We start from the raw sequence: 57,162 nt of genomic DNA on the forward strand, positions 1-57,162 counted from the left end.
GCGAGATCAAGGGTGACGAAGTCGAGCTCTCCAAGAGCAACATCATGCTGATCGGCCCCACCGGGTCGGGCAAGACGCTCCTGGCCCAGACGCTGGCGCGCATGTTGAATGTGCCCTTCGTCATGGCTGACGCCACCACGTTGACCGAAGCCGGCTACGTGGGCGAAGACGTCGAAAACATCATTCAAAAGCTGCTGCAGAACTGCAACTACGAAGTCGAGAAGGCGCAGCGCGCCATTATCTACATCGACGAAATCGACAAGATTTCCCGCAAGTCCGATAACCCGTCCATCACCCGCGACGTGTCGGGCGAGGGCGTGCAACAGGCCTTGCTGAAGCTGATCGAAGGCACGGTTGCCTCGGTGCCCCCGCAAGGCGGGCGCAAGCACCCCAACCAGGACTTTGTCCAGGTCGACACGACGAACATCCTGTTCATCGTCGGCGGCGCTTTCGACGGCCTGGAGAAGGTCATCCGCGACCGCACCGAGAAATCGGGCATCGGTTTCTCGGCGTCCGTGCGCGCCAAGTCCGAACGCGGCGTGGGCGAACTGTTCTCGGAAGTCGAACCTGAAGATTTGATCAAGTTCGGCCTGATCCCGGAACTGGTCGGCCGTCTGCCCGTCGTCGCCACGCTGGACGAACTGGACGAAGCGGCCCTGGTGCAAATCCTGACCGAGCCCAAGAACGCCTTGCTCAAGCAATTCCAGAAGCTGTTCGCCATGGAAGGCGCTGAGCTGGATCTGCGGCCCGCCGCCTTGAAGGCTATCGCCCGCAAGGCGCTCAAGCGCAAGACTGGCGCCCGCGGCCTGCGTTCGATCATCGAACAGACGCTCTTGGACACCATGTACGAGTTGCCCTCCCAAGGCAACGTCAAGCGTGTCGTGGTTGACGAAGGCGCCATCGAAGGTGAGGGCAAGCCCCTGCTGATCTACGCCGACGAAGCCGGCGAAACGGAAAAGCCGGACCGCGGAGAAGTCCGCGACGCCGCAGCCTGATATTTCAAAAAAACCCGTTCCTGTAACGGGTTTTTTTCCTTCCTGGGGCCCCTCGGGGGCATTTTTTTTTGCCTTTCGTTTATCAGGCCGCCGGGATCTTGAATTTTCGGCTATTGTTCCCATAACAGACGTAACTGACGTGGATAGCTCGGGGTATACCCGGGCCTCCTGTCCCCGATACGCCGAGTCATACCGAGGAACCTCCTATGTCTGCCAGCCAGACCCTGCCTTCCGACCCGATCGACCTGCCCCTGCTCCCACTTCGCGATGTCGTGGTGTTTCCGCACATGGTCATCCCGCTGTTCGTCGGCCGTCCGCGCTCTATTCGCGCGCTCGAGGTTGCGATGGAAGCGGGCAAAAGCATCATGCTCGTGGCCCAAAAGTCCGCCGGCAAGGATGACCCTACCCCTGAAGACGTCTACGAGATCGGCTGCGTAGCCGGCATCCTGCAGATGCTCAAGCTGCCTGACGGCACTGTCAAAGTGCTGGTCGAAGGCACCCAGCGTGCCCGCATCAACAGCATTGAAGACGCCGATTCGCACTTCACCTGCCAGGTGACGCCGATCGAGCCGGACGCCATGCAAGGTTCCGAAACCGAGGCCCTGCGCCGCGCGATCGTTGCCCAGTTCGAACAGTACGTAAAGCTCAACAAGAAGATCCCCCCGGAGATCCTGACCTCGCTGGCTGGCATCGATGATGCCGGACGCCTGGCCGACACGATCGCCGCGCATCTTCCGCTGAAGCTCGAGCAAAAGCAGAAGATGCTCGAGATCGTTGGCACCTCCGAGCGCCTTGAAGGTCTGCTTACCCAGCTTGAAACCGAAATCGACATCCTCCAGGTCGAAAAACGGATTCGCGGCCGCGTGAAGAAGCAGATGGAAAAAAGCCAACGCGACTACTACCTGAATGAGCAGGTCAAGGCCATTCAGAAAGAGTTGGGCGAAGGCGAAGAGGGCGCGGACATCGAAGAGCTTGAAAAGAAGATCATCGCTGCCCACATGCCCAAAGAGGCGCGTAAAAAGGCCGATGCCGAGCTCAAGAAGCTCAAGCTCATGTCGCCCATGTCGGCCGAAGCCACCGTGGTGCGCAACTACATCGACACGCTCATCAATCTCCCCTGGAGAAAGAAGAGCAAGATCAACAACTCGATCGCCAACGCCGAGACGGTGCTGGACAACGACCACTACGGTCTTGAAAAGGTCAAGGAACGCATCCTGGAATATCTTGCCGTGCAACAGCGCGTGGACAAGGTAAAGGCGCCGATCCTGTGCCTGGTTGGACCTCCTGGCGTGGGTAAGACTTCGTTGGGCCAGTCGATCGCCAAGGCAACGAACCGCAAGTTCGTGCGCATGGCGCTCGGCGGCGTCCGCGACGAGGCCGAGATCCGTGGCCATCGCCGGACCTACATCGGCTCGATGCCGGGCAAGATCGTCCAGAACATGTCGAAGGTCGGCGTGCGCAATCCGCTGTTCCTGCTTGACGAGATCGACAAGCTGGGCATGGATTTCCGCGGCGATCCCTCGTCGGCGTTGCTCGAAGTGCTGGATCCGGAACAGAACCATACGTTCCAGGACCACTACATCGAAGTCGACTTCGACTTGTCCGATGTCATGTTCGTGGCTACCAGCAATACGCTGAACATTCCGCCGGCGTTGCTCGACCGCATGGAAGTCATCCGCCTGTCCGGTTACACGGAAGAGGAAAAGATCCATATCGGCCGCGACCATCTGCTGCCCAAGCTGATGAAGAACAACGGCGTGAAGGACAGCGAACTGACGGTGGACGATTCCGCGCTGCGTGACATCGTGCGCTACTACACCCGCGAAGCTGGTGTGCGTGCGCTCGAACGCGAAGTGGGCAAGATCTGCCGCAAGGTCATCAAGCAATTGCTGACGCAGACCGACCGCGCCAAGGCCGAAGGCAAGACCTTTGAGGTCAAACCGGTCAATGTCACGGGTGAAAACCTGAGCGACTACCTGGGCGTGCGCCGCTACACCTTCGGCATGGCCGAAAAGGAAAACCAGATCGGTCAGGTGACGGGTCTGGCCTGGACCGAAGTCGGCGGCGATCTGCTGACGATCGAAGTCGCGGACATGCCTGGCAAGGGCGTCATCCAGCGCACGGGTTCGCTTGGCGACGTGATGAAGGAGTCGGTCGAGGCGGCGCGCACGGTGGTACGTTCGCGTGCCCGCCGTCTGGGTTTTGCCGACAGCGTCTTCGAGAAGCACGACATGCACGTGCACGTGCCGGAAGGCGCGACGCCCAAGGACGGTCCGTCCGCGGGTATCGCGATCACCACGGCCATGGTGTCAGCCCTGTCTCGCATCCCGGTGCGCGCTGATGTTGCCATGACCGGCGAGATCACGCTGCGCGGGGAAGTGCTGCCGATCGGCGGTCTGAAGGAAAAGCTGCTGGCTGCACACCGTGGCGGCATCAAGACGGTCTTGATCCCGGAAGAAAACGTCAAGGATTTGGCGGAAATCCCGGATAACGTCAAGAACCACCTTGAGATCGTGCCGGTCCGCTGGATCGACAAGGTGCTGGAATTGGCCTTGGAGCGTCTGCCTGAGCCGCTGGCTGAGGAAGAGGCCGTCAAGGAACCCTTGGTGGCCAAGCCGGCTGAGCCGGGTTCGACTGATCCGGTGCTGAAGCACTGATCGCGACACCCCTGGCGCCTTCGAAAGAGGGCGCTCATGAAAAACCCCGCTGCGGCGGGGTTTTTCTTTGCTTTTTTTGTTTGCCGTTTAACGGGACGTTTAAAGCGGCGTCAAGCACGACTTAAAGCGTGACATTAAGCGCGACATCAAGCGCGACGTTAAACGCGAGGCCGCGGAGGCCTTGCTGCGTGGTCAGTGCAAGGCGTGCGTGCGAATCAGGCCAACCGCAATACCTTCCAGGGCGAATTCCTGGTCTGCTTCAACCACGATGGTCTGGAAGTCCGGGTTTTCGGGCAGAAGCTCGATATGCCCGTTGGTGCGCTGAAGGCGCTTCACGGTAACGTCATCGCCCAGGCGAGCCACGACGATCTGGCCGTTGCGGGCTTCAGAGGCTTTCTTCACGGCCAGCAGATCCCCTTCGAGGATACCGGCGTCGCGCATGCTCATGCCGCGAACCTTCAGCAGGTAGTCGGGAGCCTGTGCGAACAGGTGAGGGTCCACGCCCACTTCGCGTTCCACGTGTTCTGCGGCCAGGATAGGGCTGCCGGCCGCGACGCGCCCCACCAGCGGCAGCAGCAGTTGGGTCAGCGAGGGCAGGGATAGGGAGGCTGGGGTGGAGGCGGGTGCGCCGTCTTTCAGGCGGATGCCCCGCGAGGCGCCGGCGGTAAGCTCGATGGCGCCTTTGCGCGCCAATGCCTTGAGGTGGTCTTCTGCCGCGTTGGGCGAACGGAAACCCAGGGCCTGGGCGATTTCGGCACGCGTCGGCGGGAAGCCGGTGCGCATGACGGTTTGCCGGATGAGGTCCAGGATTTGTTGCTGGCGATCGGTGAGTTTGCTGGCCATGGCGATGATCCGGTGCGAGCGGACTGTACATATATACAGCGTCATTCTGGGGGACATACCGCAAAAAAGCAAGCCAGTCGCCACCCGCAAAGCAAAACGGAGCCCGAAGGCTCCGTCTTTCAGTGGCCAGGCCTGAAGGCCCGTGTCCGACCGGCGGGTTACAGCACGGCGGCGATGCCGGCTGCGACCTTGTCGATGTTGCCGCTGTTCAGGGCGGCAACGCAGATGCGGCCGCTGGACACGGCGTAAACGCCGTGCTCTTCACGCAGACGGTCCACTTGTGCCGCGGTCAGGCCCGAGTACGAGAACATGCCGCGTTGCTGCAGGACGAAGCTGAAGTCCTGCTTGCCGCCGTGTTCCTTGATTTTCTCGACCAGCTGCTTGCGCATCAGGCGGATGCGATCGCGCATGCCGGCAAGTTCTTCTTCCCACATGGTGAAGAGTTCGGGCGTGTTCAGCACCGTCGACACGACCGTGCCGCCATGGGTAGGCGGGTTGGAGTAATTGGTGCGGATCACGCGCTTCAACTGGCTAAGCACGCGGATGGCTTCTTCCTTGCTGCCGGCCACGACCGTCAGGGCGCCCACGCGCTCGCCATACAGCGAGAACGACTTCGAGAAGGACGAGCTGATGAACATGGTCATGTCCAGGTCGGCGAACATGCGCACGACCGAGGCGTCTTCCGTCAGGCCGTCGCCAAAGCCTTGGTAGGCGATGTCGAGGAACGGCACCAACTGGTTTTCTTTCACGACGGCGGCGATCTGCTTCCACTGGTCGGCCGTGGGGTCCACGCCGGTGGGGTTGTGGCAGCATGCGTGCAGCACGACGACGGTCTTGGCCGGTGCGGCCTTCAGATCCGCCAGCATGGCGTCGAAATTCAGGCCGCGGGTGGCGGCGTCGTAGTACGAGTATGTGCCGACTTCGAAGCCGGCGCGCTCGAACAGGGCGCGGTGGTTTTCCCAGCTGGGGTTGCTGATCAGGACCTTGGAGGTCGGCAGCAACTGGCGCAGGAAGTCGGCGCCGATCTTCAGCGCGCCCGTGCCGCCCAGAGCCTGGGTGGTCAGTACGCGGCCGGCGGCGGCCAGCGGGGATTCCTTGCCCAGCAGCAGCGCCTGGGCGCCCTGGTTGTAGCCGGCAATGCCTTCGATCGGCAGGTAGCCGCGTGCGGCGGCGGCCTCGATGCGGGCGGTTTCGGCCTTGCGTACGGCGCCCAGCAGGGGGATCCGTCCCTGATCGTCGTAGTACACGCCCACGCCCAGGTTCACTTTACCGGGGCGCGTATCCGCGTTGAATTGTTCGTTCAGACCAAGAATGGGGTCGCGCGGCGCGAGTTCGACGGAATCGAAAAGGTTGCTCATGGGACTCTGATGAGGATGGGTGGACGCAGTACGGTGTGCTGTGGATAATGGGGGGTTTACCCTGGAACAGTCTAGCATGCCCAAGAGCCCAATAGACCCGAGCAGCGCGGGAGATCTGAACGATGATCTCGCTGCGGATCTGACGGCGGCGCCGGCATTGGCTGCCTCCGTGGCAGGGCTGGAAGCCAAGCCGAGATTCGTCGAGTATCCGGATAGCCCGTTTCAACTTTATCAGCCTTATCCGCCAGCGGGCGACCAGCCCGCCGCCATCGACGGCCTGACGCAGGGGGTCGAAGACGGGCTCATGTTCCAGACCCTGCTGGGCGTGACGGGATCGGGCAAGACCTTCACCATGGCCAACGTGATCGCCCGGATGGGGCGTCCCGCGCTGGTATTGGCCCCCAATAAGACGTTGGCCGCGCAGCTCTACGCCGAAATGCGGGAGTTCTTTCCGAAGAACGCGGTCGAGTACTTCGTCTCGTACTACGATTACTACCAGCCCGAGGCCTACGTGCCGACGCGGGACCTGTTCATTGAAAAGGACTCGTCCATCAATGAGCACATCGAGCAAATGCGCCTGTCGGCCACCAAGAGTCTGCTGGAGCGGCGTGACACGATCATTGTGGGCACGGTCTCGTGCATCTACGGTATTGGTAACCCGGGCGACTATCACGCGATGGTGCTGATCCTGCGCAGTGGGGACCAGATATCCCGCCGCGAGATCCTGGCTCGCCTGGTCGCCATGCAGTACACGCGCAACGACGCCGAATTCACTCGCGGGGTATTCCGGGTGCGCGGCGAGAGCATCGACATCTTTCCGGCGGAAAGCGCCGAACTGGCGTTGCGGCTGACGCTGTTCGACGACGAGATCGAAAGCCTGGAGCTATTCGACCCGCTGACGGGCCGCATTCGCCAGAAGTTGCCAAGGTTCACCGTCTATCCCGGCTCGCACTACGTGACGCCGCGCGACACCGTGCTGCGCGCCATCGAGACCATCAAGGAAGAGCTGCGCGAGCGCGTCAAGCGTTTCGTCGATGACGGCCACCTTGTCGAAGCGCAACGGCTGGAACAACGCACCCGGTTCGACCTCGAAATGCTGCAGGAGCTGGGTTTCTGCAAGGGCATCGAGAACTACTCCAGGCATCTGTCCGGCGCGGCCCCTGGGGATCCCCCGCCTACGCTGATCGATTACTTGCCATCCGATGCGCTGATGTTCATTGACGAAAGCCACGTCACCATCGGGCAACTGAGCGGCATGTATCGCGGCGACCGTTCGCGTAAGGAAACGCTGGTGCAATACGGTTTTCGCTTGCCGTCGGCGCTGGACAACCGGCCGCTGAAGCTTGAGGAATTCGAAACGCGGATGCGTCAATGCGTGTTCGTGTCGGCCACGCCGGCGGCGTATGAGAAAGAGCACGCCGATAACGTGGTAGAGCAGGTCGTGCGGCCGACGGGCCTGGTCGACCCGCTGGTCGAGGTATTGCCGGCCCGTACTCAGGTGGATGACCTGCTTGGCCAGATCAAGGCGCGCGTGTCGGTGGGCGAACGGGTGCTTGTCACGACACTGACCAAGCGCATGGCCGAAGACCTGACCGACTTCCTGAGCGAACATGGGGTGAAGGTGCGCTATCTGCACTCCGACATCGACACCGTCGAGCGCGTGGAAATCCTGCGCGACCTGCGCCTGGGCACGTTCGACGTGCTGGTGGGCATCAACCTGCTGCGTGAAGGGTTGGACATTCCGGAAGTGTCGCTGGTGGCAATCCTGGACGCCGATAAAGAGGGCTTTCTGCGGTCTGAGCGAAGTCTGATCCAGACGATCGGCCGTGCGGCGCGCAACCTGAACGGGCACGCGATCCTGTACGCAGACCGCATTACGGATTCGATGCAGCGCGCCATGGAGGAAACCAGCCGCCGCCGTGCGAAGCAGCTGCAATTCAATATCGACAACGGCATCACGGCCAGAGGCGTTCAGAAGGCGGTGCGCGAACTCATCGACGGTATTGTGGCGCCGGTCCAGCACGATGCGCTTGAAGCCGCGGTGCCTGCGGAATTCCTGAAGGACGAAAAGGCGTTGGCGCGCGAGTTGAAGCGGCTGGAAAAGCTGATGATGGACCATGCGCGAAATCTGGAATTCGAGCAGGCGGCCGCTGCGCGGGATGCCCTCACGGCGTTGAAGCAGCGGGTGCTGCTGGATGGCGCGGTGTAGTCGTAAAAGTATCTAAACGTGTCTTTTTGCTGACGGAATGCTGAAAATATGTAAAACAAGCGCTGTTGCAATGGCCGCTTAACAATCTTCTCGAATCTTGCGAAATCAAGCTCACTTCCTGCGTTGCAATATTTACCTAAGCCATTGAATAACTTAGGAAAAGTGTGCGGTTTGCATCGGCCTGGTCCAATCGTGCAATCGCAAAAAAAGCTTGCCTTATCTCGGGTTTTCCCGCACACTTACTTCCATGATGACCAAGGTACTTTTCGTTTGCATGGGCAATATCTGTCGCTCGCCGAGCGCAGAGGGCGTGTTTCGCCATTTGGTGAACGACGCGGGTTTGGGCGACGTCGTTCGCATCGACTCCGCGGGCACGCACGCGTTTCATATCGGCGAGGCGCCTGATGCCCGGGCGCAGGCTGCGGCGCGTAAGCGCGGCTACGAGATCACGCACTGTGAGGCGCGTCAGGTCACCGCGGAGGATTTCCGCGACTTTGATCTTATCCTCGCCATGGACTGGGACAATCTGTCCGCCATGCAGCAGCAGTGCCCCAAAACTTATCAGCACAAGTTGATGCTGCTGATGCGCTTCGCCAATGAGTTCGAGGAGGCCACCGTGCCCGATCCGTACTATGGCGGCGCTGACGGTTTTGGCAAGGTGCTCGACTATCTGGAAGACGCCTGTCAGGGTGTTCTTGAGCTGGTTCGTAAGCGCGCTACCCAATACCAGGCGGCTTGATCACCTTTTCCGTAGAGCCGCCCACTGTGCGGCTCTTGGGGTATCTGGCAGTGAAAAAAACCGCGCAAATGCGCGGTTTTTTCTAGCCGGGAGTCATACCAAATTAGTCGGGAATAGGCTATACTTGAGCCAATTACTCGGGTATTGACCGCTGGATTCGCTGGCGGCCATTGCCGAATCACAGGGAACCCACCATGCGGCTAACTACCAAAGGGCGTTTCGCCGTGACTGCCATGATCGATCTGGCTATGCGGCAGCATAGCGGTCCGGTCACTCTTGCGGCCATCAGCCAGCGTCAGAATATTTCGCTTTCCTATCTGGAACAGCTCTTCGGGAAACTGCGCCGCCACGAACTCGTGGACAGCGTGCGGGGCCCGGGCGGCGGTTATTCGCTTGCGCGCCTTGCGCGCAATGTGACCGTTGCCGACATCATCTTCGCGGTCGACGAGCCGCTGGACGCCACCAGCTGTGGCGGCAAACGGGACTGTACGAGCGGCAACGACGGCAAGCCGGGCAAGTGCATGACGCACGAGCTCTGGGCCACGTTGAATCGCAAGATGGTCGATTACCTGGATTCGGTGTCCCTGCAAGATCTGGTTGATCAGCAGCGCGTGCGCCAATTGCAGGAAGCCAACAATCAAGCGCAGGCCTGCGCGGTGCGTGTGAATCGGGTAGGGGGCACCAATGCCGCCGCGAATGCCCCGACCACGGCCGTGGCCGCCAATGCCACCGTATAAGCAGTATCAGGAGTTGTAGAAATGACCACCCGCCCGATTTATTTTGACTATTCGGCCACGACGCCTGTCGACCCCCGCGTCGTAGACAAAATGGTGCCCTGGCTGTACGAGAACTTCGGCAACCCGGCATCGCGCAGCCACTCGTTCGGCTGGGATTCGGAAGAAGCCGTCGAACGCGCTCGCGAGGAAGTCGCCAAGTTGATCAACGCCGACCCGCGCGAGATCGTCTGGACGTCCGGCGCGACCGAATCCGACAACCTGGCCATCAAGGGTGCCGCGAACTTCTACGCGGAACGCGGCAAGCACATCATCACCGTCAAGACCGAACACAAGGCGGTGCTGGATACCTGTCGCGAGCTTGAGCGCCAAGGCTTCGACGTCACGTATCTGAATGTGAAAGATGATGGCCTGATTGATCTGGACACCTTCAAGGCTGCGCTGCGCCCGGATACCGTGCTGGTGTCCGTGATGATGGTGAACAACGAAATCGGCGTGGTCCAGGACATTGAAACGCTGGGCGAGATCTGCCGTGAAAAGGGCATCATCTTCCATGTGGACGCCGCTCAGGCGACCGGCAAGGTGGAAATCGATCTGCAAAAGCTGAAAGTCGACCTGATGTCGTTTTCGGCGCACAAGACATACGGCCCGAAGGGCATTGGCGCGTTGTATGTGCGCCGCAAGCCGCGCATCCGCATCGAAGCACAGATGCACGGCGGTGGCCACGAACGCGGTTTCCGCTCGGGCACGCTGGCCACGCACCAGATCGTGGGCATGGGTGAAGCGTTCCGTCTGGCCCGCGAAGAAATGGGCACCGAGAACGAACGCATCCGCATGTTGCGCGACCGTCTGTGGAATGGCCTGTCGCAGATCGAAGAGGTCTACCTCAACGGCGACATGGACCAGCGCGTTCCGCACAACCTGAATGTCAGCTTCAACTATGTCGAAGGCGAGTCCCTGATCATGGCGATCAAGGAACTGGCCGTATCCAGCGGTTCGGCCTGCACCTCGGCCAGCCTGGAGCCGTCCTACGTGCTGCGCGCGCTGGGCCGCAACGACGAGTTGGCGCACAGTTCCATCCGTTTCACCCTGGGCCGCTTCACGACCGAAAAGGAAGTGGACTTCGCCATTGAATTGCTCAAGAGCCGAGTCGGCAAGCTGCGCGATATGTCGCCGCTTTGGGAAATGGCCAAGGAAGGCATTGACTTGAACACCGTGCAGTGGGCCGCGCACTAAGCGCCTGCACCAAGAAATACGTGGAGAAATAACATGTCTTACAGCACTAAAGTCCTGGATCACTACGAAAACCCGCGTAACGTCGGTTCGTTCGACAAGTCGGACGAGTCGGTGGGTACCGGCATGGTCGGCGCGCCCGCCTGTGGCGACGTCATGAAGCTGCAGATCAAAGTGAATGAAGCCGGCGTGATCGAAGATGCGCGCTTCAAGACCTACGGTTGCGGTTCGGCCATCGCTTCCAGCTCGCTCGTGACCGAATGGGTCAAGGGCAAGACGCTGGACCAGGCGATGAACATCCGCAACACGCAGATCGCCGAAGAACTGGCATTGCCGCCCGTGAAGGTCCATTGTTCCATCCTGGCCGAAGACGCGATTAAGGCCGCGGTGCAGAACTACAAAGAAAAGCACTCGGTTCCGGCCGAAGCGGTGGCAGGCTGATCATGTCCGTTACCCTGACCCAACAGGCTGCCACCCATATCGGGCGCTACTTGCAGAAGCGCGGAAAGGGTATTGGCTTGCGGCTCGGCGTTAGGACGACGGGCTGCTCCGGCATGGCCTACAAGTTGGAATACGTGGACGACTCGGCGCCGGAAGACGCCGTGTTCGAGAGCTTTGGCGTCAAGGTCTTCATTGACCCAAAGAGCCTGGCTTACCTGGACGGCACCGAGCTGGATTACGCCCGCGAAGGCCTGAACGAAGGTTTCAAGTTCCGCAACCCCAACGAAAAGGCGACCTGCGGCTGCGGCGAGTCGTTCACGGTGTAAGTCTTGGCCGGAGACGACCACTTCAGCCTTTTCGGCTTGCCGGCACGCTTCGACCTGGACGCGCAAGCGTTGGAAAGCGCGTGGCGCGCAGTCGCCGCGCAGGTGCATCCTGATCGTTATGCCACGGCCAGCCCCGCAGAGCGCCGCGTAGCCATGCAATGGGCCGCGCGCGCCAACGAGGCGTACCGCGTGTTGCGCGATCCTTTGCTTCGTGCGCGCTACCTGTGCGAACAGGCGGGCATCGACTTGCAGACCGAGAGCAACACGTCCATGGACACGGCTTTCCTGATGCAGCAGATGACCTGGCGCGAGATGCTGGACGATGCGCGTGATGACGCCGATGCCCTGACCGCCTTGCAGACGGAGTTGGAAGCCGCGCGCCTTGAAATGCGCGCCACGCTGACGCGCCTGCTGGACAACGAGCGCGACTACGCGACTGCCGGGCTGAAGATTCGGGAATGGATGTTCGTGGAAAAGCTGGCAGAAGAGCTGGCGCACGCGCAACCCGCCGGATAGCCCTAGCCGCGTCGGGGCGTCCGCAAGGCGGAGCCCCGGATTTCGCCGCCTACTGAGCAGAAAAATACAATCATGGCCTTATTGCAGATATCCGAGCCCGGCGAGTCGCCCGCGCCGCACCAGCGCAAGCTGGCGGTCGGGATTGATCTGGGCACTACCAATTCCCTGGTTGCGGCGGTGCGCAGCAGCGTCGCGGAAGTGCTGCCTGATGCAGAAGGCCTTGCCTTGCTGCCGTCGGCGGTGCGCTATTTTCCCGGCGGTAAAGTCACGACGGGCCGCGAGCCCCTGGCCCAACAGGCCGAAGACCCCTTGAATACCGTCGTGTCCGTGAAGCGGTTCATGGGCCGTTCGCTGGAAGAGGCCCGCGCCACGCGCGCGCCGTATGAATTCGTTGACGCGCCCGGCATGGTGCGCATCCGCACGGTGCAGGGCGATCTGAGCCCGGTCGAAGTGTCCGCGCAGATCCTGGCCGTGTTGCGCCAGCGCGCGGAAGACGTCCTGGGCGACGACCTGGTGGGCGCGGTCATCACCGTGCCGGCGTACTTTGACGATGCGCAACGCCAAGCGACGCGCGACGCCGCTCGCCTGGCCGGCCTGAACGTGTTGCGCTTGCTGAATGAACCCACCGCTGCGGCGATCGCCTATGGTCTGGATCACGCGTCGGAAGGCGTGTATGCCGTGTACGACCTGGGCGGCGGCACTTTCGATATTTCCATCCTGCGACTGACCCAAGGCGTGTTCGAAGTGATTTCCACGGGCGGCGACACCGCGCTGGGCGGAGACGACTTCGACGCGCTGATCGCGGACCACGCGGTGGCCAAGCTTGCCGCCGGCGAGTTCTCGCCGGCCGACCACCGCGGGCTGTTGATGGCGGCGCGGGCGGCGCGTGAAGCGTTGTCGGATGCCGAATCTGCCCGCCTGAAGCTGGCGCTGTCGGACGGACGCGACGTGGACCTGGTTTTGACGCGCGCCGAATTTGAAACGCTGGCGCAGCCGCTGGTGGAACGCACGCTGGATTGCGCGCGCCGAGCGCTGCGCGATGCGTCGCTGAAGCCCGCCGATGTGCGTGGCGTGGTGATGGTGGGCGGCGCGACGCGCATGCCCGTCGTGCGCGCCGCCGTCGGCCGCGTGTTCGGCACGGAGCCGCTGATTGATCTGGACCCGGACCAGGTGGTGGCGCTGGGCGCCGCGTTGCAAGCCAATTTGCTGGCGGGCAATCGAGCGCCGGGTGAAGACTGGCTGCTGCTGGACGTGATTCCTTTGTCGTTGGGACTGGAAACGATGGGCGGGCTGGTCGAGCGCGTGATTCCGCGCAACAGCACCATTCCCGTGGCTCGCGCCCAGGAGTTCACGACATTCAAGGATGGCCAGACGGCCATGAGCATTCATGTGGTGCAGGGCGAGCGCGACCTGGTGGCGGATTCGCGTTCGCTGGCCCGGTTTGAGCTGCGTGGCATTCCCCCGATGGTGGCGGGCGCGGCACGCATCCGCGTGACCTTCCAGGTGGACGCGGACGGCCTGTTGAGCGTCACGGCCCGTGAACAGAGCACGGGTATCGAGGCCGCGGTATCGGTCAAGCCGTCATATGGACTGACCGACGACGAGATTGCGCAGATGCTGGCCGATAGCGTGGCGCAGGCCGACACGGACGCGCGTGCCCGCATGCTGCGTGAGCAGCAAGTGGATGCGCGCCAGTTGGTGGAGTCCGTGCAAGCGGCCCTGGCCGCCGACGGCGACCTGCTGGACGCGGAAGAACGCAAGCATGTCGATGAATGTCTGCAAGCCGCCATCGCCGCACAATCGGCGCAAGACACGGATACCGTGAAAGACGCGGTGCGAGCGCTGTCGGCCGCGACGGACGACTTTGCCGCGCGTCGAATGGACCGCAGCATCCGTGCCGCGCTGGCGGGCCGAAAACTTGATGAGATCGCCTGATTAAGACGTTATGCCGAAACTGACTGTATTGCCTCATCCCGATTACTGCCCCGAAGGCGCCGTGATCGAAGACGCGCCGAAGGGCGTGTCGATCTGTCGTGTCCTGCTGGACAATCACATCGACATCGAACATGCGTGCGAGCTCTCGTGCGCCTGCACGACCTGTCACGTGGTGATCAAGCAGGGCTATTCCGCGCTGGAAGACGCGACGGATGACGAAGAGGACCTGCTGGACAAGGCCTGGGGCCTGACCCCGACGTCGCGCTTGTCGTGTCAGGCGCTGGTGACGGATACCGACCTGACGGTCGAGATCCCGAAGTACACCATCAACCATGCGAAAGAGGGCCATTGATGAAGTGGACCGATACCTACGAGGTTGCCGCGGCCCTGGTCGACGCGCATCCTGATGTGGACCCCAAGACGCTGCGCTTCACGCAGCTACGTGAATGGGTCATGGCTTTGCCCGGATTCAATGACGACCCCGCCCACTGTGGCGAAAAGATCTTGGAGGCCATCCAAATGGCCTGGATAGACGAAGCGGACTGACCACCGCCATGAAGACGCTCCCGGATGGGGGCGTTTTTGTTTGCGCGGCCGTCGTGCCGCCGTCAAGCGGCCAAGTTATCATCAGGGATCCGTAAGTTGTGATTCACCTTGCCCGAGTCTACTGATGCCCGCTGCTCCCCTGCGCTTTGGCCTGGCCGCCAATCGACTGCACCACGAAAGCCCCGATGCCGCCTTGTTTACCTGGCTGCGCGCGTGTTCGTCCACGATCCGCGAACTTGGTGTGCAACTGCACACCGTCGGCCGCACGCATGACGCGATCGTCAGGGAAGGCATGCTGCAGGGGTACAGCGGCTTGATCCGCTACCCCTATGGCCGAGAGGGCGGTTTGATGAAGCTGGTGGCCCGCGTGACCGAGGGGCGCGACGGGCAGGCGCCGTTCGACGGCGCGATCTATCTGATCGATCCGGTGGACCCGTCTTCTATTTTTCCCGAGGCGCTGGCGTTGAAACGGCAGTGCATCACGCATGGCCGGCCATTCATTTCGACGCTGGCCGGGGCCATCGAATGGATGGAAGTCGAACGCGTGCATGCGGGACTGGCGCCGGACGCGTCCGCCTCCCGTCTGTTCAACTTCACGGGCCAGACCTTGGCGCTGATCGCCCACGATGCGTTGAAAGACGAGATGGTCGCGTTTGCCAGCGAGCATTTCGACGTGCTGTCGCGGTTTGCGCGGCGCGTGGCGACGGGCACGACCGGCGCACGCTTGAACGAATTGGCGTGGTCGCGCGGCTGGCCTAAGGACACGCCTTGGGTGCACCGCTACCTGAGCGGACCGCTGGGCGGCGATGCGCAGATTGCGGAATTGGTGTTGGAGCATCAATGCCAACGCGTGATCTTTTTTGAAGATCCGCATGTGGCGCGCCAGCACGAGGCCGACATCCAGCTGCTGGAACGCGCCGTGCGCGTGGTGACGGAATCGGCCACCTGCGCCACGTCGCCGACGGTGGCGCGGCGCTGGGCGCAGGCGGTGGAAAAGCGCGTGCTCTAGCGCCAGGGTTGGCCTTTATTGGCCCTTGAATTGAGGCGCCCGCTTTTCGCGGAATGCTTGCACGCCTTCCGTGAAATCGGCGCGGGACGCCGAATCCAGGAAGCGTGCCGTCTCTTGCGCCAGTTGCGTTTCCAACGAGGCGTGCGGGGCCGAGCGCAGCAGGTCTTTTGCGCCCGCGATGCCGTGGGGCGCGTGGCGGGCGAGGTCTTCGGCGTAGCGTTGGGCGGCGCCGGCAAGTTCGCCGGCTGGCGCGACGCGATTGAGGATGCCCCAGGCCAGCGCATCGCTGGCGGTGAACGGATCGTGACGCAGCAGCAGGTCTAGCGCGCGCCTGGCGCCCAATGCGCGGGTCAGCCCATGCGTCATGCCCGCATCGGGCGTGGCGCCCAGCTTCAGGTAGGCGGTCATGAAACGCGTGCCCGCGTCGGCGATGGCCAAGTCGCACGCCAGCACCAACGACAGCCCGGCCCCGGCCGCCACGCCGTGGGCTTCGGCCAGCCAGACCTTGTCCATGCGCCCGATGCGGGCGATGAAATCGTTGAGCGGGGTGAAGAGGTCGAGGAGCGTGTTGCGCACTTGGGCGGGTTCGCCCGTGAACATGCTGATATCGCCGCCGGCGCAAAACGCCTTGCCTGCGGCGCGCAGGCGCACCACGCGGATTTCCTTGCGCGCTTCCAGCCACTGGGCGGCTTGTTGAAGGTCGCGGGCCATGGCGACATCGATGGCGTTGAGCGCGTCGGGGCGGTTCAGCGTAAGGGTGGCGAGGGCGTCTTCGACCGTGATCTGCACGGTGGCGAACGTGGGAAATCCTGCGGTCATGTCGTGTCTCCGATATCGGGTAAATACCAGCTGTCGATCCAAAAACCGCGATGCTATGGTCTGAACCGAGCGCTTGCTTGGTTTTGTTTTAAGCACGCTTAGCGTACTGCATGAAAGCACTGCATGGAACTGCCGCATTGAACGATTTTCCGGCGCTGGTCTGGCGTAGGTAAAGACAGGTTCGTTGCATCTCCTGCCTCGCGGGTCGCCTGATTCATCGCCTTAAAAAATGTCCGCCCCAAGGCGGCTAGAACTTCGCGATCAAAAAAGCGAGGAGACAAATGGTGGATCAGACCGAGCAGCCTCCCTTGCTGGAGGTGGATGGGGTGACCTTGGCTTTCGGCGGGGTCAAGGCGTTGACCGGCGTGGGCTTTCGCGTAGCGCCGGGTTCCATCACCACGGTCATCGGCCCGAACGGCGCCGGCAAGACTTCGCTGTTCAATACCATTTCCGGGTTCTACAAGCCGGCCGCCGGACAGGTCCGGTTCGAAGGCCGCGACATCACGCGCGTGGCCGCGCCCGAACGCGCCAAGCTGGGGCTGGCGCGCAGTTTCCAGAACATCGCGCTGTTTCGCGGCATGACGGTGCTGGACAACATCAAACTGGGCCGTCATGCGCACTTGCGCACCAACGTGCTGGACGCTTTGTTCTATCTGGGTCGGGCGCGCCGCGAAGAGATGGCGCTACGCGCCGACATCGAAGAACGCATCATCGACTTCCTGGAAATCGATCACATCCGCCATGCGCCGGTGTCGGCTTTGTCCTATGGCCTGCAAAAACGTGTGGAGCTGGCACGCGCGCTGGCCATGAATCCCAAGGTGCTGATGCTGGATGAGCCCGTGGCGGGCATGAACCGCGAAGAGACGGACGACATGGCGCGTTTCATCCTGGACGCCCGTTCCGAGTGGGGCGTGACGGTGCTGATGGTGGAGCACGACATGGGCATGGTGATGGATTTGTCGGACCATGTGGTGGTGCTGAACTTCGGGCAGGTGATTGCGGACGGCACGCCGGGCGAGGTGCAGGCGAATCCCGAGGTGATCAAGGCCTATCTGGGGGCAGGCGATGTGGGCGATCTGCGCCGCCGCCTGAGGGAGGCGGCCTGATGGACATGCTGTTCTTCCTGGAAGTGACGCTGGCCGGGCTGGGCAGCGGCGGGCTATATGCGCTGGCTGCGCTGGCCTTTGTGATCGTCTACAAGGCGACGCGCGTCGTGAACATCGCCATCGGCGAATTCCTGATGCTGGGCGCCTACGTGTTCTATGCGTTTGCAACGGGCATGGAATGGCCGATCTGGCTGGCGATCGTCGGCGCGGTGGTGGTGTCTGGCGCCTTGGGCGCGCTGGTTGAACGGCTGACGATACGGCCCATGCTGGGCGAGGCGCCGATCTCGGTGTTCATGGTGACGGTAGGACTGGCGTCGATATTGGTGGGCGCGGTGGAATTGATCTGGACCGCGGACCAGCGGCGATTGCCGGAGTTCATGCCGCGCGCGCCGGTGATGGTGGGCGAGGCGTTCGTGGCGCCCAAGGTGTTCTACGGTTTCTGGGTGGCGGTCGTGTTGGCCTTGCTGGTGCTGGTGGTGTTCCGCTATTGGCGTGGCGGTGTGGCATTGCGCGCGACGGCGTCGGACCAGGGCGCCGCCTATGCGATGGGCATCAACGTGCCCCGCGTGTTTTCGCTGGCCTGGGTGGCGGCAGGCGCGCTGGCGGCGGTGTCGGGCGTGATCGTGGGCGCCATCGGCGGCATTTCGTCGTCGATGGGCGTCTTTGGCCTGTCGGTGCTGGTGGTGGTGATCGTGGGCGGATTGGACAGCGTGGCGGGCGCCCTGGTGGGGGGCGTTTTCATCGGTTTGCTGGAGGCCTGGGCGGGCGCCTACCTGGGGGGCGAGTACAAGCTGCTGGCCACTTTCATCGTGCTGGTCGTGGTGTTGATGGTCAGGCCCTACGGCCTGTTCGGCACCCGTGAAATCGAGAGGCTCTGACTCATGCGCATCGCGACTGCGAAGCAGACCTATCTGGCGGACGAAGCGCCATTCGACACGCGGACCCAGCATGTATGGCTGGCGTTGCTGGCGGCGTCGTTGGTGTTGTTTCCGTTCGTGGCTGACGCGTACTGGCTGTACCTGGCCTGCCTGGTCGCCATCAATATCGCCAGCGCGACGGGGCTGAACATTTTGACGGGGTATACCGGGTTGGTCAGCCTGGGGCAGGCGGCTTTCATGGGGCTGGGCGCCTATACCGTGGCCGTCATGGAATTAAGGCTGGGCACGCCGGTGCTGGCCAATCTGCTGGGCGGCGGCGTGGTGGCGATGCTGGGGGGCTTGCTGGTCGGCATCCCGTCGTTGCGGGTGAAAGGGTTGTACCTGGCGATCGCCACGATTGCGGCGTCGTTCATCGCGCATTTCATTTTCGCGAACTGGCAGTTCACGGGCGGGACGAGCGGGCTGCAGGTGCCCCCCGCGCGATTGCTAGGCGTGGATCTCGATACGTCGTTCAAGATCTATTGGCTGATCGTGCCGGTGACCGTGTTGATGGTGCTGGGCGCGGCCAACCTGTTCCGCACGCGCATTGGCCGGGCCTTCATCGCCATCCGCGACCGTGATATCTCGGCGGAAGTCCTGGGCATCCGGCTGCTTCGCTACAAACTGCTGTCGTTCGGTCTGTCGTCTTTCTATGCGGGCGTGGCGGGCGGGCTATGGGCGTACTTCTTTCGGGTGGTGACGCCCGAGAGCTTCCCGCTGATTATGTCGATTTTCTTCCTGGCCGCGATCATCGTGGGCGGCATGGGATCGATCCTGGGTTCCATTCTGGGCGCCGTTTTCATGACGATGGTGCCCGAACTGCTCAAGCTGATCGTGGGCTGGCTGCCGGTGGGCGGCGATGCGCTGCGGCTGGTGTCGCCCGTGCGAACGATCGTTTTTGGCCTGCTGATCGTGGGCTTCCTGATCTTCGAGCCTCACGGGCTCGCGGAAATCTGGCGGCGCGTCCGCCGCTTCTTCCACCTGTGGCCATTCCGGACCTGAGCGCGGTTTGGCCGTTCGCAAGACCCATAAGACCCAAGGAGACACACCATGAAGCGCATCCGGATAGGCAGCGGTTTATCGAGGTTGTTGGCCCCGTTGGGCCTGGCGGCGGCATTGGCGGCGCCGATGGCGCAGGCGGCGGACGATCTGGTGCTGGGCGGATCCATCCCGTTGAGCGGCGTGTTCGCTTTTGCCGGGCAGGGCATCCATGCGGGCATTACCGACTACGTGAAGATCGTCAACGAGCAGGGCGGCGTGAAGGGGCGCAAGTTGCGCTACGTGCCCGAAGACACGGCGTACAAGGTGGATGCGTCGGTCGCGGCGTTCAAGAAGATCACCAGCCAGAACAAAGTGAATTTCTACTACGGCGATTCGACGGGCTTCTCCAAGACCATCAATGCCGAGTTGAACCGGACCGGCGACATCCTGATGACCGGCGCGTCGTTCGCGACCGAGCTGAACGACCCCGCCAAGTATCCCGCGCAGTTCATGCTGGGGCCCGACTATACCGAGATGTTCGGCATCTTGCTGCGCTATATCGCCAAGGAGCAGCCTGGCGCGAAGGTGGCGTTCGTGTATTCGGACACCGAATTCGGCCGTGACCCGATCGCCAGTTCGCGCGCCGTGGCTGAAAAGCTGGGGCTGAAAGTGGCGACCGAAATCATGACGCCGCCGGGCAGCGTGGACGTGTCCACCGAGGTGATCAAGCTGCGCCGCGCGGACCCGGACTTTACGATTTTCCATGGTTACGTGCTGGCGCCGATTCCGGAATTCGTGGGGCAGGGCAAGCGCATGGGGTTGAAGACCCGCTACATGGGCACGTTCTGGACCATGGATAACTCGACCGTGATGCAGATGGGCGAGGACGCCGATGGCTTCATGGGAGTGATGCCGTACCGCTATTACTACGATACCGAGGGCGACGCGCCGATGCTGAAGAAGATCCGCGAAATGCGCCCGCAATATCAAAGCACGGGCTACATGCAGGGCTTTCTGGCGGCCATGCTGTTCACCGAGGTGGCCAAGCGCACGCTGGACGCCGGCAAGGAATTGACCAGCGCCAACATGAAGGCCGCGCTGGACGGCATCAAGGACTTCGATACGGGCGGCCTGATCGGCGTGCCGATTTCGATCAAGGGCAATTCCATCCCGGTGGGCCGAATCTACCGCGCTGATGTGAAGCAGAAGCAGATGGTGCCTGCGTCCGATTGGATCGTGCTGAAGTGAGGCGACTGTGAACCAGGGACCCGACGCGCAAGCCGTGACGACGGCGCCGCCCACGGCGGTGCTGGACATCAACAATATCGAAGTCGTCTACAACAAGGCGGTGCAGGTGTTGCGCGGCCTGTCCCTGTCCGTGCCGGCCGGCAGCATCGTGGCGCTGCTGGGCAGCAACGGCGCAGGCAAGTCCACCACGTTGAAGGCGGTCTCCGGGTTGCTGGATCTGGAAGACGGCGCGCTGGTACGCGGGCATATCGTTTTCAACGGCGGCGATACCGCGGGCGCCAAACCACAGAACCTGGTGCGTTCCGGGTTGGCCCATGTGATGGAAGGGCGGCGGGTGTTCGAAGACCTGACCGTGGAAGAGAACCTGGTGGCGGCTACCTACGCGCTGACGGGGCGGCCGGGCGCGAAAGTGGATTTCGACCTGGTCTACGGATACTTTCCGCGCCTGTTCGAGCGTCGTCGGGGCCTGGCAGGTTACCTGTCGGGTGGTGAACAGCAGATGCTGGCCATCGGCCGGGCGTTGATCGCGCAGCCCCGGTTGATGCTGCTGGATGAGCCGTCACTGGGTTTGTCGCCGATGCTGGTGGAGAGCATCTTTTCCATCATCGCGCGCATCAACGCCGAGCAAGGCGTGTCGATGCTGCTGGTGGAGCAGAACGCGTCCGTGGCGCTGGCCGTGGCGCATTACGGCTACATCATGGAGACGGGCAAGGTGGTGATCGACGGCACCGCCGACAAGCTGGCGTCGGATCCGGATGTGCGCGAGTTCTACCTGGGGGTTGGCGGGACGGGCGAGGCCCGTGGGTTTCGCGATATCAAGCACTACAAGCGCCGCAAGCGCTGGCTGTCATGAAGGACGAGACCGTGATCGCCTCTACCGGTACGGCCGCCTGGCCCGAGCTGACGTTGCCCCAGATGCTGCGCGAACAGGCGCGGCGCCAGCCGTCGAACATCGCCATCCGGCAAAAGGACTTCGGCATCTGGAAGCCCCTGACGTGGGCGGACTACTGGCAACGTGCCTGCCGCGTGGGGCTAGGCCTGCGGGCACTGGGCTTGAGCCGGGGCGGGCGCGTGGCCATCGTGTCCGAAAACCGCGTGGAATGGCTCCTGACGCAGTTGGGCGCGGGCACCGTCGGCGGCGTGGCGGTGGGCGTGTATCCCACTAGCCCCGCCGAAGAAATGGGCTACGTGCTGGAACATGCGGACGTGGAACTGGTGGTGTGCGAGGACCAGGAGCAGACCGACAAGGTGTTGCAGGTGGCCAGCCGCCTGCCGTTGCTGCGGCGTATCGTGATCGTGGAAACCAAGGGCCTGCGCTCGTATGCGCCGGCCGATCGTCAGCGTATTGCGACCTTCGCCGAGACCGAGGCCGACGGCGCCTGCCGGGAAGCGGCGGAGCTGCCCGCCCTGAACGCGGCGCTGGACGCGCAGGGGCTGGACGATACCGGCCTGATGATCTACACGTCGGGCTCCACGGGCAAGCCCAAGGGCGCGATGCTGAGCTATCGCAACATGCGGGGCGTGGCGCCAGGCATCGCGGACCGGCTGTCGATGGATGCGCATAGCGTGCACCTGTCGTACCTGCCGCTGTGTCACGTGGCCGAGCAGATGCTGTCGACGTTCGTGCCGCTGTATGTGGGCTCGCAAGTGAATTTCGGCGAATCCATCCGCACGGTGCAGGAAGATCTGCGCGAAGTGGCGCCGACCATCTTCCTGGGGGTGCCGCGCATCTGGGAGAAACTGCACGCATCCATATCCATCAAAATGCAGGAAGCCGGCCGCTTGCAGCGGTGGCTGTACCAGCGCGCGCTGGCGGCATGCGCGCCGTTCCTGGAGAAGTCGCCGGCGCAATACACCACTGCCGAGCGTTTGACGCATGCGCTGTGGTACTGGCTGGTGCTGCGTGCTTTGCAGAACTTCATCGGTTTGCGCCGGGCGCGCGTGGCGATGACCGGGGCGGCGCCGATCCCGCCGGATGTGGTGCGCTACTTTCGTAATTTGGGCGTGCCGCTGCTGGAGGTCTATGGGCTGACGGAATCGGCGGGCATGATTTTCGGCCAGCATCCCGACCGCGTGAAGGTCGGCACCGTGGGTGAACCCATCCTGGGCGTGGAATGGAAGATGGGCGAGGCCGGCGAGTTACTGGTGCGTGGCGACATGGTGTTCCAGGGTTACTACAAGCACGCCGAGGCGACTGCCGACACGGTGCGCGACGGCTGGCTGCATACCGGCGACGTGGTGGCGGAACAGGACGGCCGCGTCCGTATCGTCGACCGCTTGAAGGACATCATGATTACCGCAGGCGGCAAGAACCTGACGCCGTCCGAGATCGAAAATGCGGTGAAGGGCAGCCCCTACGTGAAGGAGTGCATCGTCATCGCCGACGGCCGCAAGTATGTGTCGGCGTTGATCCAGCTGGAGTTCGACACGGTGGCCAAGTGGGCGGAGTCGCGCCGGATCGCGTTTACGCACTTCCGGTCGTTGACCGAGTGCGCGCAAGTGCGCGAACTGGTTCAGCAGGAAGTGGCGCGCGCGAACGCGGGCTTGGCGCCGGTGGCGCAGATCAAGCGCTTCCATCTGCTGACCAAGGAACTGGACCACGACGATGGCGAGGTGACGGCGACGATGAAAGTCAGGCGCGCCAGCATCTATCGCACCTACGCAAACGAAATCGAAACGCTGTACGTTGAGGAGACGCTGGCATGAACGAAGCCGTGATCGTGGAAGCGGTGCGCACGCCGTTCGGCCGCCGCGGCGGATGGTGGGCGCAGACCCGGCCGGATACGTTGCTGGCCCAGACGGTGCAGGGACTGCTTGCGCGCGCTGGATTACCGGGCGGCAAGGTCGAGGACGTGATCGCCGGATGCGTGAGCCAGGCGGGCGAACAGGGCGCCAACATCGGCCGTCTGGCCGCGATGCTGTCGGGCTTGCCGGAAAGCGTGCCGGGCGTGGCCTTGAACCGCATGTGCGGATCCAGCCAGCAGGCGGTGCATTTTGGCGCGCAGGCCATTGCCGCGGGAGACATGCGGTATGTGGTGGCGGGCGGCGTCGAAAACATGAGCCGCGTGCCGATGTTCCTGGACGTGACGTTGGGGCATGGCGAATTCCGCGGCTTCGAATCCTTGAACCCCGCGCTGCTTGAGCGCTATCCGCTGATTCACCAGATCGAAAGCGCGGAACGCATCGCCGACCATTGGCAACTATCGCAGGCCGCGATGGACGAGTGGGCGCGCGAAAGCCACGCGCGTGCCTGGGCCGCCGCGCGGGCGGGTCTGCATGCGGAACTGCTGCCGGGCCCGCAAGGGGCCCTGCATCGGGACGAAGGCATCCGCGAGGCGACCGACCCCGCGCGGATGGCGGCGATGGCGCCCGCGATGCGTCCGGCCGGACAAGGCGGCGTGACGGCCGCCAATGCCAGCCAGCTGGCTGACGGCGCGGCGGCGGTGTTGCTGGCTGACCGCGACATCGCGCTGTCCGACGGGCTGCGGCCGCGTGCGCGCTTTCTGGCGAGGGTAGTGGTTGGGTCGGACCCTGTGATGCAGTTGACGGGCGTGATTCCCGCCACCCGGCTGGCGCTTGAGCGGGCCGGCCTGACGCTGGCGGATATCGACTGGGTCGAGATCAATGAAGCCTTCGCCAGCGTGGTGCTGGCTTGGCAGCACGAACTGGACGCCAAGCCGGCGCGGATCAACCCCTGGGGCGGCGCGATCGCGCACGGGCATCCGCTGGGCGCGACGGGCGCGGGATTGATGGCCAAGATGTTGGCCGGGCTGGAGGCGACGGAAGGCGAATTCGGGATGCAGCTGATGTGCATCGGCCACGGCATGGCGACGGCGACCATCATCCAGAGGCTGTAACCGCACATGGAAAAGACAGCCGCCGCGCCGCGCGAGGAAAGCGGGGAATCCGAACGCCGCCGCGAACTGGTGCTGACGGCGGGCCGCTTGTTCTGCAAGCACGGCTACGAGCGCACGACGGTGCGTGAGCTGGCGCGCGCGGTGGGCTTGCAGTCGGGCAGCCTGTTCCATCATTTCCGCAGCAAGGAGGCGATCCTGGTGGCGGTGATGAACAACGGTATCCAGGAGGTGATCGACGACGGCGAGCGGGCGCTGGCGCATTACGACGCGCCGGCGGACCGCCTGGGGGCCCTGTTCCGCGTCCACATGTGGAGCATGCTGCACGGCGCGGGGGGCGATGCGATGAACGCGCTGGTGTATGAGTGGCGCAGCCTGTCGGCGCCCAGCCAGTTGGCCGTGAAAGCGTTAAGCGACCGTTACGAGGCCATGTGGCAATCGGTGGTGGCGGATGCCGTGGCGGCCGGGCTGATCAAGGGCGACGCGCGCGTCATCAAACGCTGCGTGCTGGGGGCGATGAACCTGACCGTGCAATGGTACAAACCCGGCGGTCGGCTGGCGCCCGCCGAATTCATCGACGCCATGCTGCTGGCAGCCTTGCCCGGTTTGCCCGCAGGGGTCGGGACGTGGCCGGTGGAGGTCAGCCCCGACGCGTGAGGAAGGCGCCGACGGCGCAGGCCGTGCCCAGCGCCAACAGCGAACCCGACACGGGAAGCAGGAAATCCGCTTCGCCGTGGTAGCCGCCGCCGGTGACGCCGCCCGATACGCCGCCCATCCACAGCAGCGCGGTCAGCAGCGACGCGACCGCCGAGATCGCGGCGGCGATGCACAGGGCGATGAATATCGGCCGGCGGGGCCGGACGGGCGCATACGGCGCGCCCGGCTGGATGCGGCGGGGTTGCTTGATCCAGTAGACCAGCCCCGCCACGACCAGCAGCAGCATCAGGATCTTGAAGATCATGATGCGGCCCGTGCCTTAGTCTTCACGGCGCAGGTGCGGGAAGAGGATGACGTCGCGGATGCTGGGGCTGTCGGTCAGCAGCATGACCAGGCGGTCGATGCCGATGCCGCAGCCGCCCGTCGGGGGCATGCCGTATTCCAGGGCGCGGATGTAGTCCGCGTCGTAGAACATGGCTTCTTCGTCGCCGGCGTCCTTGGCTTCGACTTGCGAGCGGAAGCGTTCGGCCTGGTCTTCGGGGTCGTTCAATTCCGAGAAGCCGTTGGCGATTTCGCGGCCCGTCATGAAGAGTTCGAAGCGTTCGGTGATGCCTTCGCGCGTGTCGGAGGCGCGGGCCAGCGGCGACACTTCGACCGGGTAGTCGATGATGTACGTCGGGTTCCAGAGCTTGGCTTCGGCGGTTTCTTCGAACAGCGCCAGTTGCAACGCGCCCAGGCCGGCGCGCGACAGCACGGGGCCGTCGGCGTCCGCGCCCAGCTTCTTCAGTTCAGCGCGCACGAAGGCGGCATCGTCCAGCTGCGCCTGGGTGTAACCCGGCGCGTACTTCAGGATGGCTTCGCAGATCGTCAGGCGGTCGAACGGCTTGGACAAGTCCAGTTCGCGTTCGCCATAGGTCAGGACGGCGCTGCCGGTGGCCGAGATGGCGGCCTGGCGGATCAGTTCTTCCGTGAAGTCCATGAGCCAGCGGTATTCCGCGAAGGCTGCATAGAATTCCATCATCGTGAATTCAGGGTTGTGGCGCGGGCTGACGCCTTCGTTGCGGAAGTTGCGGTTGACTTCGAACACGCGTTCGAAGCCGCCGACAATCAGGCGCTTCAGGTAGAGCTCGGGCGCGATGCGCAGGTACATTTCCATGTCCAGCGCATTGTGGTGCGTCACGAAGGGCTTGGCCGCCGCGCCGCCCGGGATCGGGTGCAGCATGGGCGTTTCCACTTCGAGAAAGCCGGCGTTCAGCATGAACTGGCGGATGCTGCCCACGGCCTTGCTGCGCGCTTCGAACGTGCGGCGCGTGGCGTCCGTCATGATGAGGTCGACGTAGCGCTGGCGGTAGCGCAGTTCCTGGTCGGCCACGCCGTGGAACTTGTCCGGCAGCGGGCGCAGCGACTTCGACAGCAGGCGGGCGGTGGCGGCGTGGACCGACAGTTCGCCCTTGTTGGTCTTGAAGACCGACCCTTCGATGGCGATGATGTCGCCGATGTCCCATTGCTTGAACGCGGCGTAGTTGTCTTCGCCCAGCGTGCCACGGTCCAGGTAGATCTGGATGCGGCCGGTGCTGTCTTGCAGCGTGGCAAAGCTGGCCTTGCCCATGACGCGCTTGAGCATCATGCGGCCGGCGACCTTGACGGTGACGGCGGCGGCGGCCAGCGCTTCCTGCTCTTGGCCGTCGTACTTGTCATGCAGGGCGGCGGCGCGGGCGTCCGGAACGAAATCGTTGGGATACGCGACCCCGGTTTCGCGCAGTTTGGCCAGCTTGGCGCGCCGTTCGGCGATCAAGCGGTTTTCATCCTGGGCGGGGGCCGGAGTGGTCGAGTGGTCGGTCATGGTCGAGGGATCAGTCGTAATTGCGGATGTCGTCGATTTCGGTCGTGCCGAAATCTTCGCGATCCAGATAGGCAAGAATGCGGGAGGCTACGTTGGCGGGCGAAGAAAGCTTGCCCGTGGCGTGAAAGTCCTGGAATTTGGCCAGTGCCGGGAAGCTCTCCGGGCTGCTGGAACGGATGGCCGCCTGCATGTCGGTGTCGACGATGCCGGGGGCAAGCGCGACGATGCGCGCGCCGTCGGCGCCTTGTTCCTGCTTGACCACGCGCGAGTACATGTCCAGCGCGGCTTTGGTGGCGCAGTACACGCCCCAGCCGGCATTCGGATTGCGGCCCGCGCCGGAGGAGATGTTCAGCACGCGGCGGTCGGCGGCCAGGTCTTCGACCGCAGCCAGGAAGCGCGCGGTCAGCAGCATGACGGCGGTGACGTTCAGATTGAAAGCCGCCGTGATGGCCGCGCTGTCGATCAGCGCGTCGGTGCCGGCGACGGGGTGAACCGTGCCCGCGTTGTTGATCAGCAGATAGCGGCGGGCATCGCGCGGCAGGGCCGAGCAGATGCGTTCGGCCGCGGCTTCGGCCGCATCCAGGTCCGAGAGGTCCACGGACAACTGTTCCAGCTGCACGTCTTGCGAGCGCGCGTAGGCGGCAAGCTCGGGGTCTTCGCGGCGGGCCAGCGTGATCAGGCGGGTGCCCGGTTTGGCCAGGCCGCGCGCCATGGCGGCGCCGATGCCGCGCGATGCGCCGGTCAGAATTGCGATGGTGTCAGACATTCGTGGACCTCTGGAGTGCGGTTAGCGGAAGTATCGAGACGGACTTAGACGCCTTGCTTCAGGCTGGCCTGGATGAAGGGATCCAGGTCGCCATCCAGCACTTTCTGCGTGTTGGAGATTTCGACGTTCGTGCGCAGGTCCTTGATGCGGCTTTGATCCAGGACGTAGGAACGGATCTGATGGCCCCAGCCCACATCGGTCTTGGAGTCTTCCAGCTTCTGCTGTTCGGCCATGCGGTTGCGCATTTCCAATTCGTAGAGCTTGGACTTCAGCATCTGCATCGCTTCGGCACGGTTGCGGTGCTGCGATCGGTCGTTCTGGCACTGCACCACGATCCCGGTGGGGATGTGGGTCAGGCGCACGGCGGAATCGGTCTTGTTGATGTGCTGGCCGCCGGCGCCGGACGCGCGGTAGGTATCCACGCGCAGGTCGGCGGGATTGACATCGACTTCGAACGAATCATCGACTTCGGGGTAGACGAACACGCTGGCGAAGGACGTGTGGCGGCCGCCGGAAGAATCGAACGGGCTCTTGCGGACCAGGCGGTGCACGCCGGTTTCGGTGCGCAGATAGCCAAAGGCGTATTCGCCTTCGATCTTGATCGTGGCGGACTTCAGGCCTGCGACTTCGCCTTCGGATTCTTCCAGGATTTCAGCCTTGAAGCCCTTGCGCTCGGCGTACTTCAGGTACTGGCGCAACAGCATCGAGGCCCAGTCCTGCGCTTCGGTGCCGCCCGCGCCTGCCTGGATGTCCACGAAGCAGTTCAGCGGATCGGCCGGATTGGAGAACATGCGGCGGAATTCCAGGTCTTCGAGCTTTTCCTGGTAGCCGTTGGCGTCGAGTTCGATGGATTCCAGCGTGGAATCGTCGTCATCGGCCTTGGCCATTTCAAACAGTTCGTTGGCGTCGGCCAGGCCCATGCCCAGACCCGTGAGCGTTTCCACCACGGTTTCCAGCGCTTTCTTTTCACGGCCCAGGTCTTGGGCGTGTTTGGGGTCGTTCCAGACCGCCGGGTCTTCGAGCTCGGCGTTTACGACTTGCAGGCGTTCAGCTTTGGCATCGTAGTCAAAGATACCTCCGTAGAGCCTGTTCGCGCTCCGCGTAATCGGCGAGGCGGGCTGCGAGCTGGTTCTGACGTTCGGCTTCCATGATGATCCTGTCCTGATGACTTTTGTGCGAAACCTGGCATTTTACCGTGGATGGCTCAACTGCGCGGGCGCGTGTTGCAAGAATGGGGACGGATGTGTTTCCAGGGGTGTTTACTTCCCCTGGGGTGTTCACTTTCCCAGGGGGCACTTCCTGTACCCGCGCGGACTAGCCCGCGTGTTCAATCACCAGTTGCACCGACACCATGCCGTTCCAGGTGTTTTGTTCCAGCCGGTACGCGGCCTGGATGTGTTCGGGCAGCGACTGGTCGTGGCCGAACCAGATCGCGTCAAAGCGTTGATGGCCGCGTTCCAGCGACAGTTTCAAGTGCTTTTCGCCGACCAGGCGCTGGTTGCGCACGGTGAACTCGTCCAGGAACAACGGGGCGGCGAAGCCTGCGCCCCAGACTTGCTGCTGCAGCATGCCCGCGACATCGGCGTTGGCGTAGCCGGACTCCAGCGAGCCGTCGGTTTCGATGATGGGTTCGAAGGTGTCGCGCCCGGTGAGTTCGCGCACGGCGGCGTCGAACGCGGGGGCGAAGGCCGGGAAGTCCTCGCGGCCCAGGGTCAGGCCCGCGGCCATCGCGTGGCCGCCGAACTTGCGGATCAGGTTGGGATGGCGCTTGGACACCAGGTCCAGCGCGTCGCGCAAATGCACGTCGGGAATGGAACGGCCGGAGCCGCGGATTTCGTCGTCGCCCGCCGGCGCGAAGGCCAGCGTGGGGCGCCAGAACTTTTCTTTCAAGCGCGAGGCCACCAGGCCCACCACGCCCTGGTGCCAGCCGGGGTCGAACACGCACACCGTGGCGCCCGACGCGGCATTGGGCTCTTCCATGGCGGCCAGCGCTTGTTCGCGCATTTCGGCTTCGATGGTGCGGCGCTCGCGGTTGATGTTGTCGAGTTCACGCGCCATTTCCAGCGCTTGGGCTTCGTCGTCGGTGGTCAGGCAGGCGATGCCCAGGCTCATGTCGGCCAGGCGGCCTGCGGCGTTGATGCGGGGGCCCAGCGCGAAGCCCAGGTCGAAGCCATTGGCGCTGCGCGGTTCGCGGCCGGCCACGGCGAACAACGCGCGCAAACCGGGCTGAAGCCGGCCGCTGCGCATGCGCTGCAGGCCCTGCGTAACCAGCAGGCGGTTGTTGGCATCCAGCTTGACCACGTCGGCCACCGTGCCTAGGGCAACCAGGTCCGACAGCGCGTCCAGGCGCGGGCCGCCGTCGGCCGCGTAGACGCCGCGGCGGCGCAGTTCGGCGCGCAACGCCAGCATCATGTAGAAGATGACGCCCACGCCGGCCAGGTTCTTGGACGGAAAGCCGCAGCCTGGCTGGTTGGGATTCACGATAGCCAGCGCGTCGGGCAGGGTGTCGCCCGGCAGGTGGTGGTCGGTGATGACGACGCCGATGCCTGCCGCGTTGGCGGCGGCCACGCCGTCCACGCTGGCGATGCCGTTATCCACCGTGATGATGATGTCGGGCTTGCCGCTGCGGTGCCGCACGGCCAGATCCACCACGGCGGGCGACAGGCCATAGCCGGTTTCGAAGCGGTTGGGCACCAGGAAGTCGACGTCGGCGCCCATTGCGGACAAGGCGCGCAGGCCGACCGCGCAGGCGGTGGCGCCGTCGCAGTCATAGTCGGCCACGATCAGCATTTTCTTGCCGGATTGCAGCGCGTCGGCCAGCACGCCGGCGGCGTGCGCCGAATGGGTCAGGCCGGCGGGCGGCAGCAGCGACGGCCAGGCCAGCTTGGTTTGGTCCGGGTGGCTGACGCCACGGGCAGCCCACAGCCGGGCCAGCAGGGGATGGATGCCCGAGGCTTCCAGGATGCGGCAGGCATCCAGGTGGGCCGGGCGGATAGTCAAGCGGGGTGTGACCACCAGGCGCTCCAGTTTTTCTTGGGGGCGGGCAGCAAGCCAAGCAGGCCCCCGCGTGGTTTCAGGGTAAGGGCGACTTGGCGGTCATCGCCCAGCAACAGCAGTTCGGCGGGCGTGTCGGGCACGCCTTTCTTGCCGGCCAGTGGCCGCAGATGCCGGGTGTCCAATTCGGCTAGCGCGTCCAGCCAGGCGGACCAGTCGCCGGTGCGTTGAGGCGCGTCCAGCGCGGTCAGCACGCGTTCCGGGCCGGCCGGCGCGATAGGCCAGGGCGTGCCGCCGCCATACAGCCACAGGGCGTTGACGGGCGCCAGGCCGCGTGCGGCGCGCGCATCGTTGACGGGATGCTCGTGCCACGCCATCTGTATTTCATTCAGCAGCCGCCGCCACGGGCGCGTTTCCGTATCCTGCCGCCACCATTCGTTCAGGCGTTGGCCGGCCACGACCAGCGGTGAAGCCGTCTGCGGACGCAAGCCGTCGGGCAGCCGCAGGCGCCACCGCTGTGGGGACAGGGGCTCGACGGTAAACCCCGTGCCGTCGAACAGCGGGCGGGCCGTGTCCAGCAGCGCGGCGGTTTCTTCGGGCAGCAGATCCATCTGGGCGGGATCCAGCAGGTTGGCCTGATCGGCCCCCAGCGCCAGGTGGACCAGTTCGGCCAGCCAGACGGCCTGGCCAGCGGGCGCCTGTTCGGCGGCCAGCAGCGGCCCCAGGCCGGCCCCTTGCAGCAGGCCGGGTTCGGGCGTGTAGCCTGCGCGGCGCAATTGCCACGATTCGAAAGCGGTGCAGCCGTGGCTGCGCACGTCGAAGGCGGCCGGGCGCGCGGTGCCGGCCAGCAGCCAGCTGTGCAGCGTGGGCGCGCGTTCGGGCAAGAGCTTGGCCAGTTCGGCGGCAACGGGAAGAGCGGGCAGGGCGCCCGGAATGACGATCAGCATGGCGGGATTGTAGTCCGCGCGCGCCAGGGGAACTAAGCGGCGGCGGCGACTGCCATAGGTTGACACGCCTGGTCGTGGAACCGCACATCCGCGGCGCGATTTCCAGGCCGTTAATGCAATAATGCGCACGTGCTGAAAATACCCTACGAACTCTGGATAGGCGCCCGTTATGCCGGGTTGGCCCGAATCCGCCAGCGACGCGGGCGCCGCGATCGCTTCATCTCTTTCATCGCCGCCAGCTCCATGGCGGGCATCGCGCTGGGCGTCGCCGCCCTGATCGTGGTGTTGTCCGTGATGAACGGGTTTCAAAAAGAAGTGCGCGACCGCATGTTGTCGGTGCTGCCGCACATTGAACTCTACATCCCGGGGGGCTTGCCCGAACGGGTGCTTGAGCAATGGCGGCAGTTCGCTGACGCGGCCAAGCAGAACCCCGAAGTCAAGGCCGGCGCGCCCTTTGTGGCGGCGCAGGGCATGCTGGTGCGGGGGCAGGCGCTGCGGGGCGTGCAGGTGCGCGGCATTGATCCGGCCACTGAAGGCAACGTGTCCGACCTGCCGCGCCAGATGGTGTCGGGCAAGCTGGCCGACCTGAAGGCGGGCGGCTTTGGCGTGGTGCTGGGCAACGAATTGGCCGACGGCCTGGGCGTGAAGCTGGGCGATACGCTGCTGATGATGGCGCCGCAAGGCTCGATCAGCCCGGCCGGTTTCGCGCCGCGCATGCGCCAATTCACCGTGGTGGGTGTGTTCTCGTCCGGGCACTATGAATACGATTCCTCGCTGGCGTTCGTCGACAACGAAGACGCCGCGCGCGTGTTCCGCGAAAGCGGCACGGCCGGCGTGCGTCTGCGCATCGCCGACATGCAGAAAGCGCCCGAAGTGGCCAGCGAACTGAAGAAAGTACTGCCGCCGTATGTGATGGCCAGCGACTGGTCGCGCAACAACCGCACCTGGTTTGCGGCCGTGCAGACCGAAAAGCGCATGATGTTCCTGATCCTGGCGCTGATCGTGGCCGTGGCGGCGTTCAACCTGCTGTCGTCGCTGGTGATGGCCGTGAAGGACAAGCAGTCCGATATCGCCATCTTGCGCACGCTGGGCGCGGGGCCAGGCGAAGTGGCCCGCATCTTCCTGGTGCAGGGCGCGCTGATCGGTGTCATCGGCACCTTGCTGGGCGTGGCGGGCGGCATTGTCATTGCGTACAACGTGGACGTGATCGTGCCCTTCATCGAGGGTCTGCTGGGCGTGCATTTCCTGCCGCGCGAAGTCTATTTCATCAGCGCCTTGCCGTCCGATCCGCAAGTGGGCGATATCGTCACGATCGGCCTGACGTCCCTGGTGCTGTCGCTGCTGGCGACGCTGTATCCCAGCTGGCGCGCATCGCGCCTGCAACCCGCACAGGTGCTGCGCCATGATTGACGCCCCGAATCGTTCCTCTTCGACGCCTGCCTTGCAGGCCGAGAATATCGTCAAGGTCTACGACGAGGGCCCGGCCCGCATCGAAGTGCTCAGCAACGTCAGCCTGTCCGTGGCGCGCGGCGAAATGGTCGCCATCGTGGGCGCGTCGGGCTCGGGCAAGAGCACGTTGCTGCATATCCTGGGCCTGTTGGATGTGCCCACCAGCGGTTCGGTGTCCGTCGATGGAAATCTGGCCGTCGGTTTATCCGAAGCCAAGAAAAGCGCGGTACGCAACAGCAGCCTGGGCTTCGTGTACCAGTTCCATCATCTGCTGGCCGAGTTTTCGGCGCTGGACAATGTGGCCATGCCGCTGATCGTGCGCCGTGAAAACCGCGACAAGGCCCGCGAGGCCGCGCGCGAGGTCCTGGCGCTGGTGGGCCTTGCCGCCCGCGAAGACCATTTTCCGGGGCAGTTGTCCGGCGGCGAACGCCAGCGGGTGGCGCTGGCGCGCGCGCTGGTGACGCGGCCGGTGTGCGTGCTGGCCGACGAACCCACGGGCAACCTGGACCGCAACACGGCGCACAAGATGTTCGAGCTGCTGACCCGCGTGAACCAGGAGTCGGGCACGGCGTTCGCTATCGTGACGCATGACCCGGAGCTGGCCGCTCGTGCCGACCGCCAATTGCTGATGGAAAACGGCCGGCTGGTATCGGGATAGCGCGATACGGGGGGATAATTCCGTCAAGGAGGCCATGCCCATGCTGATCGACACCCACTGCCATCTGGATGCCGCCGAATTCGACACCGACCGCCAGCAGGTGGCCGACCACGCCTGCGAGGCCGGCGTCCAATCCATCGTAATTCCCGCCATCGAGCGCGCCAATTTCCCGATCGTGCGGGACTTGGCCGGCCGCGTCGCCGGCGGCGCGTATGCGCTGGGCATTCACCCCTTGTTTGTGCAGCGCGCCGACGATTCCGATCTGGACGTGCTGCGCGACACCATCAAACAGTCATTGGGCGACCCCCGATTTGTCGCCATCGGCGAGATCGGCCTGGATTTTTTCGTGCCCGAGATCTCGTCGGGCGAACCCCGCGAACGCCAGGAACGCTTCTATGCCGCGCAGTTGGACATGGCCGAGGAGTTCCGCTTGCCGGTGTTGTTGCATGTGCGCCGGTCGCAAGACATTCTGCTGAAGTATCTGCGCCGCCATGGCCGTATCGGCGGCATCGCGCACGCCTTTAACGGTAGCGCGCAGCAGGCGCAGGCCTTCATCGATCACGGTTTTGCGTTAGGGCTGGGCGGGGCCATGACCTACGAGCGCGCCTTGCAGATCCGCCGGCATGCCGTGGACGTGGACCTGGCGCATCTGGTGCTGGAGACGGATGCGCCCGATATCCCGCCGGCCTGGCTGCACCCGCCTGACCGCCGCAACCGGCCGGGGGAACTGGCCCGCATCGCCGCGGTGCTGGCCGAATTGCGCGGCATCTCGCCCGCCCAGGTGGCGCAGGCCACCACCGCCAACGCCATGCGTGTGCTGCCCCGCCTGCCGGCCGCCATTCTGGCCGACGCCGACTGACTTCCGTCCCCCGATGTAGGCGACGCGATAACGACAGTTGTCGCGCCGATGCCTCATATTTCCAAGAATTTTCTGAAAAGTTGCGTTTGGTTGAATAAAAGCTGACAAAAAGTTGAATGCAATATTGGGAATGCCTATCATTGCCGTTCATTGAAAATTTCAATCAGCGCAAGGCGCGCCGTTCCGCCGGAGCGGTTTCATTTCATTCCCATGTCGACTCAGAAAAGCATCAATGGCTCCGGGGGAGCCCGTCCTGCCCATTTCCCCACTTTCCGCGTGTTGCCGCTTGTTTTGGCGATCGCCGCGGCGGGCAGCGCCCACGCGCAGTCCGCCAGCGGCGCGAAGGAGGACACCATGGGGATCGCGCAGATGGACACCGTCGTGGTGACCGCGGCGGGCTTCGAGCAAGAGATCAAGAACGCGCCCGCGTCCATTTCGGTGATTACCCGCGAGCAACTGGAGACCAAGCCGTTCCACAATCTGGCCGACGCAGTCGCGGACGTGGAAGGCGTGACGGTGGAGCGGGGCGGCAAGGCTGGCGGCATGAACATCAGTATCCGCGGGCTGCCCAGCGACTACACACTGGTGCTGGTGGATGGCAAACGCCTGAATCAGAACAGCTCTGGCGCGCGGCCCAACGGCTTTGGCGACGTGGATACCAATTTCATTCCGCCGATGGCGGCCATTGAACGCATTGAAGTCGTGCGCGGCCCCATGTCCACCTTGTACGGATCCGATGCGATGGGCGGGGTGATCAACATCATCACGCGTAAGGTCAGCCAGGATTGGACGGGCCAGATCACGTTGGACGGCACGGCACAAGGGGACAATGCCTTTGGCAACAACTATGGCGCGGCGTTCTACCTGAGCGGCCCGATCAAGACCGACAAGCTGGGCCTGACCTTGCGCGGCGGCCAGTACCGACGCTTGAGCGCCAATGGCGATTACCCGGCCAACCAGGCCGAGTACGACAGCGGCAATTACACCGGCGACCTTGCCAGTTTTTCCGGCCTGGGCGACAGCAAGCAGCAGAACGTGGGGCTGCGCCTGGCGCTGACGCCCAACCGCAATCACGACATTCTGTTCGATGTGGACAGCAACTGGCAGACGTATGACAACGCCAACGGCGAACTGGGCACGTTGAATTCCAGCATCGCGCCCAACCGTCAGGGCGGCGGCTACGAACCTGAAATGAAGTTCAACCGCCAGCGCTATGCCCTGACGCATCTGGGGCGTTACAGCGGTTCCATCAGCTCCGACACCAGCCTGGTCTACGACACGACCGAAACCATCGGCCGCACCAACCCCATGAATTCGCCGCGCCGGCCTTCCGACGGCGAAAAGCGCGATCTGGAATACGACAACTGGGTGTTCGACACCAAGTGGACGATGCCGATGTTCAACGACCGCCATAACCTCACGGTGGGCGGGCAATGGCGCGAACAGCAGTTCAAGGACACGCTGGTGTCCGCGCCGCTGGACCAGAGCCAGTATCAATGGGCGCTGTTCGCGGAAGACGAGTGGCGCATTGTCGATGACCTGGCCTTGACGGCGGGCGCGCGCTACGACCGCAACGAGCAGTTCGGCGGCAAGTGGAGCCCGCGCGGATATCTGGTGTGGAACGCCACGCCGATGTGGACCGTCAAGGGCGGTGTGAGCAAGGGCTACAAGACGCCGGACATCAATTTGATGACGGACGGGATCATTGGCCTGGGCGCGCAGGGCACGATGCCGCTGCTGGGCAATTCGCAGCTGAAGCCGGAAAGCAGCACCTCGTCCGAGCTGGGCCTGCTGTTTGACGACGGCGAAGGGCTGTCGGGCAACCTGACCGCTTTCCATACCAAGTTCAAGGACAAGATCGACAGCCAGAACATTCCCAACTGCCTGGCCGTGGGCGGCCCGGCGCCGGATTGCCTGGATCTGGGGGTATGGGAGCGCAACGGGATTCCCGTGGCGAATTTTTCGCAGCGCGTGAATATCGATACCGCGACGATCCAGGGCTTTGAACTGGGCGGCCGCGTTCCGTTGTATGGCGGCGTGTCGTTCAACGGCAACTACACCTTGACCGCCAGTGAAGTGACCTCGGGCGCGAAGCAAGGGCAACCGCTGGGTTCGCAACCCCGCCACGCCTTGAACCTGGGCCTGAACTGGCGCATCAACGACCAGTTCAACGCGTGGGTGCGTGGCGAATATCGCGCCAAGCAGTTCAACGACATGAATTGGGAAAAGGAGCAGGTGTTCTACAACCCGTACTGGCTCGCCAGCATGGGCGGGTCTTACGTGGTTAACAAGAACGTGACCCTGTCGGCATCGGTGTTCAACCTGTTCGACAAGAACTTCGTCGACTACGGCCCGACCAAGACCGGCACCCGCGCGCCGGCGGCCAATGCCAATTGGAGCAATTCGTACCGCCAGGTGCTGGAAGGCCGCCGCCTGTGGGTGTCGGCGAACATCACCTTCTGATCGCGCAGACGCCCGGCTGTTGCCGGGCAGTGTCGCCAGGGCCCCGCCGCGTGCGGGGCCTTTCGCATTCCGCGACGCTAGACCAGAAGCGGCAGTTCCATGCGCACGCTCAGGCCTTGCGGCGAGACGTTGCGGGCCGAGATCCGGCCCTTGTGCGCCGCGATCGCGGCTTGCGCGATCGATAAGCCCAGGCCGGCGCCGGAACCCGGGGCCTTCGAGCCGGACGCGGTTCGGAAGAACGGTTCAAACAGGGATTCCAGATCGGCGGGCGGCACGCCAGGGCCGCGGTCTTCAATTTCCAGGCAGGCCTCGCGCGCGCCGACCAGCAGCCGTACCCGGATCGCGCTGTGCGCGGGCGCGAAGCGCACGGCGTTGCGCAGCACGTTTTCGATGGCGCTGGCCAGGCTGTCACGATCGCCGGTCACCGACACCGGGGCCGGGCTGTCCCAAAGAATGCGCACCTGTTGTTCGCCCGCTTCGTAACGGGCGTCGTCCACGACGGCGGACACGACGCCGGCCAGATCCAGCGTGTCGCTGGGCTCGGGCTGGGCGCCCAGGCGGGCCAGGCGCAACGTGTTGCCAACCAGCGTGTCCAGGCGCTCACATTCCCGTTCGATGCGGTCCAGCTGCATGTCCTGGCGCTCGTCCTTGCGCCGCGCCAGTTCGGCGGCCAGGCGCAGCCGGGCAAGGGGCGAGCGCAACTCATGCGCGATGTTGTGCAGCAGTTGTTCGCGGGTGTCGACCAATGCCTTCAGCCGGTCTGCCATGGCGTTGAAGTCACGCGCCAGCAGGCCGAGCTCGTCCTTGCGTCTGGCGAGCTTGGGCGGGGTCTGGGCGTCCAGGCACCCGGCGGCCAGCGCGTGCGTGGCCTGGCGTAGTTGCGTCAAGGGCGCGGTCACGTGCCGGGTCAACGCCCAGCATAACGGCGCGGTGACCGCCAACGCGAAGAGCAACAGTGCCAGCGCGACGGGCGACAGGCCCAGCACTTCCCAATGCGACGAATCAAAAGGCAGGAACAGCATCAGCAGTTGGGAACCGTCGGGCAGATCGAGCCGTTGCGGCTGCCACCAGGAAACGCGTTCGCCGACGGGGTCGGGAAGCAGGTAGTCCGCTTGTGGGGACCGATCGGTGGCCGCCCGGTAGGCCGTCAGCCAGTCGTGCGTGCGGGCGGGCAGGGTCCGGCCCAGGATCTCGGTGTCGCGGGCGTCCAGCACGTAGATCTTCAGCGCCGAGTAACGTTGATCCATGGCTTGGACCCAGCGTTCCAGGCCTTTCATGCCGTGATTGCGGGCGACTTGCCGGGCGTCGTGCGTGAGGCTGGCCGGATTCAGGCCGTCCAGCGAATTGATGCGATACCAGGCGACCGTCGCGGTGAACAGCATGCCGCACACCAGGATGATGGCCATGGCGCCCCAGAAGGTCAGGAACGCGCGCCAGAACAGCGACCGAGTGGGTATCAGCCAGGGCATCAGGCCGCGCCCGCCAGCACATAGCCCAGCCCGCGCAGGTTGCGGATCGACAGCGTATCGCCGGACGTGCCCAGGCGCAGCTTCTTGCGCAGTGTGCTGATGTGGGTGTCGATGCTGCGGTCGTAACGTTCCGGCCGGCGTCCCAACGCGTACATGCCGATCTGTTCGCGGGTGGCCACTTGCCCGGGAGCGCGCATCAGCAGTTCCAGAATGCGCTGTTCAGCCCCCGTCAGCAGGACGTCTTCGCCGTTCAGCCGGACCCGGCCGCTGGCGGGGTCCAGCGTCAATGCGCCCAGCGTCAGGCATGGCGTGATGGCTTCCGGCGCGTCTTCAAAGCGCCGCAGCACCGCCGTGATGCGGGCCTTGAGCTCGCGGGGGCTGAAGGGTTTGGCCAGGTAGTCGTCGGCGCCGAATTCCAGCCCCAGCACGCGGTCGGTCTCGCCGCCGTGGGCCGTGAACATGATGACGGGGCGGCGCGAACGCCGGCGGTAATGCTTGAGCAGGTCCAGCCCGCTGCCGTCCGGCAGCATCAGGTCTAGCAGCACCAGGTCGTAATCGTGTTGCGCCAGCAAGGCAACGCCGTGGGCGCCCGTGTGGGCCAGCGTCAGCAGGCTGTGATTCGGTTCGAGGTATTCGCGCAGCATCTGTGCAAGCTCGACATCGTCGTCGATCAGCAGGATGCGGTGCGCGACCGCGGAATGAGAAAAAGGCATCCGTATTGAGTGTCCAGCACCCGGTAGTCTGGCGCATCGCCAAGCCGCCGAGTGTCAAGAAGTGCGAAGAAGATAAAAGTTGTGGAAAGGCGTTTGCCCGGCTCCAACAGCCTCAATTCTAATATGAGAATAGTTTTCATTAAGAAATAAGAGGCGGGCTTAGTGTCGCACGCAGGGTGCGCCGCGGGTCCGGTACGGGAGAAAGCGGAATCATGAGCAGCAACGATCTGGCCTTGGGCGGCCGCATTCGGGTATCGCGCACGCGGTTGGCGGCGGCGCTTTGCGCGGCGGGACTGGGCGTGAGCCCGGCGGCGGTTTGGGCGCAGGCAAGCGATTCCCCGAAAACGATGGAAACCGTCGTGGTGACCGCCAGCGGATTCGAACAGCAGATCAAGGACGCCCCGGCGTCGATCAGCGTGATTACCCGCGACGACCTGGACAAGAAGCTCTACCGCGACGTGAACGACGCGCTGCTGGAGGTGCCGGGCGTCATCATCACGGGCGGGGGAGACCGCCAGGACATCAGCCTGCGCGGCATGGGCCCGCAATACACGCTGATCCTGATCGACGGCAAGCGCCAGAGCTCGCGGGAAACGCGCACCAACTCGGATTCCGCCGGCGTGGAAGGCGGCTGGACGCCGCCGCTGGCCGCCATCGAACGGATTGAAGTCGTGCGCGGCCCGATGTCGTCCCTGTATGGCTCGGACGCCATGGGCGGGGTGATCAACATCATCACCCGCAAGGTGCCCAACGAATGGGGCGGCGAAATCCGCCTGGACACCACCATCCAGGAAAGCAATAAGTCGGGCGACATCTACCAGGGCAATTTCTACCTGTCCGGGCCCATCAAGACCGACCTGCTGGGCTTGCAGATCTACGGGCAGTCGTCGCAGCGGGATGAAGACGATATCGTCAACGGCTTTCGCAAGCGCAATTCGGACAGCGTGACCGCCAAACTGGCGCTGACGCCCAACCGTAACCACGACATCGTGCTGGAAGGCACGACCATGCGCCAGAAGTACGAGAACACGCTGGGCAAGACGGTCGCGCCGCAACCGCCGGGCGTCGCATGCGGCCGCAACGGCTGCCCCGCATCGTCGGAAACCGATTACCGCAGCAACAAATGGGCGCTGTCGCACACGGGGCGCTGGGGCTGGGCCGTGTCGGACAGCTATGTGCAGCAGGAAGAGTTCGACAACCGTTCGCGGCAGATGAAGATCAAGAATCTGAACCTGCAATCCAGCTGGACGCTGCCGCTGGGCTCGCACATGCTGACCCTGGGCGGCACCTACCTCAGCCAGCGCCTGAACGACCAGACCGGCAACCAGTTGGCGGGCGGCCCCAACAAGATCGACCGCTACCAATGGGCGTTGTTCGCCGAAGACGAGTGGCGCCTGACCGACAGTTTTGCCGTCACGGCCGGCCTGCGCATGGACGAGGACGAGAATTTCGGCACACACTTCAGCCCGCGCCTGTACGGCGTGTGGCAAATGGCCGAGCGGTGGACGCTGAAGGGCGGGGTATCGACCGGCTTTCGCGCGCCCGACCTGCGCCAGACGGTGGCGGGCTGGGGGCAGGTCAGCCGCGGCGGCAACATGTACGGCAACCCGGACCTGACGCCTGAAAAATCGGTGACCGAGGAAATCGGCATTCTGTATGACGACGGTGAAGGCTTCAACGCCGGCCTGACCGTGTTCAACAACGATTTCAAGGACAAGATCACCCGCGTGGGTTGCCCGGCCTCGCAATGCCCCGAAGGCCCGAACCAGTTCGGCGCCAGCCCCACCACCTACATGAACGTGGACAAGGCGGTGTCGCGCGGCGTGGAAGCCAATCTGAAGTTGCCGCTGGGCCGTGACTGGTCGCTGACCAGCAGCTACACGTTCACCAAGTCGGAGCAGAAGTCGGGCCAATACCAGGGCCAGCCCCTGAACCAGTTGCCCAAGCATCTGTTCACCACCACCGTGAACTGGCAGGCGTCGGACGCGCTGCAAGCCTGGGCCCGCCTGAACTACCGCGGCAAGGAAAGCCAGCCGATCACCAGCGCGTCGTCTTCCTCGTTCATTGCGCCGTCCTACACCTTTGTGGATCTTGGCGGTTCGTATGCCGTGAACAAGACAGTGTCGGTGTATGCGGGCATCTACAACCTGTTCGACAAACAGGTCACCTACGACGATTACGAGTTCGTGGAAGACGGCCGCCGCTATTGGTTGGGCGTGGGCGTGAAGTTCTGATCTTGAGGCACGAGGGGGACGCTTGCGTCCCCCGCAACACGAAGAGGTGCGTATGACCATGCAAAAACACAAGGGCGGTGCCCGCCGCTGGCTGATCCAGGCCGGCGTCGCCTTGGCGATGGGAGCGGCCACGGCAGTGTGCGCCGCCGGCGCTACGATCCCGGTCAAGCATGCGCGCGGCGAGACCGCCGTGCCGGCCAGTCCGACGAAGACCGTCGTGATGGACATGGCCGTGCTGGACACGATGCACGCGCTGGGCATCGACGTGATGGGCGTGCCGTCTGTCGCCAAGCTGCCGCCCCAGCTGGCCCAGTACGCCGACGCGCGTTACTTGAAAGTTGGCTCGCTGTTCGAGCCGAACTACGAGGTCATCCATGCCGCCCAGCCGCAGGTGATCTTTGTGGCCGGGCGGTCGGCGCCGAAGTATGACGAATTGACCAGGCTCGCGCCCACCGTCGACCTGACCGCCGATCCGAAAGACCTGGTCGGCAGCGTGACGCGCAGTACCGAGACGCTGGCGGCCATCTATGGCAAGCAGCCGCAGGCCAAGCTGAAGCTGGACGCGTTGCGGGCGTCGATTGCGGCGTTGCATGGCCAGGCGGCGACCGCCGGCACGGCGCTGATCGTGCTGACGACGGGCGGCAAGATGAGCGCCTATGGCCCCGGCTCTCGCTTTGGCGTGATCCATGACGCGTTTGGCGTGAAACCCGCCGCGACCGGCCTGAACGTGTCGAACCACGGCCAGGCGATTTCGTTCGAATTCATCGCGCAGACGGATCCCGACTGGCTGTTCGTCATCGACCGCGACGCCGCGATCGGCCGCGAAGGCGTGTCGGCGCAGCGCATGCTGGACAACGACCTGGTGCGTGCCACCAAAGCGTGGAAGAACAAGCGCGTGGTGTACCTGAACGGCTTCAATTGGTATTTGCTGGGTAGCGCCGGCCTGACGTCCATGCAGCAAAACGTGGACGAAATTTCCGCGGCGCTGGCAGAAGGAAAGTAAGCGGCATGTGTGTTGCACGGAGGGGCCGCCGGTGAACTGGCGGCACGCGATCAGCGGTTGGGGCGGCCTGACTGTGGTGCTGGCCCTGTTGGCGGCGCTATGTGCGGCCAGCGTCAGCCTGGGCGCAGGGCAGTTGTCGGTGGCCGCGCTGTGGGGCGGGGGCGAGGATGCCGAACGCGCCTGGCGATTTCTGATGGTCAGCCGCGTGCCGCGCACCCTGGCGCTGCTGCTGGCCGGCATGTCGCTGGCGGTGGCAGGCCTGATCATGCAGATGCTGGTGCGCAACCGCTTCGTCGAACCCACGACGGCCGGCACGGTTGAGTCCGCCACGCTGGGCATCCTGGTGATCACCTTGCTGGCGCCCGACACGCCGGTGATCGGCAAGATGCTGACCGCCACGGCTTTTGCGCTGGCGGGCACGTTGCTGTTCCTGGCGCTGCTGCGCCGCGTGCCGTTGCGCACGCCCTTCATTGTTCCGCTGATCGGCTTGATCCTGGGGGGCGTGATCCATGCCATGACGACTTTCGTGGCGTTCCGGTTCGACCTTCTGCAATCGCTGCAAGCCTGGACCACGGGCGACTTCTCGGGCGTGTTGCGCGGCCGCTATGAGTTGTTGTGGATCGGTTTTGCGCTGGCCTGCGCGGCCTATGCGGCGGCCGACCGCTATACCGTGGCGGGCATGGGCCGGGAGTTCGCCTCCAACCTGGGGCTGAATCACGCCCGCTTGACCTTCGTCGGCCTGCTGATCGTGTCCGCGATTTCTGCCGTGGTGGTGGTGACGGCGGGCGGCATTCCGTTCCTGGGCCTGATCGTGCCCAACGCGGTCAGCCTGGTGCTGGGCGACAACATGCGCCGGTCCATCCCCTGGGTGGCCGCGCTGGGCGGCGTCTTCGTGCTGGCCTGCGACATCATCGGCCGGCTGGTGATCCACCCCTACGAAATCCCGATAGGCACGGTCGTGGGCGTGCTGGGCAGCATCCTGTTCCTGTGGCTGCTGCGCACGCGGAGGAACCGCCTTGGCTGATACCTTGCTTGCCGCTGCCGGGCAACCGGCCCGACCCGCGCCGCAGCCCCTGCGTCTGATGTGGCTGGGCGCGGCGGCCCTGGCGTGCATCGTCGCGTTCATGACCTTGGGCGCCAACGGCCAGTGGTCGTTCGTGATTCCGTTTCGCGGCGGCAAACTGGCGGCGATGTTGTTGGTGGCGTATGCCGTGGCGGTGTCGTCGGTGCTGTTTCAGACCATCACGCACAACCGCATCCTGACGCCCGCGATCATGGGCTTCGATTCGCTGTATCTGCTGATCCAGGCCGTCGTCGTATTCGGTTTCGGGCGGGCGGCGGCCGCCGCGAACCATCCAGTGGCGGCCTTCATGCTGGAAGTCGGCGCCATGACCGCCTTTGCCTGCGTGCTGTTTCGCTGGCTGTTTTCGGATGCGGTGCGCAGTCTGCACCTGATGATGCTGGTGGGCATCGTTTTCGGGCTGCTGTTTCGCAGCCTGTCCAATTTCGTGGTGAGGCTGATCGATCCCAACGAGTTCCTGGTGCTGCAGGACCGCATGTTCGCCAGCTTCAATTCGGTGCGCGTGGCGCTGCTGCCGATTGCGTTGGGCGCGGTGTGCGTGGCGACCTTGCTGCTCTGGCGCATGCGCCATCGCTACGATGTACTGGCCTTGGGCCGCGAGATCGCGTTGAACCTGGGGGTGGATTACCGCCGCAGCCTGATGCTGACCCTGGCCGCGATTGCCGTGCTGGTGTCCGTGTCGACGGCGCTGGTGGGGCCCGTGACCTTCTTCGGCCTGCTGGTCAGCAACCTGGCGTATCGGGCGATGGGGTCCGACAAACACCGGTACACGATTCCCGCGGCCACCTTCCTGAGCGTCATTTTCCTGGTGGGCGGCCAGACGTTGCTGGAACGCGTGCTGGGCCTGAACACGACGGTCAGCGTGGTGATCGAATTCGTGGGCGGCGTGATGTTCCTCTTCCTGATCCTGCGCAAGGGGCGCCGATGATAGAAATTCGACAACTCAGCAAGCAATATGGCGACAGCGTGGTCGTCGACGACGTCAACCTGGAGCTGCCGGCCAATGGGGTCACCGCCATCATCGGGCCGAACGGCGCCGGCAAATCGACGCTGCTGTCGATGATCAGCCGCCTGCTGCCGATGTCGGCCGGGCGCGTCCGGGTGGACGGGCTGGACGTGACGACCGCCGACAGCCGCGAACTGGCGCGCCGGCTGTCCATCCTGCGCCAGGATAATCACTTGCCGCTGCGGCTGACGGTGCGAGACCTGGTCGCCTTTGGGCGCTACCCGCATACCGGCGGGCGCCTGACGCTTGAAGACAAGGCGCACATCGATCGGGCCATCGCCTATCTGGACCTGGAACCGTTGGCGGACCGTTACCTGGATGAAATGTCCGGCGGCCAGCGCCAGCGCGCGTTCGTGGCGATGGTGCTGTGCCAGGACACGCGCTACGTGCTGCTGGACGAACCGCTGAACAGCCTGGACATGAAGCATGCGGTGGCCATGATGGGCACCTTGCGCCGCGCGGCCGACGAACTGGGCAAGACGGTGGTGCTGGTGCTGCACGACATCAATTTCGCGTCCAGCTATGCGGACCGGATCGTGGCGATGCGGCAGGGGCGTATCGCGCATCTGGGCACGCCGGCGGAATTGATCCGTTCCGACGTGCTGAGCCCCTTGTACGAATTGCCGATCGATGTCCACGACATCGGCGGCAAGCGGATTTGCGTGTATTACCGTTAGAAGCGGTTTTTCAACGCAATGCCGCCGGCCCGGCTGGCGTAATCAGCGTGCGGTATCCGCGCTGGCGACCAGGCGGGCTTGACCCGCGGCGCGGTGGCGGCGTTCCAGCATGACGGCCCACAGCCACAAGGGCATGCTGCCGATGGCCAGCAGGCTGCCCACCCACCCGGTGGAAGTCCAGCCGAAACCCGCGGCGATCGCCAGGCCGCCCAGGAATGGCCCCAGCGCGTTGGCGGTATTGAAGGCCGAGTGGTTCAGCGCCGCGGCCAGCCCCTGGGCATCGCCCGCGACATCCATCAGGCGCGTCTGCAGCACGGTGCCCAGCGCACCGCCCACGCCGACCAGAAACACGTTCAGCGTGATCAGCCAGACGTTATGCGCCATCAGCGGGAACAGCGCCAGCACCACGGCAGACCACAGCAGCAACAGGCCGGCGGTGCGCATGACCGCGCGGTCGGCAAAGACCGGCACCACCATGTTGCCCACCGTCAGGCCGACGCCGAACGCGCTGAGCACGAACGGCACCGTCGTGGGCGCCACGTGCGTGACGGCGGTCAACGTGTCAGCCAGATAGGTGTAGATCGAGAACAGGCCGCCGAAGCCTACCGCCCCGATCGCCAGCGTGATCCAGACCTGGCCGCGGCCCAGCGCGCTTAGTTCGCGCAGCGGGCTGGCCTTGTGGTCCGCCGGCGTGTCGGGCGCGTAGACCGCCACGCTGATCATGGTCAGCAGCGCCAGCAAGGACACCAGGCCGAAGCTCCAGCGCCAGCCGATGACCTGGCCCAGCCAGTTGGCCATCGGCACCCCCACGATGGTCGCCACCGTCAGGCCCAGGAAGACGCGGCCCACGGCCACGGTGCGGCGGTTGGCGGGCACCAGCGAACTGGCCACCAGCGACGCGATGCCGAAGTACGCGCCGTGCGGCAGCCCGCTTAGAAAGCGGAAAAACAGCATCCAATGGTAGTCGGGCGCAATCGCGCTTAGACCGTTGCCGACGGCGAACAGGCCCATCAACGCGATCAGCAACCGGCGGCGAGGCATCTTGGCGCCAAGCACGGCAAGAATCGGCGCGCCGACCACCACGCCCAGCGCATAGGCGCTGATGACGTGGCCCGCGGTGGGCGCGTCGATGCCCAGCGACTGGGAGAAATAGGGCAGCAGGCTCATCGTGGCGAACTCGGTGGTTCCGATGGCGAAGCTGCCGACAGCAAGGGCAAGCAGCACCAGCGCGGGCCGGTGCTGCGGGGAAGCAGGGTGGGACATGTGACTAAAAGAGGGGATTCGCTGAAATGTTGCGACGCAACAGCGGTATTGTAAGCACCCTAAGCTGTCATTTAAATGTCTACTCGCCCGAAAATGGGCCTGGGGCGCCCCGGCATTCGGGCACCCCAGGGGCCAGCAGGTGCGCTTACTGGCTCAGATCGACGGCGTAGCGCGACAGCTGCGTCGTGGCGTCCGGCGTGGCGTCATGCACCGACACGTTGGTAACGCCATGGGCCACGGCCATGGGCAAGGTGCCGGGGACGGACCAGAACAGGACGGGGCCGGCCAGCGCGCCCAATTGCTTGAAGCGCCAGCTGCGGTCCAGGCCATAGGTGGCCAGGTCCAGCGTGGGGTTCTTCTTGATGTAGTTGATCAGCACGTCCCGGCTGGCGTCCGGGGCTTGCAGCACGATGTCGCCCTTGCCGCCCGCCAAACCCGGGAAATCGCCGCCGCCGCTGGCGCGGTAGTTGTTGGTGACGACCAGGAACTGCGCGGCAGGGTCCAGCGGCGCGCCCTGATAGGTCAGCCCCGAAATGCGCGAACCCTTGGGCTGGCTGACGTCGATCTGGTACTTCAGCGCGTTGCCCGCCGCGTACAGCACGTCGAAGTTGAACGTGGGGAAGCTGGTGTCGACGAGGTCTTGCGGGGCAACCTGGGCGGGGTCGATCTGCTTGAACTGTTCGGCCGTCTTTTCCAGCCACAGGCGGACGGTGTCGCCCGTGACCCGCACGACCTGCAGCGTGTTGGGGTACAGGTAGAGATCCGCGGCGTTGTTGATCGCCACATTGCCCTGCTTCACGAAGGTGAAGTCACCCGGGCCGTTGCGCCCGCCCTTGAACGGTGCGGCGGCCGACAGGATGGGCAGGTTGCCATACGACGGGTTGTTCTTGGCGATGTAATCCGTCAGATAGTCGATCTGCGCCATGTTCACGATCTGCAAGGCCGACACGTCGCCCGTCAGCGCGTAGTAGGTGGCCATGTCGAACTGGCTTTGCCCGATCGGCGTTTTCACGTAGGCGATCGTGGCGGCGTGCTCGGCTTGCACCAGTTGCTGCACGGCGGCGTCCGAGGCGACATAGGTTGCCGGCGTGGCGCCGCTTTGCGCGGTCAGGCGCGTGGAGATGCGTTGGACAGTGGTGGCGTCCTTCTGCACCTTCCAGCCCTTGTCATACGAGAGCTTCAGCGTGATCTGGCCCAGGTTGTTGCCCCATTGGCCGGCCTGCACCGCCGGCACGCCATTGATCAGGCCTTTCTCCAGGTCGATGCCGGCCTGCCCCCGGAACGGCGACGTGGCGCTGGTGTCGGGGAACAACAAGTGCTGGTGGCCGGTGATCAGCGCATCGATTCCCGGGACCTGGCTCAGATAGCCGGCGCCATTCTCCATTGACGGGCTGTAGGCAGTCTTCATGTCGATGCCGCCATGCGCCAACGCCACGATCAGATCGGCGCCCGCCGCCTTCATCTCGGGCACGAAGCGCTGCGCGGTTTCCTTCCAGCCGGTGACTTCGACGTGGCCTTCCAGGTTGGCCTTGTCCCATTGCAGGATGGGTGGGGGCGCGAAACCGATGACGCCGACTTTCAACGGCACGTCGATCGTCTTGCCGCTGGCGTCCGTGGCCTTAAAGGTCTTTTCCAGCAATACCCAGGGCTTGAAAATGGGCTGCTTGCTGGCCGCCGACACCACGTTGGCCGACACGAAGGGGAAGCCGGGCGCCGCGCAATCCTTGGCGCCCGCCGGGTTGGTCTGTGCCGTGCCCTTGCCGATGCCGGCCAGGCCAAAGTCCACGTTCGTGATCTGCGACAGGAAGGGCAGGCCATAGTTGAATTCGTGGTTGCCCATCGTGCCCGCGTCATAGGCCAGCAGCTTCATCTGCTTGTAGATGGCGATCATGTCCGAGCACTGCACGGGCGATACCAGCGCCTGGTAGTCGGACAGGGCGGTGCCCTGGATGGTGTCGCCGTTATCGAACAACAACGTGTTGGCGTGCTGCTTGCGAGCGTTGGCAATCAGGGTGGCGGTCCGGTCCACGCCATAGCTCTTGTCTTCCGTCAGCTTGTAGTAGTCGTAGCCCAGCACGTTGGCGTGCAGGTCGGTGGTGGCAAGAATTGCCAGGTCCATCGCGGCGCCTTGGGGCACGCTGACTTCGGGCGGGGGCGTGCCCGTGCCCGTGTCCGCGTCATCGTCGTCGTCATCGCCGCCGCAGCCAGCCAAGCCGGCCGCAAGCGCCAGGCTGGCGGACAGTGCAAAGAGTTTTCGTATGTGTGGCTTCACCGTCATTCCTCCGGGTTTGAAGGAAATCGATTTTGGGGACAGTGTGTGACTCGGTGGTGACATGGCGTCCAGGGCAGACGAGCCGGGTTCGCGCACGGGTGGCATAGAGCGCCTGACAGAGAGCTGAATGGGATGCCTGTCTCATTTATCGTGGCCGCCGTGCAACGAAACGATAAAAAAATTGCGAGTGATTCTCATTGTCAAGAAAATGGCGCTTCGTTCCATTTCAAACGACTTCAGAAAGACCTGTCACGGCCATGCACGCCCCTCGATCCCTCTCCGCAGCACTACTTGCCCTGGCGCCCCTTGCCAGCCCGGCCCCCGCCCACGGCCAATCCAATACGCCGACCTTGCCCGCCGTCAGCGTGGTCGGTAGCGACGATGCGCAAACAAGCTACAACCCGCCCGATTCCACCAGCGCCACCAAGATCGACGCGCCGCTGCGCGATATTCCGCAGACGGTGAACGTGGTGCCGGCTGAAGTCATGCGCGATCAGCACGCGATGTCGATGCAGGACGCGTTGAAGAACGTGCCGGGCGTTAGCTTTTCGACTGGCGACGGCCAGCGCGATCAGGTGTCGATCCGTGGCTTCACCGCTATTGCCGACCAGTTCGTCGATGGCTTCCGCGACGACGCGCTGTATTTCCGCGATCTGTCCAATGTCGAACGCGTCGACGTCATCAAGGGCCCGGCCGCGGTGCTGTATGGCCGGGGCTCGTCCGGGGGCTTGATCAACCGCATCACCAAGAAGCCGGGCGAAGACATCTCGCAGGTGGGCCTGAGCTACGGCGGATGGAACGACCGCCGGCTGGATGTGGACCTGGGCCGCGCTAACGAAAGCGGCAGCATGGCGTGGCGCCTGACGGGTGCGGTCGAGAAGGGCGATAGCTATCGCGACAAGCAATTCCTGGACCGCAAGGCCATCGCGCCGTCGGCCCAGTTGCGGCTGGGCGAAGACACGACCCTTCTGCTCCAGACCGAATTCCTGGAAGACCGCCGCATCACGGACTTCGGCATTCCGGCTTATCGCGGCCGGCCCGTGGATGTGGACCCGTCCACGTACTACGGCGCCGAGAACGCCCGCGACGTGGATTATTCGCAGGCACGCGTCCAGTCCTACGCGGCCACGCTGAACCACCGCTTCAACGAAAACTGGTCGGTGCGAAACGCCACGCGCTACTACCACTACACGCTCAACCGCAACAACACGCTGCCCGGCGTCGTGAACGAAGCCGCCCAAACGGTAACGCTGAACCGGTCCAACGTGCTGCGCGACGAACATGGCTGGACCAACCAGACCGAACTGATGCAGCGCGCCCAATGGGGTTCCGTGCGCCACGACATCTTGTATGGCGTGGAAGTGGGTCAGCAGAACAAAAACCTGGTCAACTATTCGGCCAATGCCGTGGCCACGGTCAATCTGTTTGATCCAGTGCTGCCGACCTTGCCATTGCAGGTGCCGGGCAATCCTGGCACGAACAACCTGGGCCGTTTCAACACGCTGGGCCTGTACGTGCAGGACATGGTGTCGCTGGGGGATCACTGGAAAGTGCTGGCTGGCGTGCGGCACGACCGTTTTGAACAGAAGACCGAAGACCGTCGCAACGGCACGGACTTGGCCCGCACGGATTCCAACTGGAGCCCGCGCCTGGGGCTGGTGTTCCAACCGGATGCCGTGCAGTCGTACTACGTCTCGTGGAGCCAGTCTTACCAACCTTCCGGCGAAGCGTTCTCGCTGGCGGCCAACAACGCGGACTTGGCGCCCGAAAAGACAACCAACTATGAGGTCGGCGCCAAGTACGATTTCCTGGACGGCAAGCTGTCGACGACCGTGTCCGTCTTCCGCCTGGAACGCACCGACATCAAGGTGAACAATCCCGTCACCAATACGTTAGTGCCGGTGGGCACGCAGCGGACCGATGGCGCGGAATGGACGCTGTCGGGCGACCTGTCCAACGGCTGGCGCGCCATGCTTGGCTACGCCTACCTGGATGCGCGCGTCACCAAGTCGGTCGCGCGCGACGCGGGGCAGAACGTGGAGGGCAAGCGCGCCACATTGACGCCGCGCCATGCCGCCAACATCTGGGTAACCAAAGACCTGGGCGAAGGGTTTGGCGCGGGCGCCGGCCTGAATCTGGTGGGCGCGCGCTTCGCCAACCCCGGCAACACGGTCACGTTGCCGGGCTATGTGACGGCGGATGCCGCCGCGTGGTGGCGCAAGGGGCCGTATGCCGTGCAACTGAACGTGTACAACCTGTTCGATGCCGGGTACATCGTATCGGGGCATGGCAGCAGCCCGAACCTGAACATGCCGGGCGCGCCGCGCAACGCGATGCTGAGCTTGCAGTATCGGATGTAGGCGTCAGCGCAACGGCGATTCCTGCGTCAGGCTGTCGATTTCCAGGGCGGCCAGCGCATCCAGGAATCGCCAGGCGAAGGAACCCGGCCCGTCCGCCAAGGCGCCGGCGCGCTGGCCCGCAATGCCGAAGCAGGACAGCGCGGCGACGGCCGCGGTGTACGGATCGTCCTTGGACACTGCCGCGAAGGCGCCGACCAGCGCCGTCAGCGCGCAGCCGGTGGCGGTCACGCGCGGCATCAGCGCGGAGCCGCCCGTCACCCGCACGGCGCGCTGGCCATCGGTGACGTAGTCCGTTTCGCCGGTCACGGCTACGACCGTCCGATGGGCGGTGGCGATGGCCCGCGCGGATTGCTCGGCCTGCGCCACGGCGTCGCGCGCGTCCACGCCCTTGCCGGCGCTTTGGCCGCCGGCCAGCGCGATGATCTCGGAAGCATTGCCGCGGATGATGGCGGGCTGCAAGGCCAGCAGGCGTTGCACGGCATCGCGGCGGAAGGCGGTGGCGTGGTGGGCGACCGGGTCCAGCACCCACGGGATGCCAGCCTGGCGGGCGCTGTCCGCCGTCGCCAGCATGCTGTCCAGCCAGGGCGCCGACAGCGTGCCGATATTGATCACGACGGCGCCAGCGATGCGCGCGAACTCCGGCGCTTCTTCGGCGGCATGCACCATGGCGGGCGACGCGCCCATCGCCAGCAGCACGTTGGCGGCGATGTTCATGGACACGAAATTGGTCAGGCACTGTACTAGTGGCGCGTCGCGGCGCACCGTCGCGTACAGGTCTTGCGACGCCCGGGCCAGGGCGGCGATGTCGGAATGGGATGCAGCCATGCGAAGAAGGAAAAGAGGGGATCCGCGTATGGTCTGGGGGGCAGGCGGCCTTGTCAAGCGTGGCGCTTGCCGGCATCGCCCACAATAAATAAGCCCCGCACGTGAACCGACCGCCCCGCTTCTTGGGGGCGCTTCACGTGCGGGGCTTATGGGGATAACGCGCTACACGGCCGATGCGGCCGGCAGGGAAGCGGGCGGGCAGTGGCCGCGCCACCGGTCCGGCGCGGCGCCGAACCGATGGCGTGCGGGCAATATCAGACGCCGACGATGGAAACCGCCTTCGTCACCAGATAGGCCTCAAGCGCTTCCGGGCCGCCCTCGGAGCCGTAGCCGGAATCCTTCACGCCACCGAACGGGAGTTCGGCGGACGGGGTGGCGGGCTGGTTGACCCAGAGCATGCCCACTTCAAGGCGGCGCGATAGCTCGTGCGCCGTCTTGATCGACTTGGTAAAGCCATAGGCGGACAGGCCGAACGGCAGGCGATTGGCTTCCTGGATGGCCTCGTCCAGCGTTTCGAAGCTGCGGATCGCGGCGATCGGACCGAACGGTTCTTCGTTGAAGATGTCGGCGTCAAGCGGGACGTCGGTAAGGATCGTGGGCGCGAAGAAATTGCCGGCGCCACCGATCCGTGCGCCGCCCGTGGCGATGCGCGCACCCTTTTCGCTGGCGTTTTTGACGATCTTGTCCATGGCCACCAGGCGACGGTCATTGGCCAAGGGGCCAAGCGTCGTGCCTTCGGTCAGGCCGTCGCCCAGCTTGAGCTTTTCGGCGTGGGCGACGAAGGCTTGCTCGAAAGCGGCCTTGACGTTCTTGTGCACCAGGAAGCGCGTCGGCGAAATGCAGACTTGGCCCGCGTTGCGGAACTTGGCGCCGCCGGAGCATTTCACGGCGAGTTCGACGTCGGCGTCCTCGGCCACGATCACCGGCGCGTGGCCGCCCAGTTCCATCGTGACGCGCTTCATGTGGCGGCCGGCCAGCGCGGCCAGTTCCTTGCCGACCGGGGTCGAACCGGTGAACGTGACCTTGCGGATCACCGGATGCGGGATCAGGTAGCTGGAAATCTCGGCGGGCGACCCGAAGACCAGGCCCAGCACGCCCTTGGGGATGCCGGCGTCGACAAAGCAGTTGAGCAGGGCGGCGGGAGACGCGGGGGTCTCTTCGGGCGCCTTCACCAGGAAGGAGCAGCCCGTGGCTAGCGCGGCGCCCAGCTTGCGAACGATCTGGTTGACCGGGAAGTTCCACGGCGTGAACGCGGCGACCGGGCCGACGGGTTCCTTGATGACCAATTGCTGCGCCAGCGGGTTGCGCGACGGCACGATGCGGCCATAGACACGCAGCGCCTCGTTGGCGAACCAGTCGATGATCTCGGCGCCAGCCAGCACTTCGCCGCGCGCCTCGGCCAGGGGCTTGCCTTGTTCCTGCGTGAGCAGCCGAGCCACCGAATCCGCGCGTTCGCGCAACAGGGCGGCCGCGCGGCGCATGACGGCGCAACGTTCGTGGGCCGAGGTGTCGCGCCAGGTTTCAAACCCGCGCTGCGCGGCGGCCAGGGCCAAGTCCAGGTCTTCGCGCTTGGCATGGGCCACTTGGCCGATCTTCTGGCCGGTGGCGGGGTTCACGACATCAATACGCGCGCCGCCTTTCGCTTCGCGCCATTCGTTGTCGATCAGAAGAAGGGTATTCGGGTAATCAGCCATGGGGTCTCCGTAGGGGCGGGGGTGACGGTCTATCCGGGATGGCTGGGCGAACCTGCGGCAGCATCCATGCCCATCTCGGGGTTCTGCGGAAAAAACGCGTCCGATCAGTAGGGAAACAATGACTCTACGCCGAAATTCCAGACGAATCCACCGCCCACTGGGCGGACGCCCGGGCGGGGCGCCCGATCACGGGCACGCCGCCCCGGGGTCATACCGCATACGTCACCCGATGCGCCTCGGTGGGCAGCGGCAGGTCCCAGCGGTGCAGCATGCTGGTTAACGTCTTGTTCGACAGAGACGTATCGCGCCGGGTGTTCCGGCGCAGCAGTTCGGCGCGCGGCTGCTCCAGATAAACCAGTTCAACTTGCGCATGATAGGAATACAGCAGATCCAGCGTTTTCTTGCGCATCAGTTCGCTAAGGTGGGTGGCGTTCCAGACGAAGGGCGCCTTGCGCCGCAGCAGTTCGCGGGCTCGGTCAATAGCCAGGTGCGCCACCATGCCCTCATTCTTGCCGTGGCGCAGGCCAAGCTCTTCCCGCGCATCATCGAACGAAATCACTGGCAGCTCGGGATGATGCCGGGCCACCCAGGTGTTCTTGCCCGACGCGGGCAGCCCCGACATCACCACCACCCGCGATCCAGGTTCCTGAAATAGCGGGTAATCGGGATGCACGTCGGCGCCACGAAAGTAGCTGACCGCGGTATGGGCATCGGCGAAGGCGCGTGGCTGGCCAAAGCACCGTTCGTCGCGCGCCAGTTCGCAGAACAGCGCGATGTTGTCCAGTACGCGCTGACCGTCCGGGCAGATGCGTCCACGCATGTCGGCTTCGGCAAGCATGGCCAGCAATGGAATGTCGACCTGCCAGGACAGTTCCCGCACGATGAACTCGGGCGTCTTGCCACGGCGCGAGCCCTCCAGCGCGAAGAACGGCACCTGATGCACCGCGATCAACCTGCACACGGCCTCGCGCACGGCAAAGGGCACGCCCGCATCCCACAGCGCGATACGCGCGTCGATGGCGCCCTTGCGGGAGTGGCCGGGTTGGCCGATGGCGCCGGTGATCGGATCGATGACGGTCGTGCTGTGCTTGGCGATGTCGTGCAGCAGCGCGGCAAGAAATACGATTTCCTGGTCGGCTCGATCCGCCGCCTGGTATTGCGGCAATGCCAGCAGCGCTTCCATCACCATTTTCGTATGGGTCCAGACATCGCCCTCGCCGTGATAGCGCGGGTCTTGCGGCGTGGTCTTGGCCAGCTCCAGCGCGGGAAATGCCGCCAGGCAGGCGTTGAAATCCGGCGCCTTGCCCGGAGCCGGCGTAAGTGCCCGCAGTGCTTCGTATTGCATGATTTATTCCTTATTGTCCGGCGGCGCTGCGCAGCGTGTCCCAGTCCACCGCGAGACGCGGCGCGTAGAGGTCAACGCCGGGCGTCAACTGGTTGGGCACGTAGGGCTGTTCGGAATGGTGTTTGTCCGAATCCAGAATGGCCTGCACGAAATCTCGTCGTACCCACTTGTAGCGGGCGGTCGTCCTGCCGTCGGCTTCCACTTTGACGTACAGGCCTTCCGACAGGTCCGATTTGTCGCATTGCTTCCAGGCGCGTTGCAGGTCCAGGCCTTCTCGCAGCACGGTGGCTTCAAATGCCTTGCGCCAGTCTGCGGTCTTGGCCAGCGACGGCCGCAGCAGGGCCTTTAACGTGTCAAGCCTGGGCGGCGCCACGCCTTCATACAGCACCGGCACGGACAGCACGGGGCCATCCGCCAGCAAGGCGCGGCGCGCGTCGGTGGACAGGAATTCGCCGCTGTGACGATCCAGGACATCGAACTCGAAAAAATGGTGCGGCAAGGCGTCGTAGAAAACCGAGTGTTTCTTCGACAGCGTTTCGCCATACATCACGTAGCGATCCTCCAGGCGCTCAAGCAGCCAGCCGGTGTGCGCCGCGGCCCAGGCTTTTACGAAACTGAATTGCCGTTCGCGGCCGCCGCCCACCAAATAGTGGCCGCGCGATTGCAGCAGCAGTTCGCCCGATGGGCTGAAGCTGATGCCGGTGTTCGCGCCGTCGAGTTTTTCTTCGACGACCAGGTGCAGGCCGGCCAACTGGCGGTACGGCACGTGGTCGTGGCCTTCGTCGCCGTCTTGCAGGCGCGAGCCTTCCAGGTGGGGCGTGCGGGGGTAGCGAAACAGGTCCAGCGATTGCGCGTAAGCGCAGAAATCTTGCGTCATGGGGTCTTCTCCAATGGGATGGAAAAGCCGACGACGCAGTCTGGACGGGAAAGGAAAGCGAGTGGGGTGTGTGCTTCCTGGAACCGCGCCTGGACCCCATGGCATGCGCTCAAGACTCAGGCGTCGAGCAGCACGGGGCGCGCAGGCAGACCGCGATTACCAGGGAGGTAGTCGTCGGCGTTTAGGCGTAGTGACGGATGGCAGACACGGTTGCACTCAGATGAAAAGGGGTGGAAAAGAGGCCGAATCCTAAGACATCGGGAAGGGGTTTGTCAACGCACGGTGCGATACCGGGAACACGGTGCGCAAGGATTTCGGTTTACTTGGGGCCCTGGTCGATAGGGCCTTATGGCCGACCGGAAAAGCCGCTGGCGGGCACATTGCGGCGGCGCGAAAAGTCGCAGACCTTGGCCGCGCGCCGCGCGATGTATTCGGCGCGCGTATCGAGCGAGCCCTGGTGAAACACCGCGTTGTAGATCATCGGCGGCGGCATGGGGACGCTGTGAACAATCTTCAGCAGGCCGGCTTCCAGTTCCGGCCGGAAATACGCCGGGCACAGCTGACTGATGCCGAAACCGTCGATGGTCAATTCCCCCAGCACGGCCAGGCTGTTGCTGGCGAAGACGCGGTTGAACCGGAACCCGTGTTCCTCCAGCCAGGGCCGATAGAACAGGCTTTTGCTGGAATCGTGGGACTGTTCAAGAAAGGGGTACAGCGCAAAATCCACCGGCTTCAAGGGGCCTTCCGGTACGCCCAGCGAAGGGCTGGCCATCCAGACATTCTCCACGACGCCCACCGGCATCAGTTGAAAGTCCTCGCCCCAGTACGTGCCTGGCACGATGGCCAGATCCAGTTCATGTTGGCGCAGTTGATCAATCAACTGCAGGCCGGGCGCCACGCTGGGCTCCAAGGTCAAACCGGGACACTCTTTCACCACGGTGCTGATCAACAGGCCCAGCCAGCTAAGCGCCGTCAGTTCGGTGACGCCGATGCGGACCTTGCCTTCCAGCGGCGCCGAGCCGCCCGCCGCTTCAGCCATGCGCAACCGCAGCCGCAGCGCCTCTTCGGCCATGGGCAAAAGGCGTTCGCCGTCGGGGGTGAGGACAATACCGGTGGTGCCGCGATGGAGCAGGCGCTTGCCCAATTCGGCTTCCAGATCGCTGACTCGCTTCGAGATCGCGGACTGCGTCGTGTGCAGCGTCGTCGCGGCGGCGCTCAGGCTACCCAGCTTGGCGCTGTGA

49 protein-coding genes (2 of these 49 running past the window's edge) are annotated in these 57,162 nt (G+C 64.3%); 31 read left to right on the forward strand and 18 right to left on the reverse strand.

Annotated elements, in window-relative coordinates:
• Window positions 1–995, forward strand: partial view of an ATP-dependent Clp protease ATP-binding subunit ClpX gene (gene clpX / locus ACI0FO_RS25750; RefSeq protein WP_105557679.1) — the 3' portion only. It extends 304 nt beyond the left edge of the window; 995 of the gene's 1,299 nt are visible here — the last part of the coding sequence; the start codon falls outside the window, past its left edge; the stop codon is at window positions 993–995.
• Between the two features lie 206 nt (window positions 996–1,201).
• Complete coding sequence (lon, locus tag ACI0FO_RS25755; protein WP_006225305.1) at window positions 1,202–3,652, forward strand: endopeptidase La; 2,451 nt, start codon at window positions 1,202–1,204, stop codon at window positions 3,650–3,652.
• Between the two features lie 192 nt (window positions 3,653–3,844).
• Here the strand turns inward: lon and lexA are convergent, their stop codons facing one another.
• Together lexA and ACI0FO_RS25765 are read right to left on the reverse strand one after the other, a co-directional pair.
• Entirely contained in the window at window positions 3,845–4,495 is a 651-nt protein-coding gene (lexA, locus tag ACI0FO_RS25760) for a transcriptional repressor LexA (protein WP_416031437.1), read from the reverse strand.
• Between the two features lie 158 nt (window positions 4,496–4,653).
• Window positions 4,654–5,853: an amino acid aminotransferase gene (locus ACI0FO_RS25765; protein ID WP_416031439.1), complete on the reverse strand. Its 1,200-nt coding sequence runs from the start codon at window positions 5,851–5,853 to the stop codon at window positions 4,654–4,656.
• A 76-nt stretch (window positions 5,854–5,929) separates the two neighbouring features.
• On the opposite strand from ACI0FO_RS25765, the gene uvrB reads away from it, so the two are divergent.
• The 11 genes from uvrB (at window position 5,930) to ACI0FO_RS25820 (ending at window position 15,541) form a co-directional block, all read left to right on the forward strand.
• Entirely contained in the window at window positions 5,930–8,062 is a 2,133-nt protein-coding gene (gene uvrB / locus ACI0FO_RS25770) for an excinuclease ABC subunit UvrB (protein WP_416031441.1), read from the forward strand.
• 247 nt (window positions 8,063–8,309) lie between these two features.
• Window positions 8,310–8,801 carry a low molecular weight protein-tyrosine-phosphatase gene (locus tag ACI0FO_RS25775; RefSeq protein ID WP_006225301.1) on the forward strand — a complete coding sequence of 164 codons (492 nt, stop codon included), beginning with the start codon at window positions 8,310–8,312 and terminating at the stop codon, window positions 8,799–8,801.
• 194 nt (window positions 8,802–8,995) lie between these two features.
• Window positions 8,996–9,538: a Fe-S cluster assembly transcriptional regulator IscR gene (gene iscR, locus ACI0FO_RS25780; RefSeq protein ID WP_416031444.1), complete on the forward strand. Its 543-nt coding sequence runs from the start codon at window positions 8,996–8,998 to the stop codon at window positions 9,536–9,538.
• A gap of 21 nt (window positions 9,539–9,559) precedes the next feature.
• Complete coding sequence (locus ACI0FO_RS25785; protein WP_183013702.1) at window positions 9,560–10,771, forward strand: IscS subfamily cysteine desulfurase; 1,212 nt, start codon at window positions 9,560–9,562, stop codon at window positions 10,769–10,771.
• A 33-nt stretch (window positions 10,772–10,804) separates the two neighbouring features.
• Complete coding sequence (gene iscU, locus ACI0FO_RS25790) at window positions 10,805–11,209, forward strand: Fe-S cluster assembly scaffold IscU (RefSeq protein ID WP_006225297.1); 405 nt, start codon at window positions 10,805–10,807, stop codon at window positions 11,207–11,209.
• A 2-nt stretch (window positions 11,210–11,211) separates the two neighbouring features.
• On the forward strand, window positions 11,212–11,535 hold the full coding sequence (gene iscA / locus ACI0FO_RS25795) for an iron-sulfur cluster assembly protein IscA (RefSeq protein WP_006225296.1): 324 nt from the start codon (window positions 11,212–11,214) through the stop codon (window positions 11,533–11,535).
• A 3-nt stretch (window positions 11,536–11,538) separates the two neighbouring features.
• Window positions 11,539–12,051 carry a Fe-S protein assembly co-chaperone HscB gene (gene hscB / locus ACI0FO_RS25800; RefSeq protein WP_416031447.1) on the forward strand — a complete coding sequence of 171 codons (513 nt, stop codon included), beginning with the start codon at window positions 11,539–11,541 and terminating at the stop codon, window positions 12,049–12,051.
• A 72-nt stretch (window positions 12,052–12,123) separates the two neighbouring features.
• Window positions 12,124–13,986, forward strand: a complete 1,863-nt coding sequence (gene hscA, locus ACI0FO_RS25805; RefSeq protein ID WP_416031449.1) for a Fe-S protein assembly chaperone HscA — start codon at window positions 12,124–12,126, stop codon at window positions 13,984–13,986.
• A gap of 10 nt (window positions 13,987–13,996) precedes the next feature.
• On the forward strand, window positions 13,997–14,338 hold the full coding sequence (fdx, locus tag ACI0FO_RS25810) for an ISC system 2Fe-2S type ferredoxin (protein WP_006225293.1): 342 nt from the start codon (window positions 13,997–13,999) through the stop codon (window positions 14,336–14,338).
• Complete coding sequence (iscX, locus tag ACI0FO_RS25815) at window positions 14,338–14,532, forward strand: Fe-S cluster assembly protein IscX (RefSeq protein ID WP_105557685.1); 195 nt, start codon at window positions 14,338–14,340, stop codon at window positions 14,530–14,532. Before fdx ends, iscX begins: the two co-directional genes overlap by 1 nt.
• 124 nt (window positions 14,533–14,656) lie before the next feature.
• Window positions 14,657–15,541, forward strand: a complete 885-nt coding sequence (locus tag ACI0FO_RS25820) for a methylglyoxal synthase (RefSeq protein WP_416031452.1) — start codon at window positions 14,657–14,659, stop codon at window positions 15,539–15,541.
• Window positions 15,542–15,556: 15 nt separating this feature from the next.
• On the opposite strand, the gene ACI0FO_RS25825 is transcribed toward ACI0FO_RS25820, so the two are convergent.
• Window positions 15,557–16,360 carry an enoyl-CoA hydratase/isomerase family protein gene (locus ACI0FO_RS25825; protein ID WP_416031454.1) on the reverse strand — a complete coding sequence of 268 codons (804 nt, stop codon included), beginning with the start codon at window positions 16,358–16,360 and terminating at the stop codon, window positions 15,557–15,559.
• 281 nt (window positions 16,361–16,641) lie between these two features.
• Here ACI0FO_RS25825 and ACI0FO_RS25830 point away from each other — a divergent pair, with 281 nt between their 5' ends.
• Genes ACI0FO_RS25830 through ACI0FO_RS25865 form a run of 8 tightly spaced genes read left to right on the forward strand, consistent with a single transcriptional unit; the run spans window position 16,642 to window position 25,123 of the window.
• Entirely contained in the window at window positions 16,642–17,466 is an 825-nt protein-coding gene (locus ACI0FO_RS25830; protein WP_416031456.1) for an ABC transporter ATP-binding protein, read from the forward strand.
• Complete coding sequence (locus ACI0FO_RS25835; RefSeq protein ID WP_006225284.1) at window positions 17,466–18,344, forward strand: branched-chain amino acid ABC transporter permease; 879 nt, start codon at window positions 17,466–17,468, stop codon at window positions 18,342–18,344. The genes ACI0FO_RS25830 and ACI0FO_RS25835 overlap by 1 nt, the downstream gene beginning before the upstream one ends.
• A 3-nt stretch (window positions 18,345–18,347) precedes the next feature.
• A complete protein-coding gene (locus ACI0FO_RS25840) occupies window positions 18,348–19,385 on the forward strand; it encodes a branched-chain amino acid ABC transporter permease (protein WP_416031459.1) in 1,038 nt (345 codons plus the stop codon).
• Window positions 19,386–19,433: 48 nt separating this feature from the next.
• Window positions 19,434–20,612, forward strand: a complete 1,179-nt coding sequence (locus tag ACI0FO_RS25845) for an ABC transporter substrate-binding protein (RefSeq protein ID WP_313464332.1) — start codon at window positions 19,434–19,436, stop codon at window positions 20,610–20,612.
• 58 nt (window positions 20,613–20,670) lie between these two features.
• Complete coding sequence (locus tag ACI0FO_RS25850; protein WP_313464335.1) at window positions 20,671–21,465, forward strand: ABC transporter ATP-binding protein; 795 nt, start codon at window positions 20,671–20,673, stop codon at window positions 21,463–21,465.
• Entirely contained in the window at window positions 21,462–23,318 is a 1,857-nt protein-coding gene (locus ACI0FO_RS25855; protein ID WP_416031461.1) for an AMP-dependent synthetase/ligase, read from the forward strand. Before ACI0FO_RS25850 ends, ACI0FO_RS25855 begins: the two co-directional genes overlap by 4 nt.
• Window positions 23,315–24,469 carry a thiolase family protein gene (locus ACI0FO_RS25860; RefSeq protein WP_416031463.1) on the forward strand — a complete coding sequence of 385 codons (1,155 nt, stop codon included), beginning with the start codon at window positions 23,315–23,317 and terminating at the stop codon, window positions 24,467–24,469. The genes ACI0FO_RS25855 and ACI0FO_RS25860 overlap by 4 nt, the downstream gene beginning before the upstream one ends.
• A gap of 6 nt (window positions 24,470–24,475) precedes the next feature.
• Window positions 24,476–25,123 (forward strand): TetR/AcrR family transcriptional regulator, encoded by a 648-nt coding sequence (locus tag ACI0FO_RS25865; RefSeq protein WP_416031465.1) that lies wholly within the window; start codon window positions 24,476–24,478, stop codon window positions 25,121–25,123.
• Here the strand turns inward: ACI0FO_RS25865 and ACI0FO_RS25870 are convergent.
• From ACI0FO_RS25870 to ACI0FO_RS25895, 6 genes are all read right to left on the reverse strand, one after another.
• Window positions 25,107–25,427 (reverse strand): preprotein translocase subunit TatB, encoded by a 321-nt coding sequence (locus ACI0FO_RS25870; RefSeq protein WP_416031467.1) that lies wholly within the window; start codon window positions 25,425–25,427, stop codon window positions 25,107–25,109. The genes ACI0FO_RS25865 and ACI0FO_RS25870 overlap by 17 nt on opposite strands.
• 15 nt (window positions 25,428–25,442) lie before the next feature.
• Complete coding sequence (gene lysS, locus ACI0FO_RS25875) at window positions 25,443–26,966, reverse strand: lysine--tRNA ligase (protein WP_105557695.1); 1,524 nt, start codon at window positions 26,964–26,966, stop codon at window positions 25,443–25,445.
• Window positions 26,967–26,976: 10 nt separating this feature from the next.
• Window positions 26,977–27,732, reverse strand: a complete 756-nt coding sequence (locus ACI0FO_RS25880) for an SDR family oxidoreductase (RefSeq protein WP_416031469.1) — start codon at window positions 27,730–27,732, stop codon at window positions 26,977–26,979.
• Window positions 27,733–27,776: 44 nt separating this feature from the next.
• Window positions 27,777–28,881, reverse strand: a protein-coding gene (gene prfB / locus ACI0FO_RS25885; protein ID WP_105557697.1) for a peptide chain release factor 2 whose coding sequence is annotated in 2 segments (ribosomal slippage) — window positions 27,777–28,799 and window positions 28,801–28,881 — 1,104 coding nt in all. Because the reading frame shifts where the segments join, the coding sequence is not laid out codon by codon here.
• Window positions 28,882–29,046: 165 nt separating this feature from the next.
• Complete coding sequence (gene recJ / locus ACI0FO_RS25890; RefSeq protein WP_416031471.1) at window positions 29,047–30,747, reverse strand: single-stranded-DNA-specific exonuclease RecJ; 1,701 nt, start codon at window positions 30,745–30,747, stop codon at window positions 29,047–29,049.
• The gene (locus tag ACI0FO_RS25895; protein ID WP_416031473.1) at window positions 30,729–31,673 is read right to left on the reverse strand and encodes a hypothetical protein; all 945 of its coding nucleotides are present in this window, start codon (window positions 31,671–31,673) and stop codon (window positions 30,729–30,731) included. Before ACI0FO_RS25895 ends, recJ begins: the two co-directional genes overlap by 19 nt.
• 177 nt (window positions 31,674–31,850) lie before the next feature.
• On the opposite strand from ACI0FO_RS25895, the gene ACI0FO_RS25900 reads away from it, so the two are divergent.
• The 4 genes from ACI0FO_RS25900 to ACI0FO_RS25915 all read left to right on the forward strand — a co-directional run bounded on the left by ACI0FO_RS25900 (window position 31,851) and on the right by ACI0FO_RS25915 (window position 37,102).
• Window positions 31,851–33,083 carry a lipoprotein-releasing ABC transporter permease subunit gene (locus ACI0FO_RS25900; protein ID WP_416031567.1) on the forward strand — a complete coding sequence of 411 codons (1,233 nt, stop codon included), beginning with the start codon at window positions 31,851–31,853 and terminating at the stop codon, window positions 33,081–33,083.
• The gene (locus ACI0FO_RS25905; protein ID WP_105557700.1) at window positions 33,076–33,780 is read left to right on the forward strand and encodes an ABC transporter ATP-binding protein; all 705 of its coding nucleotides are present in this window, start codon (window positions 33,076–33,078) and stop codon (window positions 33,778–33,780) included. Before ACI0FO_RS25900 ends, ACI0FO_RS25905 begins: the two co-directional genes overlap by 8 nt.
• A 40-nt stretch (window positions 33,781–33,820) precedes the next feature.
• Entirely contained in the window at window positions 33,821–34,639 is an 819-nt protein-coding gene (locus ACI0FO_RS25910) for a TatD family hydrolase (protein ID WP_416031476.1), read from the forward strand.
• A gap of 210 nt (window positions 34,640–34,849) precedes the next feature.
• Complete coding sequence (locus tag ACI0FO_RS25915) at window positions 34,850–37,102, forward strand: TonB-dependent receptor domain-containing protein (RefSeq protein WP_416031478.1); 2,253 nt, start codon at window positions 34,850–34,852, stop codon at window positions 37,100–37,102.
• Window positions 37,103–37,179: 77 nt separating this feature from the next.
• Here ACI0FO_RS25915 and ACI0FO_RS25920 read toward each other — a convergent pair whose 3' ends face one another.
• Together ACI0FO_RS25920 and ACI0FO_RS25925 are read right to left on the reverse strand one after the other, a co-directional pair.
• Window positions 37,180–38,571 (reverse strand): sensor histidine kinase, encoded by a 1,392-nt coding sequence (locus tag ACI0FO_RS25920; protein WP_416031480.1) that lies wholly within the window; start codon window positions 38,569–38,571, stop codon window positions 37,180–37,182.
• Entirely contained in the window at window positions 38,571–39,284 is a 714-nt protein-coding gene (locus ACI0FO_RS25925) for a response regulator transcription factor (RefSeq protein WP_416031482.1), read from the reverse strand. The genes ACI0FO_RS25920 and ACI0FO_RS25925 overlap by 1 nt, the downstream gene beginning before the upstream one ends.
• Before the next feature lie 212 nt (window positions 39,285–39,496).
• Here ACI0FO_RS25925 and ACI0FO_RS25930 point away from each other — a divergent pair, with 212 nt between their 5' ends.
• From ACI0FO_RS25930 to ACI0FO_RS25950, 5 genes are read left to right on the forward strand one after another with little or no spacing between them, the layout of a single operon-like run.
• Window positions 39,497–41,518, forward strand: a complete 2,022-nt coding sequence (locus tag ACI0FO_RS25930; RefSeq protein ID WP_416031484.1) for a ligand-gated channel protein — start codon at window positions 39,497–39,499, stop codon at window positions 41,516–41,518.
• A 52-nt stretch (window positions 41,519–41,570) separates the two neighbouring features.
• On the forward strand, window positions 41,571–42,521 hold the full coding sequence (locus ACI0FO_RS25935; RefSeq protein ID WP_416031486.1) for a siderophore ABC transporter substrate-binding protein: 951 nt from the start codon (window positions 41,571–41,573) through the stop codon (window positions 42,519–42,521).
• Window positions 42,522–42,552: 31 nt separating this feature from the next.
• Window positions 42,553–43,545, forward strand: a complete 993-nt coding sequence (locus ACI0FO_RS25940) for an ABC transporter permease (RefSeq protein ID WP_416031488.1) — start codon at window positions 42,553–42,555, stop codon at window positions 43,543–43,545.
• Window positions 43,546–43,603: 58 nt separating this feature from the next.
• Entirely contained in the window at window positions 43,604–44,530 is a 927-nt protein-coding gene (locus ACI0FO_RS25945; RefSeq protein ID WP_416031568.1) for an iron chelate uptake ABC transporter family permease subunit, read from the forward strand.
• Entirely contained in the window at window positions 44,527–45,285 is a 759-nt protein-coding gene (locus tag ACI0FO_RS25950; RefSeq protein ID WP_416031489.1) for an ABC transporter ATP-binding protein, read from the forward strand. The genes ACI0FO_RS25945 and ACI0FO_RS25950 overlap by 4 nt, the downstream gene beginning before the upstream one ends.
• 42 nt (window positions 45,286–45,327) lie before the next feature.
• Here ACI0FO_RS25950 and ACI0FO_RS25955 read toward each other — a convergent pair whose 3' ends face one another.
• On the reverse strand, window positions 45,328–46,548 hold the full coding sequence (locus tag ACI0FO_RS25955; RefSeq protein ID WP_416031491.1) for an MFS transporter: 1,221 nt from the start codon (window positions 46,546–46,548) through the stop codon (window positions 45,328–45,330).
• A gap of 145 nt (window positions 46,549–46,693) precedes the next feature.
• The gene (locus ACI0FO_RS25960) at window positions 46,694–48,826 is read right to left on the reverse strand and encodes a 5'-nucleotidase C-terminal domain-containing protein (RefSeq protein ID WP_416031493.1); all 2,133 of its coding nucleotides are present in this window, start codon (window positions 48,824–48,826) and stop codon (window positions 46,694–46,696) included.
• A 251-nt stretch (window positions 48,827–49,077) separates the two neighbouring features.
• Here ACI0FO_RS25960 and ACI0FO_RS25965 point away from each other — a divergent pair, with 251 nt between their 5' ends.
• Window positions 49,078–51,180: a TonB-dependent receptor gene (locus ACI0FO_RS25965; RefSeq protein ID WP_416031495.1), complete on the forward strand. Its 2,103-nt coding sequence runs from the start codon at window positions 49,078–49,080 to the stop codon at window positions 51,178–51,180.
• Window positions 51,181–51,183: 3 nt separating this feature from the next.
• Here ACI0FO_RS25965 and thiM read toward each other — a convergent pair whose 3' ends face one another.
• The 5 genes from thiM to ACI0FO_RS25990 all read right to left on the reverse strand — a co-directional run.
• Window positions 51,184–52,005: a hydroxyethylthiazole kinase gene (thiM, locus tag ACI0FO_RS25970; RefSeq protein WP_416031497.1), complete on the reverse strand. Its 822-nt coding sequence runs from the start codon at window positions 52,003–52,005 to the stop codon at window positions 51,184–51,186.
• A gap of 254 nt (window positions 52,006–52,259) precedes the next feature.
• The gene (locus ACI0FO_RS25975; protein WP_416031499.1) at window positions 52,260–53,699 is read right to left on the reverse strand and encodes an NAD-dependent succinate-semialdehyde dehydrogenase; all 1,440 of its coding nucleotides are present in this window, start codon (window positions 53,697–53,699) and stop codon (window positions 52,260–52,262) included.
• 208 nt (window positions 53,700–53,907) lie between these two features.
• A complete protein-coding gene (locus ACI0FO_RS25980) occupies window positions 53,908–55,044 on the reverse strand; it encodes an AAA family ATPase (protein ID WP_416031501.1) in 1,137 nt (378 codons plus the stop codon).
• A gap of 10 nt (window positions 55,045–55,054) precedes the next feature.
• Window positions 55,055–55,921 carry an RNA ligase family protein gene (locus ACI0FO_RS25985; RefSeq protein WP_416031503.1) on the reverse strand — a complete coding sequence of 289 codons (867 nt, stop codon included), beginning with the start codon at window positions 55,919–55,921 and terminating at the stop codon, window positions 55,055–55,057.
• 346 nt (window positions 55,922–56,267) lie between these two features.
• A protein-coding gene (locus ACI0FO_RS25990) for a LysR family transcriptional regulator (protein WP_416031505.1) crosses the window boundary here: on the reverse strand, window positions 56,268–57,162 show its 3' portion. 35 nt of this gene lie beyond the right edge of the window; only the last 895 of its 930 coding nucleotides appear in the window; its start codon lies beyond the right edge, outside the window — the gene reads right to left on this strand; its stop codon occupies window positions 56,268–56,270.

Origin of the sequence: Achromobacter marplatensis (assembly GCF_049060505.1) — a bacterium.
GTDB lineage: Bacteria > Pseudomonadota > Gammaproteobacteria > Burkholderiales > Burkholderiaceae_B > Achromobacter > Achromobacter marplatensis_A.

What these genes read in the sequence shown, in the direction of transcription:
- ACI0FO_RS25880 (WP_416031469.1), bottom strand. Translation starts at nt 27,732, where the DNA reads ATGTCTGACACCATCGCAATTCTGACCGGCGCATCGCGCGGCATCGGC.
- ACI0FO_RS25905 (WP_105557700.1), top strand. Translation starts at nt 33,076, where the DNA reads ATGATTGACGCCCCGAATCGTTCCTCTTCGACGCCTGCCTTGCAGGCC.
- fdx (WP_006225293.1), top strand. Translation starts at nt 13,997, where the DNA reads ATGCCGAAACTGACTGTATTGCCTCATCCCGATTACTGCCCCGAAGGC.
- lon (WP_006225305.1), top strand. Translation starts at nt 1,202, where the DNA reads ATGTCTGCCAGCCAGACCCTGCCTTCCGACCCGATCGACCTGCCCCTG.
- ACI0FO_RS25895 (WP_416031473.1), bottom strand. Translation starts at nt 31,673, where the DNA reads ATGCTGATCGTCATTCCGGGCGCCCTGCCCGCTCTTCCCGTTGCCGCC.
- hscA (WP_416031449.1), top strand. Translation starts at nt 12,124, where the DNA reads ATGGCCTTATTGCAGATATCCGAGCCCGGCGAGTCGCCCGCGCCGCAC.
- lexA (WP_416031437.1), bottom strand. Translation starts at nt 4,495, where the DNA reads ATGGCCAGCAAACTCACCGATCGCCAGCAACAAATCCTGGACCTCATC.
- ACI0FO_RS25955 (WP_416031491.1), bottom strand. Translation starts at nt 46,548, where the DNA reads ATGTCCCACCCTGCTTCCCCGCAGCACCGGCCCGCGCTGGTGCTGCTT.
- ACI0FO_RS25920 (WP_416031480.1), bottom strand. Translation starts at nt 38,571, where the DNA reads ATGCCCTGGCTGATACCCACTCGGTCGCTGTTCTGGCGCGCGTTCCTG.
- ACI0FO_RS25775 (WP_006225301.1), top strand. Translation starts at nt 8,310, where the DNA reads ATGATGACCAAGGTACTTTTCGTTTGCATGGGCAATATCTGTCGCTCG.
- iscX (WP_105557685.1), top strand. Translation starts at nt 14,338, where the DNA reads ATGAAGTGGACCGATACCTACGAGGTTGCCGCGGCCCTGGTCGACGCG.
- ACI0FO_RS25870 (WP_416031467.1), bottom strand. Translation starts at nt 25,427, where the DNA reads ATGATCTTCAAGATCCTGATGCTGCTGCTGGTCGTGGCGGGGCTGGTC.
- ACI0FO_RS25980 (WP_416031501.1), bottom strand. Translation starts at nt 55,044, where the DNA reads ATGCAATACGAAGCACTGCGGGCACTTACGCCGGCTCCGGGCAAGGCG.
- ACI0FO_RS25930 (WP_416031484.1), top strand. Translation starts at nt 39,497, where the DNA reads ATGAGCAGCAACGATCTGGCCTTGGGCGGCCGCATTCGGGTATCGCGC.
- ACI0FO_RS25855 (WP_416031461.1), top strand. Translation starts at nt 21,462, where the DNA reads ATGAAGGACGAGACCGTGATCGCCTCTACCGGTACGGCCGCCTGGCCC.
- ACI0FO_RS25935 (WP_416031486.1), top strand. Translation starts at nt 41,571, where the DNA reads ATGACCATGCAAAAACACAAGGGCGGTGCCCGCCGCTGGCTGATCCAG.
- uvrB (WP_416031441.1), top strand. Translation starts at nt 5,930, where the DNA reads ATGCCCAAGAGCCCAATAGACCCGAGCAGCGCGGGAGATCTGAACGAT.
- ACI0FO_RS25950 (WP_416031489.1), top strand. Translation starts at nt 44,527, where the DNA reads ATGATAGAAATTCGACAACTCAGCAAGCAATATGGCGACAGCGTGGTC.
- iscA (WP_006225296.1), top strand. Translation starts at nt 11,212, where the DNA reads ATGTCCGTTACCCTGACCCAACAGGCTGCCACCCATATCGGGCGCTAC.
- ACI0FO_RS25975 (WP_416031499.1), bottom strand. Translation starts at nt 53,699, where the DNA reads ATGGCTGATTACCCGAATACCCTTCTTCTGATCGACAACGAATGGCGC.
- ACI0FO_RS25945 (WP_416031568.1), top strand. Translation starts at nt 43,604, where the DNA reads ATGTGGCTGGGCGCGGCGGCCCTGGCGTGCATCGTCGCGTTCATGACC.
- iscR (WP_416031444.1), top strand. Translation starts at nt 8,996, where the DNA reads ATGCGGCTAACTACCAAAGGGCGTTTCGCCGTGACTGCCATGATCGAT.
- thiM (WP_416031497.1), bottom strand. Translation starts at nt 52,005, where the DNA reads ATGGCTGCATCCCATTCCGACATCGCCGCCCTGGCCCGGGCGTCGCAA.
- ACI0FO_RS25840 (WP_416031459.1), top strand. Translation starts at nt 18,348, where the DNA reads ATGCGCATCGCGACTGCGAAGCAGACCTATCTGGCGGACGAAGCGCCA.
- ACI0FO_RS25960 (WP_416031493.1), bottom strand. Translation starts at nt 48,826, where the DNA reads ATGACGGTGAAGCCACACATACGAAAACTCTTTGCACTGTCCGCCAGC.
- ACI0FO_RS25845 (WP_313464332.1), top strand. Translation starts at nt 19,434, where the DNA reads ATGAAGCGCATCCGGATAGGCAGCGGTTTATCGAGGTTGTTGGCCCCG.
- ACI0FO_RS25765 (WP_416031439.1), bottom strand. Translation starts at nt 5,853, where the DNA reads ATGAGCAACCTTTTCGATTCCGTCGAACTCGCGCCGCGCGACCCCATT.
- ACI0FO_RS25910 (WP_416031476.1), top strand. Translation starts at nt 33,821, where the DNA reads ATGCTGATCGACACCCACTGCCATCTGGATGCCGCCGAATTCGACACC.
- ACI0FO_RS25825 (WP_416031454.1), bottom strand. Translation starts at nt 16,360, where the DNA reads ATGACCGCAGGATTTCCCACGTTCGCCACCGTGCAGATCACGGTCGAA.
- ACI0FO_RS25915 (WP_416031478.1), top strand. Translation starts at nt 34,850, where the DNA reads ATGTCGACTCAGAAAAGCATCAATGGCTCCGGGGGAGCCCGTCCTGCC.
- ACI0FO_RS25785 (WP_183013702.1), top strand. Translation starts at nt 9,560, where the DNA reads ATGACCACCCGCCCGATTTATTTTGACTATTCGGCCACGACGCCTGTC.
- ACI0FO_RS25860 (WP_416031463.1), top strand. Translation starts at nt 23,315, where the DNA reads ATGAACGAAGCCGTGATCGTGGAAGCGGTGCGCACGCCGTTCGGCCGC.
- ACI0FO_RS25835 (WP_006225284.1), top strand. Translation starts at nt 17,466, where the DNA reads ATGGACATGCTGTTCTTCCTGGAAGTGACGCTGGCCGGGCTGGGCAGC.
- ACI0FO_RS25985 (WP_416031503.1), bottom strand. Translation starts at nt 55,921, where the DNA reads ATGACGCAAGATTTCTGCGCTTACGCGCAATCGCTGGACCTGTTTCGC.
- ACI0FO_RS25865 (WP_416031465.1), top strand. Translation starts at nt 24,476, where the DNA reads ATGGAAAAGACAGCCGCCGCGCCGCGCGAGGAAAGCGGGGAATCCGAA.
- ACI0FO_RS25820 (WP_416031452.1), top strand. Translation starts at nt 14,657, where the DNA reads ATGCCCGCTGCTCCCCTGCGCTTTGGCCTGGCCGCCAATCGACTGCAC.
- lysS (WP_105557695.1), bottom strand. Translation starts at nt 26,966, where the DNA reads ATGACCGACCACTCGACCACTCCGGCCCCCGCCCAGGATGAAAACCGC.
- iscU (WP_006225297.1), top strand. Translation starts at nt 10,805, where the DNA reads ATGTCTTACAGCACTAAAGTCCTGGATCACTACGAAAACCCGCGTAAC.
- ACI0FO_RS25925 (WP_416031482.1), bottom strand. Translation starts at nt 39,284, where the DNA reads ATGCCTTTTTCTCATTCCGCGGTCGCGCACCGCATCCTGCTGATCGAC.
- ACI0FO_RS25965 (WP_416031495.1), top strand. Translation starts at nt 49,078, where the DNA reads ATGCACGCCCCTCGATCCCTCTCCGCAGCACTACTTGCCCTGGCGCCC.
- ACI0FO_RS25830 (WP_416031456.1), top strand. Translation starts at nt 16,642, where the DNA reads ATGGTGGATCAGACCGAGCAGCCTCCCTTGCTGGAGGTGGATGGGGTG.